This window comes from Microbacterium sp. sgz311019 (genome assembly GCF_056135325.1).
The window spans coordinates 345248-402797 of sequence record NZ_JBWAXO010000003.1 but is presented as its reverse complement, the minus strand read 5'-3'; the positions used below and the strand labels follow the sequence as shown (position 1 = coordinate 402797).

Here is a 57550-nt window from a genome sequence, read left to right as displayed (position 1 = left end):
TCCCGTCGAGGAGGCGCCCGTCGAGGCCGATGCCGCCCTCGAGGAGGCCCCCGAGGCCGCCGCGGAGAAGTCCGAGTAAGGCTCTCCACACCACGTCGAGAAGGCCCGCACCCCCTGGGGTGCGGGCCTTCCGCGTATCCGGATGCCGATAGCCTGGGCGGGTGCGCATCCGGCTCGACATCGCCTATGACGGCACGCACTTCCGTGGCTGGGCGCGGCAGCCGGGGCTGCGCACGGTGCAGGGAATGCTCGAGGAGGCACTCGTCCGCATCCTGGGCGGCTCGGCACAGCTCGTCGTGGCCGGTCGCACCGATGCCGGCGTGCACGCCCGTGACCAGGTCGCCCACCTCGATCTCACATCGGAGCAGGAGGATCGGCTTCGGCCGCATCGGCCTGTGGAGGTCCACCACGACCCTGTCGAGGCGCTCGCGGCTCGAGTGCGCGGCGTTCTCGGCGCCTACCCCGATGTCACGGTCTCGCGCACGAGCGCGGCCCCCGAGGGGTTCGACGCACGGTTCTCGGCGGTCTGGCGGCGGTACGAGTACCGCATCGCCGACGATGTCGCCGGGTTCGACCCGCTCGAGCGCCACCGCACGACCACGGTGCGTGGACGGCTCGACGTCGAGGCGATGGATGCGGCGGCCCGCTCGCTCATCGGCCTCCACGACTTCGCCGCATACTGCAAGCCGCGTGAAGCGGCCACGACCATCCGGACGCTGCTGGAGTTCGACTGGCACCGGGACGCCGAGGGCGTCCTCATCGCGAACGTGCGGGCCGACGCCTTCTGTCACAGCATGGTGCGTGCGCTGGTGGGCGCGTGCGTGGCCGTGGGCGAGGGAAGGCTCGACGTCGGGGACGTCGCCGCGTTGCGGGATGCGGGGGAGCGCACGAGCGACTTCAAGGTGCTCGCCGCCCGCGGGCTCACGCTGGCAGAGGTCGGCTACCCGGACGACGGGCTGCTCGCGGCGCGCGCCGAACAGACGCGGGCTCGACGCGAGATCGACTGACCGAGGCGGCCACTGCGGAGCCGCCGAGCAGATCGACGATGGTGGATGCCACGGCCTTCTCGGCGAAGTTCGTGCCGGAGACGGCGGCGACGAGCGCCAGCGCCGCGTCCTCGATCGTCTGGGCCCGGCGCAGGGCCTCGCTGAGCGCCGCAATGTCGGCGTCGGCGTCCGCGACGACCTGTCGACGGCGGGAGCGCTCGGACTCATCGATCGTCATCGGATAGACGTCGTACTCCAAGGCGCGCGCCGCGTCGGCGCGGCGACGCCGGCTCAGCCGCAGGGCGCGCTCCGCCCCTTCGCGGGCCGCGCGGGCGGCCGCCACGGCCTCGTGGGCCCTTGCATGCGTGGTGCTCATTGATTCCTCCTCGACCCCGGATCAGGGGCGGCTATCGGCTTTCCGGGAAAGGCGCTCCCAGCGACGCGATCCCCGTATGGTGGGAGTGATCATGAGGGTGATTTCGTACAACCTCCGCAAACACCGGGCCGCGAGAGAACTCGCGGCGATCGTCGAGGCGCATGCCGCCGACATCCTGTGCCTGCAGGAGTGCGACACGACCGACATGCCGTTCGAGCTCGCCGGGCTGCGCCTCGCCGACTCGACACAGCGCAACCGGCTCGGACTCGCCGTCTACTACCGCGAGAACACCTATCGGACGCTCGAGGTGCGCTCGATGGCGTTGAAGAAGTCGCTCCACGACCGCGTTCTCAAGCCGGCCGAGGAGCGCATGCTCGGCGTACGGCTGCACGACATCGATGCGGGCCGCGAGATCATCGTCGCGTCCTTCCACGCCGCGCCGCTGACGGCCCTCAACTCGCTCCGGCGGCACCAGATCCGCGCCGCGCTCGAGGAGCTCGAACAGCTCGGCCCGGGTCTGCCGGCGCTCATGGTCGGCGACTACAACTACCCGGTCTTCAAGGAGAACCTCGGCCAGAAGATCCGCGAGCAGGGGTACGAGCTGACCCTCAGCGACGCCCACACCTACACGCGCTACCGCTTCTTCCGCGGCCACTACGACTTCGCCACCTCCGCCGGCTTCGACATCCAGGCAGTGCGCACGCTGCCGCAGGGGCTCAGCGACCACCTGCCGGTGCTCATCACCGCCGAGGTCGGCGCGCCGTCGGCATCGGCGGAGTCGCTGGAGAGCGGCGACGTGGAGGAGGGCACGGAGACCGGCACCGCGGGTGGGTAGGCTGGAGTCGTCGATTCGACCTGAGGGAGCCCCGGAATGTACATCGTCTGCCTGATCCTGTTCGTCGGGGGGATCATCCTGATGGGCCTGTCGTTCTCGCTGGTGCCCTTCCAGGCGCTGTTCTTCATCCTCGGTCTGCTCGCCGTGTGCGCCGCCCTCGCGATCCCGATCCACGTGTCGCGCTCCTCGCTCAACAAGTAGCGCCCGGCCGATTCGCGTCTGCATCCCTCTTCGCGTAGACTCTTCCTTTGGTGTCCGCCCTGCTGGCGTGACACCGCGAACGTGAGCCCTCCACTGGCGTGTTACGACCTCCTCGAGGAACGAACCACCCCGGAGCGGGATTCACGAACCTCTCCGTTCGACAAGAAAGCAGCACTATCGTGACGCGCACCTACACCCCGAAGGCTGGCGAGACCCAGCGCGAGTGGCTGGTCATCGACGCGACCGACGTCGTCCTCGGACGACTCGCCTCGCACGCGGCCGCGCTCCTCCGCGGAAAGCACAAGCCGACCTTCGCGAACCACATCGACACGGGTGACTTCGTCATCATCGTCAACGCCGGCAAGGTCGCGCTGACGGGTCAGAAGCTCACCAAGAAGATGGCGTACCGCCACTCGGGCTACCCGGGCGGCCTCAAGGCCGTCTCCTACGCGGAGCTCCTCGAGAAGAACCCCGTCCGCGCCGTGGAGAAGGCCGTCCGCGGCATGCTCCCGAAGAACAGCCTGGGCCGCCAGCAGCTCTCGAAGCTGAAGGTCTACGCCGGTGCCGAGCACCCGCACGCCGCCCAGCAGCCCAAGACGTTCACCTTCGACCAGGTCGCCCAGTAAGCGCCGCCAAGAATAAGGACACACTCGTGGCAGACATCGAAGAGACCACCTCTTACTCCACCGAGACGCCGGCCGACCTGGTCGCCGCCGACGTCGAGCGCCCCGTGCTCAGCGTCCCCGGCTCCGCCGTGGGTCGTCGCAAGCAGGCCATCGCCCGCGTGCGCCTGATCCCGGGCTCGGGCACGATCACCATCAACGGCCGCACGTTCGAGGACTACTTCCCGAACAAGCTGCACCAGCAGCTGGTCACCGACCCGTTCACGGTCCTCAACCTGACCGGCGCGTACGACGTCATCGCCCGCATCCAGGGCGGCGGCCCCTCGGGCCAGGCCGGTGCGCTGCGCCTCGGCATCGCCCGTTCGCTGAACGAGATCGACGTCGAGAACAACCGCCCGACCCTGAAGAAGGCCGGCTTCCTCTCGCGCGACGCTCGCGTGAAGGAGCGCAAGAAGGCCGGTCTCAAGAAGGCCCGCAAGGCTCCTCAGTACTCGAAGCGCTGATCGGTCCGATGCCCCTCTTCGGCACGGATGGGGTGCGGGGACTGGCCAACGGCCCCCTCACCGCAGATCTCGCGCTCACCCTGGCCCAGGCGACTGCCGTCGTCCTGGGCCAGGGCCGTTCTGCGGAGGCCCGCAAGGCCGCCGGCAAGCGCCTGACCGCGGTCGTCGCCCGTGACCCGCGCATCTCGGGCGAGTTCCTCGCTGCGGCCGTGGCCTCCGGCCTGGCTTCGTCGGGTGTCGACGTCCTCGACGCCGGCGTGCTCCCGACCCCGGCGACGGCGTTCCTCATCGCGGACATGGACGTCGACTTCGGCGTCATGGTGTCCGCCTCGCACAACCCCGCCCCCGACAACGGGATCAAGATCTTCGCGCGCGGCGGCGTCAAGCTGCCCGACGTCGTCGAGGCGCGCATCGAGAACGCCATGAGCGGTCCGAAGCTCCTGCCCACGGGCGCGGAGGTGGGCCGCATCCGCCGCTTCGCCGATGCCGAGGACCGCTACGTCGTCCACCTGCTCGGCTCCCTGCCGCATCGGCTCGACGGCATCCACGTCGTCCTCGACTGCGCGCACGGCGCCGCGTCCGGCGTTTCGCCGGAGACCTTCCGCGACGCGGGTGCTCGTGTCACGGTCATCGGTGCGGACCCGGACGGCCTCAACATCAACGACGGCGTCGGATCGACGCATCTCGACAAGCTCGCCGCGGCCGTCCTCGCGCACGGCGCGGATGTGGGCATCGCCCATGACGGCGACGCCGACCGGTGCCTCGCCGTCGACGCGAACGGCAAGGTCGTGGACGGCGACCAGATCATGGCGATCCTCGCGGTCTCCATGAAGGAGCGCGGCCACCTCAAGGACGACACGCTCGTCGCGACGGTGATGAGCAACCTCGGCCTGCATCGGGCGATGGCCGCTCAGGGCATCCGCGTCGAGCAGACCGCTGTCGGCGACCGCTATGTGCTGGAGCGCATGACCCAGGGCGGATTCTCGCTCGGGGGCGAGCAGTCCGGCCACGTCATCATGAGCGAGTACGCGACGACGGGCGACGGTCTGCTGACCGGCCTGCACCTCCTCGCCGAGATGGCGCGGAAGGGCACCTCGCTCGCGGAGCTCGCGTCGATCATGACGGTGTTCCCGCAGATCCTCGTGAACGTCAAGGGCGTCGACCGGACGCGCGTCGATGACGAGGGCGTGCAGGATGCAGTCGCCCGCGCGACCGCCGAGCTCGGCGTCTCCGGCCGTGTGCTGCTGCGACCGAGCGGTACGGAGCAGCTCGTGCGGGTGATGGTCGAGGCAGCCGATCAGGCCATCGCCGACGACGTGGCGCACCGTCTCGCTGACGTCGTGCGCGCGCGCATCGCGCTCTGACGATCAGCCCCAGACCATCGACTCGATGTAGCGCAGGAGCACGCCCTCGCGGAGGGCCCACGGTGAGACCTCGAGCTCGTCGACGTCGAGGGCGCGCATCGCCTCGTGCAGGACGATCGCGCCGGCGACGATCTGGAACGTCCGGTCCGGTGTGATGCCCGGCAGCTCCTGGCGTGCGGATGCGGGGATCCGGGCGAGGCGCGGGATCCACGAGCCGAGCGCCGAGCGCGGGAGCACCATGCGCTGGATGCCGCTCCAGCCCGGCACCGGGTATCCGGCCAGACGGGCCAGCGAGCGGATCGCCTTGGACGAGCCGACGACGTGGTCCGGGCGCGGCTGCGTGCGGAACTTCTCTGCCGCGGGCGCCAGGACGGCGCGGGCGTGCGCCCGCAGCTGCTCGACGGCGTCCTCCCCCGGCGGGTCGACGGGCAGGAACTGGACGGTCATGCGCCCCGCTCCGAGGGGGACGGATGCCGCCGCCTCCGGCAGCTCGTCGGGACCTGACGCGAGCTCCAGCGAGCCGCCGCCGATGTCGAACAGCATGATCTGCCCGGCTGACCAGCCGAACCACCGCCGGACGGCGAGGAACGTGTATTGCGCTTCCGTCTCTCCGCCGAGCACCTGCAGCGGCTGGCCGAGCGCCTCCTCGATCTCTGCGATGACGCTGTCTCCGTTGGTCGCCTCGCGCACGGCCGAAGTCGCCGTCGCGAGGAGCTCGTCGACGCTCTCGGCGTCGGCGATCGCGCGGGCCTGGGCGACGGCATCCACCAGCGCGCGCACGCCGTCCTCACTGATCGAGCCGTCGGGCTGCAGGAACCGCATGAGGCGCAGCACGGTGCGCTGACTCGTCGTCGCGAGCGGCCGGCCACCCGGGCGCACGTCGGCGACCAGCAGATGGACGGTGTTCGAGCCGATGTCGAGGACTCCGAGGCGCACTCGGGAAGCGTACCGGGTCAGGGTCGCGGGGCGCCGGTGCATGACACCGGCGCCCCGCTGTCGTCGCCCAGGGGGAGTCGGGCGACGAGTTCTTATGCGACGCCTGCGAAGCGCAGGAGGTCGATCATCTGGAAGTCGGTGTGCTGTCGAGCCGGATCGATCGTCGGCAGGAACGGCTGCCAGTCGGGATCCTGGGCGAGATAGGACGTGCTGTCGCCCTCGATGAGGCCCAGCATGACCTCGGCGACGATGCGTCCGCCGACCGGCCCGAGCCGCTCGCCGCCGCCTGCGACGTCGGCCTCGCGGAGCACGTAGAACCACAGCGGCGTGCGGTCGTCGAGACCGTACTGCTGCAGGTCGGCGAGATCGCTGCCGCGCAGCTCGGCCGCGTTCATCGCCCGCGCCACGCGCTGGCCCGAGGGCAGCGAGAACGTCAGGTGCCGCAGAAGGTTGCGCTGCGCGAGCGAGGACGGGTTGGTCTTGGCGTCCGGTCGCGCCACGACTGACCCCGGCAGCGTGAACAGCGCGGTCGAGAGAGTCGTGTCGATCTTCTTGTTGGGCCGGACGTTGCCGTCGCCGAAGTCGAAGAACGTCGGCCAGTCGACGAAGCGGCGCGGTGCGCGGCATCCACCGGAGAGGTCGTCCGGGTCGCCGGCCGGCAGCGAGTCCGCGGTGAAGATCATGCCGAAGAACGGCGTGCCGCCCGGGTTTCCCGTGAAGTTCGCGCGGTAGGACGGCCGGATCTGGCTGTGGCCGAAGCGGTACGCGGCGACCGAGAACTCCACCGGGATGTACGGCTGGTTGTTCCAGGAGTAGAACCTGCGGCCGTTCGTCAGGACGTCGGTGACCACGTCGTCGCCGCAGGTCTTGGTCAGGAAGTGGTGCACGACGATCCACTGGTAGTGCCAGCGGACGATCCGCTGCGCCTCGGCGAAGGCCTCTCCCGGGTTGGTGATCCCGAGGTCGCTGCGCACATAGTCGACGACCGCGTTGTGGAACCGCAGCATCCCGGTCTGCAGCTGCGAGATGATCAGGTTCTCGTCATCGCGCGGATCGCCGATGAGCGCGACGCCCTGGCTGTTGCGCGGCACGTCGCTCTTGCCGGGTGTGCCGGTCTCCTCCAGGAGCATGGCGATGCCCTGGCCCGCGTGATGGTCGTACAGATGGGGCGAGATGTTGGGGCCGGATCCGTAGATGTTGTCGAGGCCGAGACTGGGGGTGCGGAAGTTCGAGATCTGCTCGGGATCGACAGTGCGCGACAGGCTCGAGGTCGGGTCGAACGTGATGTCGTGGTCGATGAACTGCCCGAGGAAGGTGTCGCCGGCGACGTGCGTCGTGCTGTTGCGGTTGTGCTGCGACAGCGCCGGATCGACGATGAGCTGCACCGGTCCCGCGGAGAGGTCGTCCTGGGCATCCATGATGCCGCCCGGCTTGCCGATGTCCAGCAGCGCGGCGCGGATCTCCGGAGTGTCCGCGGCGAATGGAGGAAGCGACCCGAACATCCGGCCGAAGCGACCCGAGTCGTAGTACTTCGATCGCGGCGGGACGATGTCGACGGTGTACGAGCCGTGGCGGGTCATGATCTCTCCTCAAGGTGAGCGACGAGCGAGCGCCGCGATAGTCCACGTACTCCCGAGGAGGGATGCCTCCTGAGACTGATACATCGGCTCGCGCAGGTGCCGGGTACGATGTTCCGCGATGTCCCCAGACCCCTCGGCCCACACCGCCGCCGCCCCGCAGCTCTACCGCGAGATCGACCGCGACGAATGGGCGCGCCTCGCCGCGGGCATGCCGCAGCCGCTCAGCGAGACCGAGATCGTGCAGATCCGCGGTCTCGGGGACCGTCTGGATCTCGCCGAGGTCCGCGAGGTCTATCTGCCGCTCAGCCGTCTTCTCAGCCTGTATGCGAACGCGACGAAGCGCCTCGGCGCCGACACGAGCGCCTTCCTCGGAGAGCCGGACGTCACGACCCCGTTCGTCGTCGGCGTCGCCGGATCGGTCGCGGTCGGCAAGTCCACCATCGCGCGCCTGCTCCGCGAGCTCATGAGCCGCTGGTCCGACACCCCGCGTGTCGAGCTGGTGACGACGGACGGGTTCCTCCTGCCCAACGCCGAGCTGGAGCGCCGCGGGATCATGGACCGCAAGGGCTTCCCCGAGTCGTACGACCGCCGGGCGCTCCTGGACTTCCTCACCGCGGTGAAGTCGGGGGAGCCGGAGGTCACGGCGCCCGTCTACTCGCATGTGCGGTACGACATCATCCCCGATGCCCGCATCACGGTGCGCCGCCCGGACGTCGTCATCGTCGAGGGCCTCAACGTGCTGCAGCCGCCGCCCAGTCGCAACGACGTCGCGGTGAGCGATCTCTTCGACTTCTCGGTCTACGTGGATGCCGAGGCCGACCATATCGCCCAGTGGTACGTCGACCGTTTCCTCGCGCTGCGTCAGAGCGCGTTCGCCAACCCGACGTCGTTCTTCCGCGTCTTCGCGGAGCTGAGCGACGATGAGGCCATCGAGCGCGCGATGCGCTTCTGGAACGAGATCAACCTGCCGAACCTCGAGGAGAACGTGCTTCCCACGAGGCATCGCGCGTCGCTCGTGCTGCGCAAGGGCGCGGACCACAAGGTGGAGAGAGTCCTGCTCCGCAAGCTGTGACCGTCCCCTCCTCGCGACCCCGCATGCGATTCCCGAGCCCGCATCCGATTCGCGTGAAATGGATGCGGGTTCGCAGAAGGAATGCGGGCTCGCGGCGGAGGACGAGGGTTTGTACAGGCGCTTAGCAATCGGCTGCGCCTACCCTGGAATGCATGTGTGGAATCGTCGGATACGTCGGCCCTCGCCCGAGCAAGGACATCCTGCTGTCCGGCCTCGCCCGTCTGGAGTACCGCGGCTACGACTCCGCGGGCATCGCCGTCATCGACGATGCCGGTTCGCTCGACATGCGCAAGCGGGCGGGCAAGCTCGGCGTGCTGCGTGAGGACCTGAAGGGCACGCCGATGCCCGACGGCACCACCGGCATCGGCCACACACGCTGGGCGACGCACGGCGGCCCGACCGATCTGAACGCGCACCCCCACCTCGCCGACGACGACAAGCTCGCCGTCATCCACAACGGCATCATCGAGAACTTCGCCGCGCTCAAGAACGACCTGCTCTCGGACGGCTACGACTTCCGGAGCGAGACCGACACCGAGGTCGCGGCCGTGCTCCTCGGCCGCGCGTACCGTGAGAACGACGGCGACCTGGTCGCCGCGTTCCGCGCGACCGTGTCGCAGCTCGACGGAGCCTTCACGCTCCTCGCCGTGCACCAGGACCACCCCGGACTCGTCGTCGGAGCACGTCGCAACTCGCCGCTCGTGATCGGCCTCGGCGAGGGCGAGAACTTCCTCGGCTCCGATGTCGCGGCCTTCGTCGAGCACACCCGCAACGCGCTCGCCATCGGACAGGACGAGATCGTGGCCATCACCCCCGAGGGCGTCGAGGTCACCGACTTCGACGGCAACCCGGTGCAGCCCGAGCCTTTCGAGGTCACATGGGATGCCGCGGCCGCCGAGAAGGGCGGCTGGTCGTCGTTCATGGCCAAAGAGGTCTCCGAGGAGCCCGAGGCCGTCGCGAACACCATCCGCGGCCGCATCCACGACGGCACCGTCGTCATTCCGGAGCTCGACGGACTCGACGACCTATTCTCGGGGATCTCGCGCATCGTCGTCATCGCGTGCGGCACCGCCGCCTACGCCGGCCAGGTCGGCAAGTACGCGCTGGAGCAGTGGGCGCGCGTGCCCGTGGATGTGGAGCTCGCCCACGAGTTCCGCTACCGCGACCCGGTGATCGGAGCCGACACCCTCGTCGTCTCCATCAGCCAGTCGGGCGAGACGATGGACACGCTCATGGCCGTCAAGTACGCGCGCGAGCAGGGAGCCAAGACGCTGTCGATCTGCAACACGCAGGGGGCCACCATCCCGCGCGAGTCGGATGCCGTGGTCTACACGCACGCCGGCCCGGAGGTCGCCGTCGCGTCGACCAAGGCCTTCGTCGCCCAGATCACCGCGCTGTACCTCCTCGCACTGCACATCGGCCGCATCCGCGGCACGATCGCGGCCACCGAGGTCGCCGAGCACGTCCGCGAGCTCGAGGCCATCCCCGCGAAGATCCGGCACGTGCTCGCGCACGAGCAGGCCCGCATCGAGCAGCTCGCGCACTGGATGGCGGACACGCGCTCCGTGCTGTTCCTCGGCCGGAACGTGGGCTACCCGATCGCCCTCGAGGGTGCACTCAAGCTCAAGGAGATCTCGTACATCCACGCCGAGGGCTTCGCCGCGGGAGAGCTCAAGCACGGGCCGATCGCGCTCGTCGAGCCCGGCCAGCCGGTGTTCGTCCTCGTGCCGTCGCCGCGGCACTCGGCGCTGCTGCACTCGAAGGTCGTCTCCAACATCCAGGAGATCCAGGCGCGCGGCGCGCGCGTCATCGTGATCGCGGAGGAGGGGGATGCGGCGGTCCTGCCGTTCGCCGACGAGGTGCTGCACATCCCGCTCGCCGGCGCCCTGTTCGAGCCGCTGCTCGCTGTCGTCCCGCTGCACATCTTCGCGATGGGCCTCGCGACGGCCCGCGGTCTCGACGTCGACCAGCCCCGCAACCTGGCCAAGTCCGTCACCGTCGAGTGAGCGGGTCTGCCGGCTGCGCGGCCGGCGCGATCCGGCCGCGAGCGGCGGGCCGGGGACCGGTCGGTACGCTGGACTGATGATTGTGGGAATCGGCGTCGACCTCGTCGACATCCCGCGCTTCGAGCGGCTCGTCGAGCGGACGCCGCGAGTGCTCGAGCGTCTCTTCTCGGATGCGGAGCGGCAGCTGAAGCTGCACTCTCTGGCGGCGCGGTACGCCGCCAAAGAGGCGCTCATCAAAGCGCTCGGCGACTCGGACGGGCTGCACTGGACCGAGATCGAGATCGCCTCGGAACCCTCGGGCAAGCCGGTCTTCGTGCTGTCGGGCGAGACGGCGGCTGTCGTCCGGGATCGCGGCATCCACGCCTTGCATCTGTCCCTCTCGCATGATGCGGGTCTCGCCACCGCCTACGTGATCGCGGAGCGGCTGGCGGAGGCGGAGGCGTGACCGTCCTGCGGGAGGCGCTCATCGACGTGGGCGCCATCGAGGAGAACACGCGGCAGATGCGGCGGCTCACAGGCGTCGACGTCATGGCCGTCGTCAAAGCCGAGGGCTACGGGCACGGCGGCGTTCGATCGGCGGCCGCCGCCCTCGCCGGAGGCGCGACGCGCCTCGGGGTCGCGGATGTGGCCGAGGCGCTCGCGCTCCGCCGCGGGGGTATCGACGCGCCGGTCGTCGCCTGGCTCCACGCGCCGGGGCAGTCCTTCGCGGAGGCCGCGGCATCCGGAATCGAGATCGGCGTCTCGACGATGGATCAGCTGCAGGCGGCGGCTGCCGCCGCATCCTCCGCGTATGCGGTCGGGGTGCACCTGAAGCTCGAGACGGGCCTCGGCCGCAACGGCATCGCGCCGACGGACTATGCGGCGATGTTCTCGGAGGCTGCGCGCCTGGAGCGGATCGGCCGCCTGCGGATCGTCGGCCTCTTCAGCCATCTGTCCAACACCTCTGCCGAGGACGACCGCGCCGCGCTCGCGGCCTTCCTCGACGGGGTCGACGCGGCGGCCCGGATCGGCATCCGTCCGCAGATCCGGCACATCGCCGCGACGCACGCCGCGATCGAGATCCCCGAGGCTCGATTGGACTGCGTCCGCGTCGGCATCGGCCTCTACGGGCTGTCGCCGTTCGCCGACCGCACGTCGAGCGACCTCGGGCTGCGGCCCGCGATGACCCTGCGCGGCGAGGTCGCGGCGGTGCGCCGCGTGCCCGCAGGCCAGGGCGTCTCGTACGGCTACACGTATCGCACCGAGCGCGAGTCGACGCTCGCGCTCGTTCCTCTCGGCTACGCCGACGGTGTGCCGCGTCAGGCTTCCGGCGCGGGGCCGGTGGTCATCGGGCGTCAGCGGTTCCGGGTGTCCGGCCGCATCGCGATGGACCAGTTCGTCGTCGACGTCGGTGACGCTCCGGTGCGGATCGGCGACGAGGTGACGCTGTTCGGCGATCCCGCGCTCGGCGTGCCCGCGGTCGAGGAGTGGGCCGACGCCGCATCCACCATCAACTACGAGATCGTGACGCGCATCGGTCCCCGCGTGCCGCGCCGGCAGGTGCGATCGTGAGCCTCGCGCAGCTGGAGGGCCGGCACGAGATCGTCGCGCCCGCCGACATGGAGGCCCTCGGCGAGCGGATGGGCGGGATGCTGCACCCCGGCGACCTCGTCGTGCTCACTGGTCCGCTCGGCGCCGGCAAGACGACGCTGACCCGCGGCATCGCGGCCGGCCTCGGCGTGCGAGGCCCCGTGCAGAGCCCGACGTTCGTCATCGCGCGCACGCATCCCTCGCTTGTGGGCGGCGCGCCGCTCGTGCACGTCGACGCCTACCGGCTGGGTTCGGCGGCCGAGCTCGACGACCTCGACGTCGACGTCGACAACTCCGTCGTCGTCGTCGAATGGGGCCGCGGCATGGTCGACGGCCTGCGCGAGACCTGGTGGGAGGTCGAGCTGGACAGGGATGGGCCCACGCGCGGAGTCGACACGGCCCGCGGCGTGGTCGCGGACGCGGACGAGCTGGATGCCGATTCCCCGCGGATCGTGACGATCAGCCGACGCCCCCGAGCGCCGGCGCGCCGCGGCGTCGCGACTACCCTGGAAGCATGATCCTCGGCATCGACACCTCGGTGGGCACGAGCGTCGCCGTCGTCGACGCCGACGGCGTCGTGCGCGCGGAGGAGGCGAGCGAGAACCCGCTCGGGCATGCCGAGGCCATCGGCACGCTCATCGCCCGCGCGCTGGATGCTGCAGCGATCACTCCGGCTCTGGGGGTCACCGCGCGCACCGAGGACTCGATCACACATGTCGCTGCGGGAATGGGTCCTGGCCCCTTCACCGGGCTGCGGGTGGGCATCGCCGCGGCGCGTGCGTTCGCCCTCGGCCGTGGCATCCCCGTCGTGCCGGTCGTGAGCCACGACGCCGTCGCCCTGGGACACCTCCTGCAGGCCGCCCTGCTGGGCGAAGCCGACGAGCTCTTCGCCGTCGTGACCGACGCGCGCCGGCGCGAGTTCGCGTATACCGTCTACGACGGGATGGATGCCGACGGCCTCCCCGTCCGTGCGACCGAGCCCGCTCTCATCCCGCGCGACGAGCTCGACGCACGCCTCGCGGCGCTCGGCGCCCTCCGCCTCGACGCCCACGCCGTTCCTGCCGCCCTCGTCGGGGTCGCGGCCGCCCGCGCCCTCGCCGCCCGCCGGACGATCGGGCCGGACGACGCCCTCTACCTGCGGTCGCCGGATGTGACGCTCCCCGGCGCGCAGAAGCGGGTGTCCGCGTGAGCCGCGCCGCGACGGTGGCCGACCTCGACGCGATCATGGCCCTGGAGCGCGCCTCATTTCCGACCGACGCCTGGTCGGAGGCCATGATGCGCGCCGAGCTCGAGTCGACCCACAACCGCTATTTCGTCGTCGAGACCGCGAGACGGATCGTCGGGTACGGGGGAGTGCGGGCTCTGCGAGGGTCGAAGGATGCCGATATCCAGACGATCGCGATCGACTCCGCTGCACGCGGACGCGGGCAGGGTCGCGCGCTGCTGCGCGACCTGCTGACCGCCGCGCAGGAGCGGGGGGCGGAGGAGGTGTTCCTCGAGGTGCGGGCGGACAATCCCGTCGCCCGGGGGCTCTACGCGTCGGAGGGGTTCGCCGAGCTCGGCCGCCGACCGCACTACTACCAGCCCGACGACGTGGACGCCGTGATCATGCGTCTCGATCTGCGCCAATGGCAGGCGCACGGTGCGGCCGCGGGCGCCGGCGAAACTCCGCCGGATTCTGAGCAGGACGCCCTCGGAGGCGGCCGCGCGGCCGGATCGGGCACGAATCCGTGGAGTTCTGCAGCGGGGGGAGTGTGCACGTGAACGTCGATCGCGCCGAGGAGCCCCTGGTGCTCGGCATCGAGACGAGCTGCGACGAGACCGGCATCGGCATCGTCCGCGGCCGCACGCTGCTGTCGAACACGATCGCGAGCTCGATGGACGAGCACGCCCGCTACGGCGGCGTCGTGCCCGAGGTCGCCGCACGTGCGCACCTCGAGGCGCTGGAGCCGGCGATCGAGGCCGCGCTCGCCGAGGCCGGCGTCCGGCTCGACGACCTCGACGCGGTCGCGGTCACCAGTGGCCCGGGGCTCGCCGGGGCGCTCATGGTCGGCATCGGTGCCGCGAAGGCGCTCGCGGTGTCGCTCGGCAAGCCCCTCTACGCCGTCAACCACCTCGTCGGTCATATCGCCGCCGACATCCTCTCCCCCTCAGCGCAGCACAGCGCATCCGCCCCGGCCCTCGAGCTCCCCACCGTCGCCCTTCTCGTCAGCGGAGGGCACACGTCGCTGCTGCTGGTCCGCGACCTGACGACCGACGTCGAGCTCCTCGGCGAGACGGTCGACGACGCTGCCGGCGAGGCATTCGACAAGGTCGCGCGGCTTCTCGGGCTGCCGTATCCGGGGGGTCCGGAGATCGATCGGGCCGCCGCATCCGGCGACCCGACCGCGATCCGCTTCCCGCGCGGGCTCTCGCGCGCGAGCGACCTCGACAAGCACCGCTACGACTTCTCGTTCTCCGGACTGAAGACGGCGGTCGCGCGCTGGACCGAGCAGTACGAGGGAGAACTGCCGATTGCGGATGTCGCCGCGTCCTTCCGCGAGGCGGTCGTGGACGTCCTCGTGACCAAGGCGCTCGCCGCGTGCGCCGACCACGACGTGCCGCGGCTGCTCCTCGGCGGGGGAGTGATCGCCAACCGGCGCCTGCGCGATGTCGCGCTCGCCCGCGCCGCGGAGGCGGGCGTGAGCGTCCGCATCCCCCCGCTCAGCCTGTGCACCGACAACGGGGCGATGATCGCCGGCCTTGCCGCCGAGCTCATCATGTCCGGCAGACGCCCCTCCACGCTGGAGTTCGGCGCTGACTCCACCCTGCCGGTCACCGAGATCCAGGTCGCCGAGACGGTCGCGGTGCCGTGAGCGACCCCACCGACGCCGGCGCAGCCGCGGAGATCCGGCCGGAATCGGGCGCTCCGGGCCCGGAGTCCCCGCAGATCGACGGATCTCCGCAGGACGCCGGATCCCCGCCGAAGGCGGGATCCCCGCGTGTGGAGGCGGCGTCCCCCGACCTCACGGCGGCGAAGGATGCGACGCCCCTCCCCGGCGCGCACCGTGGCGGGTTCTCGCGCGAGCTCACAGGACCGGTCCTCATCACGGTCCAATCCGCACCGCTCGAACCGGGCGCGGAGGATCCGCCGGGCTACACCCCGACCGACTGGATCGCCGAGCCGCCTCGCGCGCGGTTCGGAGCGTGGGCGCTGGCGTTCGCCGTCGTCGGGCTGCTGGTCTCGCTCGTCGTCGGCTGGGGCTTCCTGCTCGGCGTCGTCGCGCTCGTCGCCGGCGCCCTCGCCGTTCGGCGCGGGGAGCCGAGGGGAATCGCGATCTGGGCGATCGCCCTCGCCGCCCTGTCGCTGCTCTACAGCGCCGGCTGGCTCATCTGGGCGGCGAGCCAGGGCGCCCTCGCGCTCGGCTGAGAGCGCTCAGACCCGATCGGCGAGGATCGACAGCCGCGTGCCGCCGCGTCGCGTGAGCAGCAGCGTGGCCTCCTCATCGCCGCGCAGCTTGAGCTGGGTGCGCAGCTTCGCAGGATCGACGTCGACCCCGCGCTTCTTGATCTCGAGCCGCCCGATGCCGCGCTCTCGCAAGGCCTTCGCGAGTCCTCGCACGTCTGACGGGAGCTGTTCGCGGACACGGAAGCTCGACACGAACGGCGAGGTCACGGCCGCATCGCCGGTGAGGTAGGCGATGCCGGACGCGAGCATGCCCGCCTCGAGCGAGCGCGCGACATCGCCGATCAGGCGAGCGCGGATGACGGCCCCCTCCGGTTCGTGCACGAAGGCGCCCAACTCCCGCACCGGCTCGTCCTCTGCATCCGTCGTCGCCGTCAGCTCGTTGGCGACACCGCCGCGGACGACGAGGGCGGCGCGGCTGACGCCCGGGCGGGCCAGGGCACCCGACCACATCACGAGCTCGATCGTGGAGCCGTCCACGCCGATCCACTGCGCCTCGACGTCGTCGGGGATGAGCTCGCGGTCGAAGGCAGGCCCCAGCTTGATGCCCGTCGGGAGGCGCCGGGCCAGGTCGAACGCCCAGTCGAGCGACGGCGCGTAGTCCTCGGCGCGCACACGCGACGTCTCGGTGTGCCCGGCGGTGCGGCGGGCGGGGTCGAGCCAGACCGATTGGACGCCGGAGAGATCGGATGCCTCGGCCTGACCGTGCCGAACGGTCACGGCGTCACCGAACGGAGCGAGGTTGTATGCCGCGATCCCCGCGGTCACCTCGTCCGCCTCGATCGCGAGCACCCGCATCCCGATCCCGGCGAAGCCGAGCGCATCGCCGCCGATGCCGCAGCCGAGATCGGCGACGCTGTCGAGGCCGGCAGCACGGAATCGTCCCGCATGGCGTGCCGCGATCTCGAGGCGCGTCGCCTGCTCGAGTCCGGCGCGGGTGAACAGCATCCGGTCGGCGAAGGGGCCGAACTTGCCGGCCGCGCGCTCGCGCAGTCGTGCCTGGCCGACGACCGCCGAGACGAGGTCGGCGGAGTGCCCCGCGGCGCGCAGTCGCGACACCGCGCGGGCGACATCCCGGATGCCGGTCGCCCGGGTCTCGTCGAGGAGCCGCAGCCCCTCCGGCGTCAGCAGGGCCCGCAGCTCGCTCATCTCCACGAACCCCAGCCTAGGCATCCCTCCGTGACGTCTTCGCGCGTCTCCCCGCATCGCTTCGCGCTGCGCGGAGCCTCGGCCTGGGGGCCCAGATTGGCACTCGCGTTGCATGAGTGCCAGAGGCCGTTCTAGACTTTGATCAGCACTCCCACGTTGCGAGTGCTAACGAGTCTTCACTCCAAGAAGGAAGAGGTACACCGTGTCGGTTTCCATCAAGCCGCTCGAGGACCGGATCGTCATCAAGCAGGTCGAGGCCGAGCAGACCACCGCGAGCGGTCTGGTCATCCCCGACACCGCCAAGGAGAAGCCCCAGGAGGGCGAGGTCGTGGCCGTGGGCCCGGGCCGCATCGATGACAACGGCAACCGCATCCCGCTCGACGTCGCCGTCGGCGACCGCGTGATCTACAGCAAGTACGGCGGCACCGAGGTCAAGTTCGGCGGTGACGAGTTCCTCGTCCTGTCGGCGCGCGACGTGCTGGCGGTCGTCGTCCGCTGATCGGCGACACCTGCTTTCAGAGGGGCCCGGATGCTGCGGCATCCGGGCCCCTCTGCATCCCCGCGTCGGACCCCGCGCGTAGGCTGGTGCGGTGAGCCGCCTCCCTTCGTCGCCCCAGTCCGAGGGCGCACCGGAGGCGCCCCGGGCCGATGCGCTCGCCGACTGCACCGAGGTGCTGGGAACGGGCGCCGTGTCGGTCGTCGCCTCCCAGCGCGAGCGGCGCCGCGGCGTCATCTACACCTTCGCCGCCTACCTGCTGTGGGGCGTCTTCCCGCTCTACTTCCTGCTGCTCGCGCCCACCGGTCCGTGGGAGATCGTCGCGTGGCGGATCATCCTCTCCTTCGTCTTCTGCGCGCTCCTGCTGACGGCGACGCGCGCGTGGCCGAGGCTCATCGCCATCGTGCGGCAGCCGCGGCTGCTCGGCTGGACCGCGGTGGCCGGCATCCTGATCTACGTCAATTGGCAGACGTACCTCATCGGGACGCTGACCGGCAATGTGGTCGAGACGAGCCTCGGCTACTTCATCAACCCGATCGTGACGGTCCTGCTGGGCGTCCTCGTGCTGCGCGAGCGCATCGACGTCATGCAGTGGGTGGCGATCGGCATCGTGGTCGTCGCGGTGATCGTGAGCGTCGTCGCCTACGGCGAGGTGCCGTGGATCGCGCTCATCCTCGCGTTCTCGTTCGGCCTGTACGGACTCGTGAAGAAGCGCATCGGCACCGCGGTGGATGCCGTGAGCGGCCTGACGCTGGAGTCCTTCTGGCTGCTGCCGGTCGCGCTCGTGGAACTCATCGTCGTCGGGATGACGAGCGGCCTCACGATCTTCGGCTATGGCACGTGGCACGCGGTGCTCGTGCTGATGGCCGGTGTCGTGACGGCGATTCCGCTGCTGCTGTTCGCGTCGGGCGCGCGCCGCGTGCCGCTGACTGTCGTGGGGCTCCTGCAGTTCGTCACGCCGATCCTGCAGTTCCTCGTCGGCGTCGCCATCCTGCACGAGCCGATGCCGCCGGCCCGCTGGATCGGCTTCGGCCTCGTCTGGATCGCCCTCATCCTGCTGACGATCGACTCGCTGCGAGCGGTCCGCCGCTATCGCGCATCGGCGTGAGCCGCAGCATCCACCCCGCCGTCGCGGGAATGAAACGCTCAGGTGGCGCGCTTTACAATCGGTAGGCCGGGAGCCCACTCCCGTCCTGGTCGTCGTCGTCCCACCCCGCCGCGGAATCACTCGAGCGCGGCATCTGGAGGAGCATCCCATGGAGCAGCCTGACCCGTTCGGTTTCGTCGGACTCACGTACGACGACGTCCTGCTCCTGCCGGGGCACACGGACGTCATCCCGAGTGAGGCCGACACGTCGTCGCGGGTCACGCGTCGCATCACCGTCGCGACGCCGCTCATCTCGAGCGCCATGGACACCGTGACCGAGGCGCGCATGGCCATCGCGATCGCGCGCGAGGGCGGCCTCGGCATCATCCACCGCAATCTGTCCATCGAGGACCAGGCCGCAATGGTCGACCGCGTCAAGCGCAGCGAGTCCGGCATGATCTCGAACCCGATCACGACGACCCCGGATGCGACGGTCGACGAGGTCGACCGTCTCTGCGCGCAGTACCGCGTCTCGGGCCTCCCGGTCATCGACGACGACCGGCGGCTCGTCGGCATCATCACGAACCGCGACATGCGGTTCGTGTCGGCGTTCGAGCGGAAGTCGACCTACGTCAAGGACGTCATGACGAGCGAGAACCTCGTCACCGGGCGTGTCGGCATCGGCGCCGGCGAGGTCATCGCCGCGTTCGCGAAGCACCGCGTCGAGAAGCTCCCGCTCATCGACGACGAGGGCAAGCTCGCCGGCCTCATCACCATCAAGGACTTCGACAAGAGCGAGAAGTACCCCCTCGCCACCAAGGACGAAGCGGGTCGCCTGCGCGTCGGCGCGGCGATCGGATTCTTCGGCGACGCGTGGCAGCGCGCCGAGGCGCTGCGCGATGCCGGCGTCGACGTGCTCGTCGTCGACACCGCCAACGGCCAGTCGGCGGGCGTCATCGACATCGTCAAGCGCATCAAGTCCGACGCGACTTTCGACCACATCGACGTGATCGGCGGCAACGTCGCCACCCGCGAGGGCGCGCAGGCGCTCATCGACGCGGGTGTGGATGCCGTCAAGGTCGGCGTCGGCCCGGGCTCCATCTGCACGACGCGCATCGTTGCGGGCGTCGGCGTGCCCCAGGTCACCGCAGTGTACGAGGCATCCCTTGCGGCGCGCGCGGCGGGCGTCCCGATCATCGCCGACGGCGGCCTGCAGTACTCGGGAGACATCGCCAAGGCGCTCGTCGCCGGCGCCGACGCGGTCATGATCGGGTCGCTGTTCGCCGGCACCGACGAGAGCCCGGGCGAGATCGTCTTCCAGGGCGGCAAGCAGTTCAAGCTCTACCGGGGCATGGGCTCGCTGGGCGCGCTGCAGACGCGCGGCAAGAAGACCTCGTACTCGAAGGACCGCTACTTCCAGGCCGACGTGCCGAGCGACGACAAGCTCATCCCCGAGGGCATCGAGGGTCAGGTCGCGTACCGGGGCCCGGTCTCCGCCGTCGCGTACCAGCTCGTCGGCGGCCTGCGTCAGTCGATGTTCTACGTCGGTGCGCGCACGGTCGAGGAGCTCAAGGTCAAGGGCCGCTTCGTGCGTATCACCGCGGCGGGCCTCAAAGAGTCGCACCCGCACGACGTGCAGATCGTCGTCGAGGCGCCGAACTACAAGAAGTGATCGCCCTGCGCTAGTCTGGTCGGCTCGGCATCCGGGGTCGGATGCGGGGCGGAAGGACAGCCCCGTGGGATACATCGATGTCGGCGGCGTGACGTTCACGCTGCCCGATGGACGGCCGCTGCTGGACGAGGCGACGTTCCGCGTCGGCGAGGGCCGCACGACCGCGCTCATCGGCGCGAACGGCGCCGGCAAGACGACGCTGCTGCGGATGATCCGCGGCGAGGTCGCTCCCGACAGCGGCGTGATCTCCGTCGGCGGGGGCCTCGGTGTCATGGACCAGTTCGTCGGTCACAGCCGTCCGGGTGAGACCGTGCACGATCTGCTCGTCTCGGTGGCGCCCGTCCGCATCCGCCGCGCCGCGCGCGAGCTCGACGCGTCCGAGATCGCGATCATCGAGCGCGACGACACCGACACCCAGCTGCGCTATGCCACCGCGATCGCGGACTACGCGGATGCGGGCGGCTACGAGCACGAGACGGTGTGGGATGCCTGCACGACGGCGGCCCTCGGCATCCCGTACGAGCGTGCGCGGGTCCGCGACCTGGAGTCGCTGTCGGGCGGCGAACAGAAGCGACTCGCGCTCGAGGCTCTGCTGCGCGGACCCGACGAGGTGATGCTGCTCGACGAGCCCGACAACTACCTCGACGTGCCGGGCAAGCGCTGGCTCGAGGAGCAGCTGCGCGCGACCCCGAAGACGGTGCTGCTCGTGTCGCACGACCGCGAGCTGCTCGCGCGCGCGGCGGACCGGATCGTGACGCTCGAGGTCGGGGCGGCAGGCAGCTCGGCGTGGGTGCACGGCGGCGGCTTCGCGAGTTACCACCAGGCCCGCGAGGACCGGATGGCGCGGCTCGACGAGCTGCGCCGCCGCTGGGACGAGGAGCACGCGAAGCTCAAGAACCTGGTCGCCACGCTCCGGGTGAAGGCGGCGAACAGCGACGAGTTCGCCTCGCGCTACCGCGCCGCCCAGACGCGCCTGCGCAGATTCGAGGAGGTCGGCCCACCGCAGGAGCGTCCGCGCGATCAGGATCTCAAGCTCCGTCTTCGCGGAGCGCGCACGGGCAAGCGGGCCGTCGTCGCCGAGGGCCTCGAGCTCACGGGCCTCATGCGCCCCTTCGATCTCGAGGTCTGGTTCGGTGACCGCGTCGCCGTGCTCGGATCCAACGGCTCGGGCAAATCGCACTTCCTGCGCCTGCTCGCCGGCGGAGGATCCGACCCCGACGCACTGCTCGGGCACGTCACCGCGGTCGGTTCGGCGCTCGAGCCGGTCGCGCACAGGGGCCGTGCCGTCCTCGGGGCGCGTGTGGTTCCCGGGTGGTTCGCGCAGACCCACCGGCATCCCGAGTTCACGGGCCGCACCCTCCTCGAGATCCTGCACCGCGGCGACGCGGAGCGGCCGGGGATGCCACGGGATGCGGCGAGCTCGGCGCTGGACCGCTATGGCCTCGTCGCCCAGGCCGAGCAGACGTTCGACTCCCTGTCGGGCGGGCAGCAGGCGCGCCTGCAGATCCTGCTGCTCGAGCTCTCCGGTGTCACGCTGCTGCTGCTCGACGAGCCGACCGACAACCTCGACCTCGTCTCGGCCGAGGCTCTCGAGGACGCCCTCGCGCGCTTCGAGGGGACCGTGCTCGCCGTCACGCATGACCGATGGTTCGCGCGCTCGTTCGACCGCTTCGTCGTGTTCGGGGCGGACGGGCGCGTCTACGAGTCGGGCGAACCGGTATGGGACGAGGCCCGCGTGGTCAGAGCCCGCTGACTCGAGCCGCGGCGGCCCGGCGGATCATCGGGATCGTTGCCACCGTGACGAGCACGGCCACGGTGATCGAGAAGACCAGCAGGACGACCGGGATCGGGAAGAACGCGACCCCGACACCGATCGCCAGCACCGGCAGCACGAGACCGGCGTAGGCGACGAGGAACATGCCCGCGAGCACCTCACCGCGTTGGTCCGGGCGAGCGAGGCCGCCGGCAGTCAGCATCGCGCCGCGGAAGACGAGCCCGACGCCGGCGCCGGCCAGGGTCCCGGATGCGACGAACAGCGGGAGGTTCGCCGTGAGCGCGCCGATCGCCAGTGCGGCGAGCCCGACGACCATCAGGCTGAGCGCCACGGACAGCTGACGGGCCATCGGCCACCGGGCGAACACGAGCTGCGAGACGGCGGCCGCCGCAAGCACCGAGAAGCTGACCGCCCCGCCGGCGAGTGGCGATGTCACCTTCATCACGTGCGCGAGCACGCTGGGCGCGAGCGATGTGAACAGGCCGAACACAGCGAACCCGGCGAAGGCCGCGGTCGCCGCGGCGGCGAAGTCGCCACGCGCTCCGTCGGGCAGCGAGACCCGCTGCGGGCGGTAGTGCGGGCGCTCGGCCGCGCGGTCGACCGTCTCCGGCACGGCCGTCACTGCGGCGGCGGCGATCGCCAGGAGCACGAGGAAGACGAGGAACGGCGTGATCGTCGGCGCCGGGAACATTGTCGCGATCGCGCCGGCGACGAGGGGCCCGAGCGCCAGGCCGCCGGTGTTCACGACCGTCGATACCGTGGTGGCGCGGTCGGGTCCCGCGTCGGGCTCGGCGACCTCGGCGAGTTCGACGAGGTGCGCGGATGCGGTGGCCATGAGCGTCCCGATGCCCGCGCCCGAGATGACGCGCGCGACGATGAGACCCGCCACGCCCGGCCAGATCAGGAACAGCCCGGCCGCCGCCATCTCCAACCCGATCCCGATCAGGATCATGCGGCGTCGCCCGGCCCAGTCCGAGATGTGTCCCACGAGGAACAGCGCCCCGAGCACGCCGATCGCGTACGCGGCGAAGATCACCGTGACGACCCAGGTCGGGAAGTCGTCGGCACGCTGGTAGAAGCCGTACAGCGGTGTCGGGATGGTCGTGAAGGCCATCGTCGTGAGGAAGGCGGCCGCGACGATGCCGAACCCGAGGCGGTGCCTGCGTCGCCGGATGGCTGCGGTGGGGGACGATGCGGTCGCGGTGGTCATGCATCCATCGTGCGCCCGGTGGCTCATCGAGGGAAGCGAACAGAATCGCTGACTCTCATCGTGCTTCTCGATAAGATCGCGACATGGAGACGCGCCTGCTGGAGTACTTCGTCGCGGTCGCGCAGGAGGGCGGCTTCACGCGCGCCGCAGAGCGCTGCCATGCGGCGCAGTCCACCGTGTCCGCCGGCATCCGTGCGCTCGAATCCGACCTCGGCGTCGTCCTGTTCGAGCGCGATACGCGCCGCGTCACCCTGTCGCCGACCGGGGCCGCCGTGCTGCCGGTGGCGCGGGAGCTCCTCGACCAGCTCGGACGACTGCGCGATGCCGCCTCGGACGAGGGCGTGCTGCGGGGGACGCTCCGCGTGGGCACGCTCACGAATGTCGTGGCCGGGATGCGCCTGTCCACCGTGCTGGGGCGCTTCCAGGCGCAGCATCCGGGCGTCGACCTGCAGCTCTCGCCGAGTCCGACCGGGTCGGCCGGACTCGCCAGAGACCTCACCGACGGCCGCATCGACCTCGCCTTCCTCGGCGGAGCCCCGATGCACCGGGCCGACATCGAGGCGGCGCGGCTGGGGCGATCGGTGTTCGTGGCGATCCTGCCGCTCGGCCATCCGCTGGCCGAGAGGGACATCGTCCCCCTCGCTGAGTTGATGCGTCTGCCGTTCATCGACTCGCCGGAGGGGTTCGGCAACCGGACCGCGCTCGACAGCGCGATCGCGGCCCAGGGGCTCTCGCGCCGGACCACGATCGAGATCGCCGACGTCGCGCAGGTGCCGCTCTTCGTCGCCGCCGGGCTCGGTGTCGCAGTGATGCCGCGCTCGCTCGTGCCGTCCGGCGTGACTGGGGTCGATCTGCGTCCGATCGACATCCTGATCGAGTGGGAGCTGCTGGTCGCGACGCGCCGCAGGCCCTCTGCCGCCGCGAGGGCGTTGCGCGCCGCCGTCGCAGCCGAGTTCGCGAGCGACTGAGAAGTGGGGCCGCGCGCCCGCGGTCCTTCAGGGCCGCTCAGAGCCGGAGGGTAGGCTGGGCACGTGACCATGGAGCTCGAGCTCGGCCGCGGCAAGCGCGCGCGCCGCGCCTACACGTTCGACGACATCGCCGTCGTGCCCTCGCGGCGCACGCGCAACCCCGAGGACGTGTCGACGGCCTGGACGATCGACGCGTTCCCGTTCGCGGTGCCGGTCATCGGCGCACCCATGGACTCGGTCGTGAGCCCGCAGACGGCCATCATGCTGGGCCGCCTCGGCGCCCTCGGCGTGCTCGACCTCGAGGGCCTGTGGACGCGCTACGACGACCCCGAGCCGCTCCTCGCCGAGATCTCGAGACTCGACGACGACTTCGCGACGCGACGGATGCAGGAGATCTACGCCGAGCCGATCAAGCCCGAGCTGGTGCGCGACCGGCTGGCGGAGATCCGCGCGGCCGGTGTCACGGTCGCCGGCGCCCTGACTCCGCAGCGCACGCAGGAGCTCTACGAGACCGTGGTCTCGGCTGGCGTCGACCTGTTCGTCATCCGCGGCACGACTGTCTCGGCCGAGCATGTGTCATCCGTGGCCGAGCCCCTCAACCTCAAGAAGTTCATCTACGACCTCGACGTCCCGGTGATCGTGGGCGGTGCGGCAACCTACACAGCGGCCCTGCACCTCATGCGCACGGGTGCGGCCGGTGTGCTCGTCGGCTTCGGCGGCGGAGCGGCGTCGACCACGCGCGCGACCCTCGGCCTCCACGCGCCGATGGCCACCGCGGTCGCGGACGTCGCCGGCGCGCGCCGCGACTACCTCGACGAGTCGGGCGGCCGGTACGTCCACGTCATCGCCGACGGGGGCGTCGGCACCTCGGGCGACGTCGTCAAGGCGATCGCCATGGGCGCGGACGCCGTCATGCTCGGCGTGGCGCTGGCGCGGGCGACGGATGCGCCGGGCCGCGGCTTCCACTGGGGCGCCGAGGCGCACCACCCCCACCTGCCGCGCGGCCGTCGCGTCGCCGTCGAGCACGTCGCCACGCTGGAGGAGATCCTCTACGGTCCGGCGCCGGTCGCCGACGGCACCGTGAATCTCATCGGCGCGCTCAAGAAGTCCATGGCCACGACGGGGTACTCCGACCTGAAGGAGTTCCAGCGCGTCGAGGTCGTCGTCGCGCCGTACTGATGCCCGACGTCCCGGAATCGTCGTCGGCCCACGCGCCGGTCGAGGTCTTCCCGCCAACGCTCCGCGAGGTCATGGTGCGTCCCCGGTGGATCGCCATGCTGCTGCTGTGCCTCGTCGTCGCGGGCGTCTTCGCATGGCTCGGCCAGTGGCAGCTGGGGCGCGCCATCGACAACGCGCCGGTGCAGAAGGGCAGCACCGAGCAGGTCAAGCCGATCGCGGATGTCGTGAAGCCCGGGCAGTACCTCGACGACCGGCTCGTCGGCCAGAAGGTCGCCGTCGACGGCGACTGGGTCCCGGGCGACTTCATCGTGGTGTCGTCGCGGTACAACGACGGCGCGGAGGGCTACTGGGTCACCGGCCAGCTGCGCCTGAAGGGCACGGCTGCTCCCACGTCGCTCGCCGTGGCCGTCGGCTGGACACCCGATCGGGCGACGGCGGATGCCGCGGCATCCGCCCTCGACTCCGCCGCCGGCAGCGCGAACCTCACGGGACGGCTGATCTCCGACGAGGGGCCGGTGGTGCCCGACCCGAATGGCGACCCGCTGGAGCTCACGCGCATGTCGCCGGCTGCGCTGCTCAGTCGCTGGCACGATGTCCAGGGTCTCGACGTCTACCGTCCGTATCTGACGAGCACCGACCCGCTCGGGGGCCTCGAGGCGATCTCGTCGCCTGCGCCGGACGAGCGCCAGGGCGTCAACTGGCTCAACCTCTTCTACGCCGTGGAGTGGGCCGTGTTCGCCGGCTTCGCGTTCTACCTCTGGTATCGCCTCGCGAAGGACGCGTGGGAGAAGGAGGTCGAGGAGCTGGAGGAGCTCTCGGCCGGAGCCGACGAGCGCGGAGTCTAGACTGGAGGCATGCCTCCCGCCCCCAAGATCGCCAGTTTTCCGGCGATCCGCGGCGCGCTGAAGTTCTACCAGATCTGCTCGGTCATCACGGGTACGTTCCTGCTTCTGCTGTGCGCCGAGATGATCGTCAAGTACGCCTTCGGACACGAGCTCTTCCTCGGTGGGTCGGGCGGATTCCTCTACTTCGCCCCGGTGATCGAGGGCCCGCACGGAACCGAGTCCTCGGGCGACGGTCTGAACGTGTCGATGTCGATCCTCGTGATCCACGGCTGGTTCTACGTCGTCTACCTGTTCTCGTGCTTCCGCGTGTGGAGCCTGATGCGGTGGCAGTTCTGGCGCTTCCTGCTGCTGGCCGCCGGCGGCATCGTGCCGTTCCTCTCCTTCATCATGGAGGGCATCGTCGCGCGCGACGTCAAGCGATACATGCAGGAGCGCGAGGCCGCGGTCGTCGCCGAGATGGCGGGCGACGCATCCACTGATTCCGAAAGCTCGGCCACCCCCTCGCAATCCGAAGGAGCTCGATGACCGACCAGCCCGAGACCTCTCCCGAGCAGCCGGCAGCCACCGAACAGCGTCCCGTCCTCGTCGTCGACTTCGGCGCACAGTATGCGCAGCTGATCGCGCGCCGCGTGCGCGAGGCGGGCGTCTACAGCGAGATCGTGCCTCACGACGCGACCGCCGCAGACATCTCCGCGAAGAACCCCGTGGGCATCATCCTCACCGGCGGCCCCTCGTCGGTGTACGAGGAGGGCGCTCCGCGCCTCGACCCGGGCGTGCTGGATCTCGGCGTTCCGACGCTCGGCATCTGCTACGGCTTCCAGGTCATGGCCCAGACGCTCGGCGGGCGCGTCGCGAACACCGGGCTCCGCGAGTACGGAGCCACCGATGCCGTGATCACCGGCGACGGCGGTGTGCTCCTCGGTGGCCAGCCGACGGAGCAGAACGTGTGGATGAGCCACGGCGACCAGGTGGCCGAGGCGCCCGAGGGCTTCACCGTGCTCGCCAAGACGGGCGCGACCGAGGTCGCCGCGTTCGGCAACGACGAGAAGCGCCTGTACGGGGTGCAGTGGCATCCCGAGGTCAAGCACTCGGACTACGGCCAGCGCGTTATCGAGAACTTCCTCCATCGCGCGGCCGGGCTGCCTGCCGACTGGAACAGCGGCAACGTCATCGCCGAGCAGGTCGAGCGCATCCGCGAGCAGGTCGGCGATGCCCGGGTCATCTCGGCGCTGTCCGGCGGTGTGGACTCGGCGGTCTCGACCGCCCTGGTCCACAAGGCGATCGGCGATCAGCTCACCGCAGTGTTCGTGGACCACGGGCTCCTGCGCAAGGGCGAGCGCGAGCAGGTCGAGCAGGACTACGTCGCCTCGACGGGCGTGCGTCTGATCACGGTGGATGCCGCGGACACCTTCCTCGGCCACCTCGCGGGCGTCACCGATCCCGAGGAGAAGCGCAAGATCATCGGCCGCGAGTTCATCCGCGCGTTCGAGAAGGTCCAGCGCGAGCTCGTCGACGAGGCCAAGGCCGAGGGCGCGCCGATCAAGTTCCTCGTGCAGGGCACGCTGTACCCGGACGTCGTCGAGTCCGGCGGCGGCACCGGCACCGCGAACATCAAGTCGCACCACAACGTGGGCGGCCTGCCTGATGACCTCGACTTCGACCTCATCGAGCCGCTGCGCACGCTGTTCAAGGACGAGGTGCGCGCAATCGGCCGGGAGCTCGGCATCCCCGACGCCATCGTCGGTCGCCAGCCGTTCCCTGGGCCGGGCCTCGGCATCCGGATCATCGGCGAGGTCACGCGCGATCGCCTCGAGATCCTGCGCGACGCCGACGCGATCGCGCGCGAAGAGCTCAGCAAGGCGGGCCTCGACGGCGAGATCTGGCAGTGCCCGGTCGTGCTGCTCGCCGATGTGCGCTCGGTGGGCGTGCAGGGCGACGGCCGCACGTACGGCCACCCGATCGTGCTGCGTCCGGTCTCCAGCGAGGACGCCATGACCGCGGACTGGACGCGCCTGCCCTACGACGTCCTCGCGAGGATCTCGAACCGCATCACCAACGAGGTGCGCGAGGTCAACCGTGTGGTGCTCGACGTCACGTCGAAGCCCCCGGGGACCATCGAGTGGGAGTGAATCGACAGGATGCCGCGGGCCTGAGGCCCGCGGCATCCGTCGTCCGCGAGCCATGCGGAAGGATGAGATGGTGACCCGTCCGACTCTGCCCGATGCCGTGTACGCCGTGCTGTCGAGCCGGCTCATCCCGGGAATGGACGGCGGCTACACGGTCGCGACGCTCGCTCGCGCACGGCTGCTCGAGGATGCGGGCGCCGGCGCGGTGACACTGCTCACGGTCGACCCGGGCACGCCCGGCGCGCACGCCGAGCAGCGCGCGGAGTTCGTGCGGCGTGGGGACGTGGCATCCGCAGACCGCTTCCGGAATCTGTTCGACGACGCCTTCGCCGACCCTTCCTGGCTGCGTGACGTCGCCGTGCCGGGAGATCCTGCGCCGGGTGTCGACTACCGCGAGGTCGGTGGGGTGATGTCGATTCCTGTGATCCCGGGCGATCCCGACTGGCACCTCACTGACGCGGCGGTCATCGTGCACGGCGCCGGCGTGGTCGGAGGATTCCGAGGGCTGTACCGTGCCTGGCTGCAGCACGTGGTCGATGGGCTGCGCGCGGACGACACGGATCGCATCGTGGTGCTCGTCTGCGAGTCGCGGCAGCTCGGCGAGCTGATCGCCGGATGGGACGACCCGGGCGTGCGCATCATCCACACGATCCACAACTCGCACCTCGAACCGCCGTACGACGACCCGGACGGTGCGGTCAACGACCTCTGGCGACGGTGGTTCGAGGTCGCGGGGTCGTTCGATGCGGTGCTCTGGCCGACGGCCGCGCAGCGGGATGACGTGGCCCTGCGCTTCGGAGCACACGACACGTATGCAGTGGTGCCGAACGCCGTCGAGCCGGTGGCCGCGCGGCCGCCGTCGCAGGTGCGGCCGCCGGCGGAGGCGCACCGGGTGGTGATGCTGAACCGGCTGGCGGCGCAGAAGCGCGTCGACCACGCCATCCGGGCGTGGGCCGCCGTCGTCGCGGCGGTCCCGGATGCCCGACTCGACGTCTACGGTGGGGGACCCCTGCGCGAGCAGCTGCAGCAGCTCATCGACGAACTCGGGCTCGGCGAAGCCATCACCCTCCACGGGCACGTCGAGGATCGCGGGGCCGTGTTCGCCGGCGCCTCCCTCTTCCTGGCCTCGCCCGCCTACGAGGGGCAGGGCCTCTCGACGGCGGAGGCGCTGGCCCGCGGCATCCCCGCCGTCTCGTACGACGTGCGCTACGGGCCGCGCGAGACGATCCAGGATGGCGGGATCCTCGTGCCCTCCGGTGACATCGACGCCCTCGCCGACGCCGTCGTCTCGCTGCTGAGCGACGACGACCGACGGACCGCGCTCGCGGCTCGTGCTCCGGAGGTCGCAGCTGACCTCGCGCCGCAGATCGTTCGTGAGGCCCTCGTGCGCGCGATCGCGGACGCGGTGGCGCGCCCATCACGCCGACGCTGACTCAGCCCGGTGAGACCAGCCACGGCCGGGTCCGCCACTCGCTGACCGCGCCCTCGACGACGAAGGGGTCGGATGCGGCGAACTCCTCGGCGCCGGCAGTCGAACGGAAGATGGCCATCGCTCCGGGCTGGCCCTCCTCCGGCACAGGGAAGGGGCCGATCATGACGAGCTCGCCCGGACGCTCCGCGCGGAACCGCTGCCCGTAGGCGTTGTGGGCGGGGAAGAGGGCGCCGATCCGCTCGCGCGCTCCGGGTTCGGAGAAGTAGAGCAGCAGGACGTGCTCGATCCAGGCCGGGCGGCCTTCGTCGGTCATGATGCGTCCTCTCGTCCCGGCCAGACTTTTCCGGCCCACGGGTCGTAGTCGGCGATCAGCTCCTCCTGCGCGGGGCGCTCGGCCTCGGGCACGTGCTGCAGGTTGATGCGCACGCGGTACCAGAGCGAGCTCGACCCGCGCATCCCGTCGACGAGCACGTCAGCGGGCTGCAGCTGCGCGGCGACTGTCGCGTGCGACGCCGTCCACTGCTCGAGCGCCTCCATCGCCTCGGGCTTCGTCCTCGTGCGGGCGACCTCGATGAGCGGCATCGTCGAGACCCGGCGCCCCGACCCGTCGCCGCCGCGCGGCGGCTTCTCGGCAGGCCCGAGCTCCGTGGCCAGCGCGAGCAGGGCGTCGAGGGAACCGGCATCCCGATCGATGCCCTCGTGCGGATCGCCGATCTCCGCGAACCGCGCGCGCACGGTCGCGACCGTGAACTCCTCCGGCCGGCGCAGCCGCACCTCGTCCCACGCGAGCGGGGTCGACACCCGGGCATCCGGCAGCGGACGGATCGAATAGGCGGAGGCGACGGTGCGGTCCTTCGCGTTCTGGTTGAAGTCGACGAACACGCTCTCGCCACGCTCCTCTTTCCACCACCGGGCGGTCGCGAGACCGGGTGCGCGATTCTCGACCTCGCGGGCGAGGGTCTCCGCCGCGAGCCGGACGGTCTTGAAATCCCACTCGGGCCGGATGCGGACGAGGATGTGCATGCCCCGCGATCCGCTCGTCTTCGGCCAGCCGACGAGCCCGTGGTCATCCAGCACCTCCCGTGCGACGAACGCCACGTCGACGATCTGCGACCAGTCGACGCCGGGCATCGGGTCGAGATCGACGCGCAGCTCGTCGGGGTGCTCGAGGTCGCCGGCCCGCACGGCGTGCGGGTTGAGGTCGAGGCACCCGAGGTTCGCGACCCACGCGAGGCCGGCGGCATCCGTCACCACCGCCTCCTCGGCGGAGCGACCGGAGGCGTAGTTCAGCACGGCGGTGCCGATGTAGTCCGGATGGTCGCCGACCCGCTTCTGGAAGAACGGCTCGGCGTCGATGCCCTTCACGAAGCGCTTGAGCACCATGGGGCGGCCGCCCGCGCCGCGCAGCGCGCCCTCGGCGACGGACACGTAGTACTCGACGATGTCGAGCTTCGTCAGCCCGGCTTCGGGGAAGACGACCTTGTCGGGGTGCGACACGCGCACCTCGCGGTCGTCGATCTGGAGGAACGTCTCGGCTCGCCCTGACATGAGCCACACGTTACTCGCGCCCCTCTCCCGCCGCCCAGCGGGCCGTTTCTCAGTCTGCGTGTGGTCGCGTGGTCTGGCCGGCCCCGGAAATCCGCGGGTTCGGGTGGGGCGCCGTCGACGGAAGACTGAGAACGGGTATACGGGGCGGGCGGATCCGGTGGAGTTGTGCGGGCGGCGGCCGCCGGGGGCGCCTCCGCGCGGGGCGCCTCCGCGCGGGGCGCCTCCGGGCGGGGCGGATCTGCGCGGGGCGCCTCCGCGCGGGGCGGATCTGCGCGGGGCGGATCTGCCCCCGGGCGAACACCGCCCAACGCGCCGCCGGCCGAGCGACAGTGAACGCATGGCAGAAGACACGAAGATCCCGGTGTTCGGCGGCGAGGCCCGCCGAGAGCTCTATCAGCAGCGCGTGCTCGTCCTGGACGGCGTCCTGGACGACGACAACGGCACCCTTCTCGCGACGCAGCTGCTCGCGCTCGCGGCGGAGGATGCCGTGTCCGACATCGCCCTCTGGATCCACTCGCCGGGGGGATCCGTTCCGGCGATGCTGGCGATCCGCGACGTGATGCGGCTCATCCCCAATGACGTCGCGACGCTGGCGCTCGGGCTCGCGTGCAGCGCCGGGCAGTTCCTGTTGTCGGCCGGCACCCGGGGCAAGCGGCGCGCCCTGCCGCATGCCCGCATCCTGATGCACCAGGGCTCGGCAGGGATCGGCGGCACCACCGTCGACGTCGAGGTGCAAGCCGCCGACCTCCGACACACGCGCGACACCGTGCTCGCCCTCGTCGCCGAGGACACCGGCCAGCCGCTGGAGCGGATCTTCGAGGACTCGCTGCACGACCGCTGGTACACGGCATCCGAGGCCCTCGACTACGGATTCATCGACGCGATCGTCTCGGAGTTCTCCGAGGTGTCTCCGCGTCGCAAGCGCACGGCCGGACTGGGGGTGGCGGCATGAGCAGCTACACGATCCCGAGCGTCATCAGCCGCGATCCGCGCGGCGACCGCATCATGGACGTCTACTCGCACCTGCTCGCCGAGCGGGTCGTCTACCTCGGCACGGCGATCGACGCGGGTGTCGCCAATGCGCTGATCGCGCAGCTGCTGCACCTCGACGCCGACAGCCAGGACCGCGACATCCAGCTCTACATCAACTGCGAGGGCGGAGACGAGGCCGCCATGCTCGCCGTCTACGACACCATGCAGCACGTGCGCCCGGATGTCGCGACCACCTGTATCGGGCAGGCCGTCGGCGTCGGCGCCGTCATGCTCGCGGCCGGGGCGCCGGGCAAACGCGCCGTGCTGCCCCACGCGCGGGTCGTGCTGCACCAGCCCGCGGGCCAGGGACGCGGGGCGATCCCCGACCTGATCCTGCAGGCCGACGAGCTGGTGCGCGTGCGGGCGGAGGTCGAAGAGCTCCTGGCGAGGCACACCGGACAGGATGCGGCGCGCCTGCGCGCCGACACCGACCGCGACCGAGTGTTCACAGCGACCGACGCGGTGGCCTACGGACTGGTCGACCGCGTGCTGGAGCGGGTCTGAGCTATGCGGCGCGCAGGACGGCGCCGGTGGATGCGGGCGCCAGCCGCTCGGAGACGGCCCGGGTGAGATCGAGCAGCGTGAGGTCGAGGGCACCGGCGACGGCGGCGAGCATCTCGCTCGAGGGGTCCTTGAGGCCCCGCTCCATCTCCGACAGATACTGCGGCGAGACGCCGGAGCGCCGAGCGGTGTCGCTGAGGCGATCGCCGCGCTCGTGGCGGGCGGTGCGGAGCACGTTTCCCACGGCCTCGCGCCACAGCGGTGCGAGTGCGGGCGGCGCGGGCTGGACGGGCCGTCGCTCGGGGACGACCGGTCGCGCGGGGAAGGGGATGATCTCGGCCATGCCGCCACGATAGGCCGGGGGCGGGCATCCGTCCGGTCGTTCCGCCGACAGCAGAACGTTTCGCGTCAGACGGCAGCGAGCGGACCGCCGTCGCGGCGCGCGGCGGCCACAGCCCGGGCGCGGGTCGGCTCGCCGAGCTTGCGCAGCACCGCGGAGACGTGGTGCTCGACCGTACGTGGCGAGAGCACCAGCCGATCGGCGATCTGCGCCGTCGACAGGCCCTCGTCGAGCAGCATCAGCACGTCGAGCTCGCGGTCGGTGAGCCGGCCCGGCCGTGTCCTCGTCGCGGCGCGCGGCCGGCGAGGCAGCGGCAGCCCGCGCTCGCGCCGGGTGCGCACGATGGCGTCGGCCGCCGCCCGAGCGCCGAGGCGCTCGAAGGTGCGGATCGCGGCATCCGTCGACTCGGCATCGAGGGAGAGCGTGCGTGCGTACGCCGCCCACACCGTGCTCCCGAGCTCCGCCCACAGGGCGGCGGCGGATGCCGTGTCCCCGGCGATCTGCCGTGCGAAGGGCTCGGCGAGGGCGACGTCGGCAGGCGGCTCGATCCCCGCCAGAAGCCGCCACCAGGCGAGCTCGCCCGCAGCCCACGGATCGTGGTGCTCGAGCGCCAGTCGCCACGCGGCCTCGGTGGCGGGGCCGATCTCGTCGGCGTCTCCGCGCAGCCAGGCATCCTCCGCCGCCGCGCACGCCACGGGGCCGAGCCGCTGCAGCTCGCCGGTCGCATCGGCCAGGGAGGAGGCGAATTCGAGAAGCTCGCGGGAGTCTTCTCCGCAGCGCGCCCGGACGCGCGCAGCCGAGGCGGCGGCCGGGATGGCGGTGATCGGGGCCGTGTCGGGGTGGCCGAGGACGAGCTCGGCGTCCGCAAGCGCCTCGTCGAACCGCCCCACCTCCGCGAGCGTCAGGCACCGGGAGGCGCGCATGTAGCGTGCCCAGGAGTCCAGGTCGCGCTCCTCGCAGTATGCGATCCCGGCATCCAATCGGGCGAGCGCGGCAGCGCAGCGATGCTGCTCCACGGCCATCGATCCCAGGTTCGTGTACGCGCGGGCGACATGCTCGTGCAGGTCGGCGGCCAGGGCGAGGTCGAGGCTGTGCGCCAACAGGGCCTCGCCCTCGGCGATCCGGCCCTCCAGCATGGCGGTCGTGCCGAGGTTGTTCAGCGCGTGGGCCTCGATGTCGCCGTCTCCGAGCTCTCGGGCGAGCTGCAGCGCCCGCTCGCCCCAGCGCTCCGCTTCGGCGGCGTCCTTGGCGAGCATCCGCAGCTGGGCGAGGTTGCTGTACGCCATCGCGAGGCGCGCGTCCGGTCCGAGCGGCTCCAGGGTCGCGATCGCCTTCGCGCCGTAGCGCTCGGCGTCGGCACCGCGCCCGAGGAACCACGACAGTCGAGACAGCCAGCGCTCATCGTCGCCGATGCTCGACGCGTCGCCCATGAGCTCATGGAGTTCGAGGGCCCGCTGTCGGGCGGAGATCGCCTCCGGCAGCTGGTCCGTGAGGTAGCACTCGTACGACAGCGCGACGAACAGCGCCGCTCGCTCGCCGGGCGGGAGGCCCGCCTGAGTCGAGTGACCGAGGGCCATCCGGTAGTGCGCGACCGCCTCGCGGTGCGCGCCGAGTCGCGCGGCCAGCTCGGCCGCGCGCGTCGCATGGACGGTGGCGACCGCATCCTCCCCGCACCCGGCCGCGTGGTGCGCAAGGGTGCGGTGATCCTCGGGGGTGCGCCTCGTGAGCGCGGCGAGAGCGTCGGCGTGCAGCCGGCTGCGCTGCACCGCTGACAGACTGCGCGAGACCGCTTCGCGGGCGAGGTCGTGCCGGAACGCGAGGCCTCCCTCGCCGCGGACGAGCACACCGGCCTCGAGGCATCCGTCGACCGCGGCCAGCCCCTGCCCGGACACGGCGACCAGGAGCCCTTGGTCGGCCGCCGTTCCGAGGACGGCTGCCGCGCCCGCGACTTCCTGAGCCGCGGCATCCATGCGGGCCACCCGGGCGAGGATCGCGTCGCTCACCGTCGCAGGCAGTGACAGCGACTCGCCGCCGTCGGCCACCACCTCGGTCACGAAGAAGGCGTTCCCGCCCGTGCGGGCATGCAGGAGCACGGGATCGACGGTCGCACCCGAGGCGGCGGCGAGCTCGGCGACGCCGTCCACGCTGAGCGGGGGGACCTGCAGGCGCCGCACGCCGGGAACCCCGGCGAGATCGCCCAGCAGACGGGTGAGGGGATGCCGCGGCCCGGTCTCGTCGTCCCGGTACGTGCCCACGATGAGCACCGGGATGCCGTCGAGCCGCCGCCCGAGGTAGCGGAGTGCGTCGAGCGTCGCTCCGTCGGCCCAGTGCAGATCCTCGAGGACGAGCAGGCCGGGTGCGGCGCGCAGTTCCTCACGCAGCCGGCGGAAGAGGCGGATGCGGTCGCCCTCACCCGCCGTGAGCGTCTCGATCTCGGGCACGGCATCGACGAACGCGGCCAGAGCCGCGGCGGTCGTCACGTTGTCGACACCGCCCACACGCACCGTGCTGCGGCCGCCGGCGTCTGCGGCGAGGGCACGCACCAGGGCCGACTTTCCGACGCCGGCCTCGCCCCCGAGGAACACGATCGCGCCGCGCCCGGCGACCGCGACATCGACGCCGTCGGTGAGATCGGCCAGGAGCACTTCCCGCTCGACGAGCATGGGACCATTGTGGCCACGCGCGCACCCCGTGTCACGGTCGGCGCGCGCGTGGCCGTCCCCAGCCTCAGACCCCCTCGCTCACCTCGTAGATCTCGTCGGCGACCAGGCCGTGCGCCTCACGGTGCACGGTGCTCGCGTCCTCCGCGCTCGGCGCGTCGACGAGGCAGAAGATCTTGCCGTTCCCCTCGTCCACCCAGTAGCGCAGGTAATGCACGCCGTAGGCGTCCTGCGTCGCGAGATCTGCGGCGTGGGCGCCGGCGACGTCGCTCAGCTGCACGCCGCTGTCGAGGCTGTGGACATCCATGTAGAGAGCCATGACGGGTTCCTTCCCCAGTGAGGCGACCGGTTGGCCGCAGAACCGATCTCACTCCGGAACACGCACGCGCACATGGGGCGAACCACCCATATTCCCCAGCCCGTACGCACGTGCACCCGGGGACTGATCCGCCCCCGGGTGCACGTCGCCACGGATCAGCCGTCGGCGTCGGTCGTGCCGCCTGCCGTCGGCGTCACCTGATCGGGTGCGAGGATCTTCTTGTCACCCGGGTACGGCGTGGTCCAGTTGTGCGTCTGGTACCACGTCCACCGGTTCATGAGGGCCGGGTCGGCCTCGTCCGGGATCGCGCCGTTGCCGGTGAGAGCCTCGCCCTGCGCCCACTTCTCCCACTTGGCCGCGACCTCCTTCTCTGAGGCGGGGACGGATGCTGCGGCCGCTGCATCCGCATTCACCTTCGCCGCAGCCGCGCCGGTCTGGCCGAGCGTGTCGAGACCACAGGACGGAGCCGTCACGACGCCCTCGGTGAGCGGGACCTCGTTGCGCACGGCCGTGTACGGCGTCATGTCCGCCTTGCCGGCGAAAGCGCCATACATCGGCGTGGCCGCCGCGATCTTCTCGTTGAGCGGCTGCGCGGCGAGGATCTGCTCGATCGTGCGCACCACCGAGATCTGCGAGTAGTACGTGTCGACGGTCTGGCCGTGCTGCGCCCAGGGGCTGATGACCTGCACGGGGGAGCGGTGCCCGTCGACGTGGTCGGCGCCGTCCTGGCTGTCGTCCTCGAGCACGAAGATCGCCGAGTCCGCCCAGTACTTGCTGTGCGAGATCTCGTCGACGATCTTGCCGACGGCGAGGTCGTTGTCGGCGACCTGGGCCTCAGGATCGGCGGTGCCGCCCGTGTGGTCGCTCGAGAGCCACATCATGTTCAGCGACGCCGGCCCGTTCTTCTCGAAATCCTGCTTCCAGATCGAGTAGCGGTAGGTGTCCGGGATGGCGGTGTCGAACTTCGGGTAGTCGTGGTTCGTGATCGAGTTCAGCGAGGCGATCGGCGACTCGGTGTCCTGCTTGATCGACGCATCCGTCAGTTGCGCGGGGTCGCCGCCGCCCATGACGCTGCTCGCCGCGCAGTAGTAGTTCTGCCAGGTCGCCGTCGGCGGCTTCGTCTCGAACTGCGTGAACTCGCCGAAGTTCTTCGCTGTGCCGCCGGCCTGCTGCACCGCGGTCCAGAGGAAGCCCGAGCGCTGGTGGCCGAGCACGTCGTCCTCGGTGTCGTAGGAACGGGTGTACTCGCCCGCGCTCGACTCGGTGTACTCCGGGTTGTCGCCTTGCATCAGCCAGTTGTGGCCTTCGGCGGAGTTCGTGCCGATGTCGTACGTGTTGTCGTACAGGCCGAACTGCGTCGCGAGCGCGTGCTGGTTCGGCGTGACCTTCTGGCCGAACTGGGCGAGGCTCGCGTCGCCGTTGCCCTGCGTCATGTCGCCGTACACCTGGTCATAGGTGCGGTTCTCCTTCACGAGCAGGAACACGTGCTTGATCGTGGAGGGGTCGCCGACCCGCGCAGGCACCGGCACGGCAGCGGCCTTCTGGCCGTTCGCCTGCTGCAGCGAGCTGTCCGTCCACCCGTTCTGCGTGAACACCGTCGCCGTGTACTTCGCGATGTCCTTGTCGCTCGGAAGGGTGAACCGCGTGAGCGAGCCGGTCGTGGAGTGGGTGCCGTGACCCGTGGCGGAGACGGTGCCCTGCCCCTTGTTGAAGGTGAGCTCGGGTCCACGGGCATCGATCCCGCGTGTGTTCGTCACGACGACCTGCCCGTTCGCGCTTGCGACGGCGGCGGGGTAGTAGTCCGTCGGGAGAAGTCCGACGAGGCTCGCCGGCGATCGCGGGTCTTTGTCGACGGCGTATACCGCGACCGCATTGGCGCGGCCGAGCGTGACGAGCAGGCGCCCGTTCACGACCGTGATGCCGGTCGGCTCGTATCCCACGGCCGACTTCGTCCAGGGCTGGGTGCTGATCGTCTGCACGACCTGGTCGGAGGTCGTGTCGATGACCGACACCGTGTCGCTGTTCGTGTTCGCCACATAAAGCGTCGTGCCCTCGAGGTGCATCGCGGTGGGGTGCAGGCCGACACCGATGGACGCCACGGCGGCGCCGGTGTTCGCAGTGTCGATGACGCTCACCGTTCCGGTGGTCGTCGTGCCGAGGAACGCGTCCGCCGGCACCTGTGTGCCGTACGAGTTGATCGTCGTGTCGCCCGCGGTGGCGGTACGGCCGCCCTCGTTGCTCACATACAGCCGGTTGCCGACGAACTGCAGACTCCGCGGGGCGATGCCGACGTTCCACGTGCGCAGGACGGCGCCCGTCGTCGGGTCGATCGCGACGACGGTGTTCTGGCCGTTGACGGCTGCGTACAGCGTCGCGCCGTCAGGGGAGTACACGGCCTTGCCAGTGAGCGCCTGTGTGCCGCCGACCGTGGGGATGGACACCTTGACGCCCGCGCCGAGCGTGCCGTCGGGGTTGACCGGGAAGCGGGTGAGGCCGGTGGCCTCGGGCAGCCAGACGAAGGCGCCGTCGGGCGAGAAGGTGGGGCCTTCCTGGCCGACGGTGCCGTCCGACAGCTTCTGATTCGCCCCCGCGGCGGTGCCGACCGTCCAGATCAACTTGTACGACCGCAGGTCGAAGATCTGCAGGGCGATCGACTTGTCCGTGCTCGTCGCGGCGAGGAACCGGCCGTCGGGGCTCACGGTGGAGCCCATGAACTTGCCATTGGTGGAAACCAGCCGATCGCCGATCGGCTTGATGATCTGGTTGTCGGAGAGCTGGATGCCGTCGTTGTACGGCGTGCCGACCTGATTGACGCCGAATCCGATCGTCGACGCGGTGGCGATGCCGCCGCCGACGACCGCGATCGCGCAGCCGGCGGCTGCGCTGATGAACAGCCCCCGCCGGCTCAGCCGACGCTTGCGCTTCGGCTGTTCGCCGGTGCCCTGACGTGCCTCGTGCATGGTGTGCCTTCCGATGGTCGTGACCTGCTGGGAGGCGGATCCACGGGGTGGATGCGCCGACGGTCACGCTAGGGAGGGCGAACGACGGCCGATGATCCGGGTCACGAACGACCGGTGAATGTCGCGTGAGGGCGGTCTCATATGAACGGGCCTGCGCGACGAACGACGACGGCCGCCCGGGGATCCCGGGCGGCCGTCGTGGGTCGTGCGCTAGTTGCTTCTCGCGATGGCGAGGATGCGGAGCACCTCGATGTACAGCCAGACGACCGTCACCATGATGCCGAAGCCGCCGATCCAGCCGTACTGTCGGGGCGCGCCGTTGCGGACGCCCTGCTGGATCATGTCGAAGTCGAGCACCAGTGAGTAGGCCGCCATGATCACGACGAAGACGCCGATGAGGAGGCCGAGCGGGATGCCCAAGACCTTGACGCTGTAGATGCCGAACATGCCCGCCGAACCGGCCGGGAACGCGCCGAACAGCATCAGCACGACGTTCAGGAGCGCGAAGACCAGGTAGCCGATCATCGCGATCATCCAGATCTTCGTGGCCCGCTTCGACGCACGCACCTTGCCGCTGGCGAACAGCGCCAGCGTGACGCCGACCACCGAGAGGGTGGCGAGGGTCGCCTGCACGACGATGCCGGGGAAGAGGTACTCGAAGAACGCCGAGATCGACCCGACGAACAGGCCCTCCAGCGCGGCGTAGGCGAAGATGAGCGGCGGGCGCACCTTCTTCGAGAACGAGACGACCATGGCGAGCACGAAGCCGCCGAGGGCGCCGATGATCCACGGCATCGCGGTCGGCTGCGGGTTGGCGGCCGTGACCGGCGCCATCGTCCACACCCAGCCGACGACCGAGGTCACGAGAAGGATCGCGAAGAGGCCGACGGTCTTCCAGACCGTGTCCTCGATGGTCATGCGGCCGGTCTCGCGGGCGCCGGCCGGGGGCGCCGCGAAGGCGCCTTCGATCTGTGCCTGGGTGGCCACGTCGACGGCGGGCGGGGGCGTGTAGGCGGTCTGACCGCCCGCGGTCGCCTGCGTCTTGCGCGGATCCTGGAAAGCGGGATTGTTGAAGGCGGGGTTCGCCGAGACCATGCTCGTCACACTCCTGGTTGGTGGACACCACTGTGATGTCATTTCCCACATTAGCTCGCCCTTACCTCGCTGTGCTCGGTTGATACTGAGAGACCTCTCGGAGCCGCATAGCCTTTGTGCGTGACCATCGTCATCGGGCACCGCGGCGCCCCGGGGTACCGTCCCGAGCACACCCGCTCCTCGTACCTGCTCGCTTTCGCGATGGGAGCGGATGCGGTCGAGCCCGACGTGGTCGTCTCGCGCGACGGCGTGCTCGTCGTGCGGCACGAGAACGAGATCTCCGGGACCACCGATGTGGCGCAGCATCCCGAGTTCGCCGATCGCCGGACGACGAAGATCGTGGACGGCGAGCAGCTCACCGGCTGGTTCGCCGAGGACTTCGACTGGGCGGAGCTGGCGACCCTCCGTGCCCGGGAGCGGCTGCCCCGCATCCGCCCGCAGAGCGCCGAGCACGACGGGGAGGAGCCGATCCTCCGGCTGCGCGATGTGCTCGACCTCGCCCGCGCCGAGTCGGCCCGCACCGGGCGCGACCTCGGGGTCGTCGTGGAGATCAAGCACGCGACCTACTTCGCGTCGATCGGGTGGGATGCGGCGGCCCTTGTGGCCGCGGAGCTCCGGGGTGCGGGCTGGGCGGGCGGGGAGAGGCCGCTGTGGATCGAGTCGTTCGAGGCATCCGTGCTCGACCGGCTGAAGGAGATCGGCATCCCCGCCCCCACCGTCTTCCTGATGGAGGCGTCCGGCGCGCCCAACGACCTCGTCGCCGCCGGCGAACCGATGGAATACGCCGAGCTCATGTCGCCCGCCGGCCTCGATGCCCTCGTCGGCCGGGTCGACGGCATCAGCGTCGACAAGCAGGTGCTCCTGCGCCCGCATCCACGGGTCGTCGCCGACGCGCACGAACGCGGTCTCACCGTGTTCACGTGGACCTGTCGGCCGGAGAACATGTTCCTGGCCGCGCGGCATCGCCGGCTCGGCGAGGCGGCGACTTTCGGCGACTACCGGCGGGAATGGGCGGCGATCCGCGCCCTCGGCGTCGACGGCGTCTTCGTCGACCATCTCGACCTCGGGGTCGAAGCCTTCCGGGCCTGACGGTTACCAGACCGGCAGCGGATGCGGTGAACGCACCGCCTATCGTTATCGGCCCGTCATCGAAATCGCGTGGGCGACCGCCGACCCCCGCCTAGGCTCTAGGGATGACCACGGCGAGGCGACGCGGAATCGTCGCTGTCGTCACCGGGGTCGTGCTCCTCGCAATGGGTCTCGGGGTGGCATACGAGGTGGGTGATGCGCTCGGCATCCGCACCGAGCACGCCGAGCAGATGACGCCCGCCGCTCCGGTCGCCGCTCGGGCCGCCGTCGCTGTCGCTCCGCCGCAGCTCGGCGAGATCACCGCTCCTCGAGGGGTGCGCGTCGGCGTCGCTCTGGACGAGCTGCACTCCGCGGTCGAGGCCGCGACGACGCACGTCGGCACCGTCGCGATCACGGTGGACGACGCGCCGCCGGGCGCGGATGACGGGTACACGCTCGCGGGGGATGCGTCGACCCTCCGCATCCACGCATCCACCGAGTCCGGCGCGGTGCGCGGTGTCTATGACCTCGCCGCACAGGTGCGTGCATCCGAGCCGCTCAGCGCTCTTCTCGGGACGCACGCCGCCTCGAGGCTGCCGCTGCGGATGACCGATCTCGGCGCGGTCGGCGTGACACCCGACCCTGCCCAGTGGGCTCCGGGCACCGACTACTCGCACGCGTCGAAGGCGTTCGAGGATGTGTTCTTGGCGAAGGCCCCCTACATCGACAAGACGGCGCTCGCCGCGGCGTACAAGGACTTCGACGCGTTCCTGCGCCACTCGCTCGCCAACGGCTACAACGCCGTCGCCTTCCCCGGCTTCGCCGAGTTCATGACGTTCGACGACGTGCCGGGCGGCCCGGTGTACGCCCGCGGCGACGAGCACCGCGCCCGCGCGCTCGCGATGCGCCAGGCGTTCGCGCCGTTCTGGGCGCGCGCTCACGACCTCGGCATGAAGGTCTACCTCCGCACCGACATGCTGGCTCTCACGGGACCGCTCGAGACCTTTCTGAAGAACCGGTTCGGCTCGCTCGACACCGAGAACCCGAAGCTCTGGGACGTGTACACGGCCGGGCTCGACGAACTGTACAAGGCGACGCCGGACCTCGACGGCGTGCTGATCCGCATCGGCGAGGCGGGCACCGTGTACGGCGTCGCCGGCTGGGACTACTACTCGGCCCTCGACGTCACCTCCGTCACGGCCGTGCGCACGATGCTCACGTCCTTCACAGCGCAGGCCGAGGCATCCGACCGCGAGGTCATCTTCCGAACCTGGTCGGTGGGAGTCGGCGACGTGGGCGACATGCACACGGATGCCGCCTCCTACCAGGCGGTCCTCAGCGGCATCGACTCGCCGAAGCTGATCGTGTCGACGAAGTACACGCTCGGCGACTTCTACTCGTGGCTGCCCCTCAACACGACCCTGCAGCAGGGCTCGCAGCGGCGCATCGTCGAGTTCCAGAGCCGGCGCGAGTTCGAGAACTACGGGGCGTTCCCGAACGACCTCGGCACGCAGTACCAGTGGGCGATGCGGCAGCTGCTGGCGGCGAACCCCAAGATCGAGGGCGTCTGGACCTGGACGCAGGATGGCGGCCCCTGGCGCGCCGGCCCGATGTCGCTGTACCTGAAGGCGGGCTTCTGGCAGCTGTACGAGCTGAACACGCAGCTGACCGCCGAGGTCGCCCGCGACCCGAACACCGATGTCTCGGCAGTCACCGAGAAGTGGGCGCGCGAGTGGTTCTCCGACGACCCGAAGACCGTGAACGCGATCACGACGGCGATGACGAGCTCGCGCGACGCCATCGAGCACGGCGTGTACGTCGCGCCGTTCGCGAAGCAGCGTGTGCTCGCGATCGGGCTGCAGCCGCCACCCATGATGTGGATCTTCGAGTGGGACATCCTGACCGGTGACTCGGCCGTCCTCGACGTGCTGTACTCCATCGTCCGGGATTCGGGCACGCAGGGCGTCGAGTCGGCCATCGCGGACGGGCACAAGGCCATCGCGGATGTCCAGCGGATGCGCGGTCTCGTCACGTCGACCGATGCCTCCACCTGGAAGTCGCCCGACGCGCGCCACGCGTTCGTCTCTACCCTCGACTACGAGCTCGACACGCTGAGGCTGCTCGGCTCGTACCGGTCGATGATCCTCCACCAGGGTCAGTGGCACGACACGATGTCGCCGGTGGCCGCGGCGGCGTACGAGTCCGACCGCGCGCAGTTCGAGAAGCTCGCCGCCGCGCACCTCGCCACCTACGACGGGGATGTGAATCACCCCGCGCTGAACCTCACGGCGGCCCAGCTCGGCGTGCAGCGCGGAGAGCGCGACGCGGCCATGGCCTGGATCGCTCGCGGCCTGCTGGCCCTGTCGCTCGCTTGGGTCGTGATCGGCATGATCGCCGCGCGGACGCGCCTCGTGGCGAAGCCCGGCGCAGCGGCCGCCCGTGCGGCGTGGATCTCGTCGACGCGTCCGTGGCGCGCCCGCGAGTCGACCCTCGGCATGCTGGAGCTTGATCGCTGGCTGCTCCTCACGATCCCGGTCGCGCTGCTCGTCGCGACGCGCGCCGTGCAGACGTCGTTCCTGTCATGGACGAACCTCGCGATCATCGTCTGCGCCTGGGTCGTCTTCGCGGTGGTCCTCCGGCTGTTCCTGTGGCGGCGGTCGCCGTGGCCGGTCATCGCCGCGGTCGGCGGGGTCATCGTCCTGCGCTGCATCGTCACACTGTTCGCCCTGTCGTTCACCGGCCCGGGCGGCTACTGGTTCGCGTTCTGGACCGACCCGACGCTTCGCATGGTCTACATCGCGATCGCGTTCGCCCTGTTCGTCTGGGTCTTCGTGGCCGCGGGGTGGGCGCTCGTGGCCCAGATCGGCGCACGCCGCGCAACCGGGTTCGTGCTGGCCGCGGTCGGCGCGGGCCTGCTCGTCCCCTCGGTCGTCGTCGGCGCGATCGGCCTGGAGACGGCGCTGACCGCGTGGAACGACGAGATGGGCCTGCTGCCGTGGGGGCTGTCGCGCATCCTCGGCATCACGACCTACCTCGGAATCCCGGATGTCACGCCCTGGGCCGCGGCCGGGTTCGGCGCGACGCTCCTCGTGATCGGTGTGCTGCTCGCCCTGCCGTGGCGCCGCGCGCGAGGGCGGCGGGCCGGGGCCGCCGGGGTCCTACATTCCGGGTTCGCACAGGTCTAGGCTGGCGCCACGCCGCCCGTCGACGAGCGGCCGAGCATCAGGAGACACCGTTGTCGAAGAAGCACGAGGACGCGGCCGACGACCGTCTGTCGCGCAAGAAGTACGACAAGCAGCTGAAGAAACTCCACGTGGAGCTCGTCACCCTGCAGGAGTGGGTGAAGCAGTCCGGCGCCAAGATCTGCATCGTGTTCGAAGGGCGCGACGGGGCCGGCAAAGGCGGCACCATCAAGGCGATCACCGAGCGCGTGAGTCCGCGCGTGTTCCGCGTCGTGGCGCTTCCGGCGCCCACCGAGCGCGAGAAGAGCCAGATGTACATCCAGCGCTACATCGCCCACTTCCCTGCGGCAGGGGAGGTCGTGATCTTCGACCGCAGCTGGTACAACCGGGCCGGCGTCGAGCGCGTGATGGGGTTCACCGACGAAGCGACATCGAAGAAGTTCCTGCAGCAGGTGCCGTTCGTCGAGCAGTCGATGGTCGACTCCGGGATCATCCTGTTGAAGTACTGGCTCGAGGTCAGCCCCGAGGAGCAGACGCGGCGCCTGGAGAGCCGCATCACCGACGGCCGCAAGATCTGGAAGCTCTCGGACATGGATCTGAAGTCGTACAGCCGCTGGTACGACTACTCGCGGGCGCGCGACGACATGTTCGCCGCCACCGACACGCCGAACGCGCCGTGGCACGTGGCGGTCTCGGACGACAAGAAGCGCGCGCGGCTGAACATCATCTCGCACCTTCTGTCGCAGATCCCCTACGAGCAGGTGCCGCACAAGGAGCCGGTTCTCCCCCCGCGCCAGAAGCCCGGCGACTACGTCGACCCGCACTATCCCTTCCGGTACGTGCCGAACCGCTTCTAGCGGTCGCGAGGACCGTTCGAGAGGCGCGGAATGTCATCCACGATCGGGGAGTTCCTGACGGCCGCACTGCGCACGGCTGCGGAGGAGGTGTCGAACACGGAGGCGGCGGCTCTCGCGGACGAACCGGACGGGGTGCACCAGCAGCGCGTGCGGGTGCGGCGGCTGCGCAGCATCCTGGCCGGCTTCCGCGACCAGCTCGACGCCCGCGCCGCCGAGCGCGTGCGGGTCGCGTACGCGGAATGGGGGCGCGAGCTCGGAGTCGTGCGCGACATCGAGGTGCGCGCCGCCGTTGCCGAGGAGCTTCTCCGGCGCGCCGGCGTCGACGATCCGGACGTCGTGCGACGTCTGGTCACCGCAGAGCGCGACGCCCACGCGGGGGCGCACGCGCGCCTCGTCGAACTCGCGGGGGAGCCGCGAGCGGTCGCCCGGCGCGAGATGCTCCGGGCATTCGTCGATGCGCCGGCGATCGTCGCTGCCGACACCCCGACGCCGGAGGTCGTGGCGGAGGTGCTGCGTCTCCAGGCGCACCGGGTGAGCAGGGCCGCCCATCAGCTCGACGGGACCAATGAGGCGTACCACGCCGTGCGGAAGGCCGCGCGGCGTCTGCGGTACGTCGCCGAGGCGGTGGCGGCCGCCGCGCCCGGGCTCTACGCGCACTCCGTCTCCGATCTCGCAGGCGCCGGCGATGCCCTGCACGACTCACTGGGCGGTCACCGCGACGCACTTCTGTTCGCGGAGCACGTCGCGCGCGAAGGCGTGCTCGCGGCGCGCGCCGGGGAGCGTTCGGATGCCTACGGCTTCATCGAGGCGATCGCGCGCGCAGACGCCGAATCGCATCTTCGTGCGCTGCACGACGCCGTGCGACAGCTGCAGGGAGCCGCATCCGAGCTGCCCTGATCCCGCGTGCGTGTCAGGCGGCGATGCGCACGGAGTCGACGGGCACGATCTCCTTGCCGAGCGGCATGAGCGAGATCGGAACCAGCTTGAAGCTCGCGATGCCGAGGGGGATGCCGATGATCGTGATGCACAGCGCGATGCCGAAGGCGATGTTGCCGAGCGCGAGCCACAGACCGGCGAAGATCACCCAGATCACGTTGCCGAGGAACGAGCCGACGCCGGCGCTCGGCTTCGCGACGATCGTCTGGCCGAAGGGCCAGAGCGCGTAGACGCCGATCCGGAAGGAGGCGATCGCCCACGGGATCGTGATGATCGGGATGCAGAGCAGCAGCCCGAACACCAGGTAGCCGAGGAACATCCAGAAGCCGCAGAGGATGAGCCAGAAGATGTTGAGGAGCGTGCGCACGCATCGATCGTGTCACGCTTCGGCGTGAGAGGGCTGGGTCTCAGCTCCGGTCCGGCCGGTGGGCGGTGACGAAGCCGCCGCGCGAGGATGCGTCGACCGACGTGCTCCGCTCGACCCCCAGGGGCCGGGAGTAGCGGCTCTGGAGGCCATCGACGGACACCTCCTCGACGGTCCAGCCCGCGTCGCGCAGCAGCTCGGCCGGGTCGGGCGGGTTCGTGCGAGCGAGGAGCTCGTCGAACGGGATGCCGGTCGCCATCGCGAAGGTCTTGAGCCGGTCGCGGGTCTCCGGGGTGTCCTCGAGGGCCGCTGCGCGCTCGATCACCGCGCGCGAGCCTGGCGCCGACAGGGCGATCACGTCGTCGAGGACGGCGCCCTGGTCGTGCGCACCGAGGTAGGGGAGGAGGCCCTCGAGCACCCAGTGCGTCGGCACGCCGGGCTTCATGCCGGCTCGCACGATGTCGGACGCCCACGGCTCCGTGACGTCGCCGGGCACCACGGTGCGCTCTGCCGCGGGGGTCGCGGCATCCATCGCCCTTCCGACGAAGTCGATCACGTCCGGAGAGTCGAGCTCGAACACGCGCGTGCCGTCGGGCCAGTCGAGCCGCCAGGCTCGCGTATCGAGACCGCTCCCCAGGATGACCACCTGTGGGATGCCGCCGCGCCGCAGTTCATCGTCGATGAAGCGCGTGCGCAGTCCGATGTACGTCGCGCCGAGGAGCAGGGAGTGCTGCACGGGGGTGACATCCGCCCCGCTCTCCGGCCAGTGCTCGGGGAACGGCACGTCGACGCCGGACGCGCGAACGAGAGTCGCGGCCCATGGGTCATGCACCAGGGCGTCCGGCCGATCCGACTCGAGGGCGCGGGCGGCGGCGACCGCGACGGCCGTGACGCCGACTCCGTGAACGGGCATGAGTCGATCCTGCCGCTCGGACGTCGGGCCGGGACAGGCGATTCGCTGCGGGCTGAACGGTGCCCGACCGCGCAGACCGGCGCCTCTCCTCGCCCGTCGACGGGACCTTCGGCCCTGCCGAGTGCTCGTGAGGGGGCGAAGACTGCGGTGACGTCGCCCGTCGACCGGGCTCGACGTCCTGGTGTGGGTCGCAATGACACGGAGGCTGGACATGAAAGTGCTCGTCGCTTACGACAGCAAGTACGGCGCGACGGAAGGCATCGCCGAGCGCGTCGGCGCGAGGTTGCGCACGCGGGGGCTCGAGGCGGATGTCGTCCGCTGCAAGGAGATCCGCGACGCATCCGGATACGACGCCTATGTCGTGGGATCCGCCACCTACGAATTCCGCTGGCGGAAGGCGGCACGGAAGTTCGTGAAGCGCAACGCCGACATGCTCGCCGCGCACCCGACGTGGCTCTTCAGCAGCGGACCGCTCGGCACCGACACCGTGGACAAAGACGGGAACGACGTGCTGAAGGGCGCCGAGCCCAAGCAGTTCGCCACGTTCGCAGATCTCATCCATCCCCGGGGCACTCAGGTGTTCCGCGGGGCCTATCACCACGACAACGTCCGCGGGACGGATCGGATCCTCGCCTGGATGCCTGCGATCCGCGACATCCTCCCCGAAGGCGACTTCCGCGAGTGGGACGTCATCGACACGTGGGCGGACTCGGTTGCAGACAGTCTCGCCGGGGTTCGCACCTGAGCGACGAGACGGCTTCGGCCCGCCGCCGTCGCCCCACGGATGGCGGGACGTTCGTCCCTGTCGTGTCGCGCCCGCAGTCGTACCGTGAGGCCATCGCATCGCATCAGCGAGCGGGTGGGATCGAGTCCGCACTCGTTGCGAGGGGAGAAGTGAAATGAGCACAATCAGAGTCAGCGGTTGGGTCGGTTGGGTGGTCTTCGCCGGCGTGATCCTCCTGCTCAGCGGGATCTTCGGCGTCGTACAGGGTCTGGTCGCCGTGATCGGACCCCACTCGTACTACGTGGTCACGAGCGGGTCGCTCTGGCTGCTCGACGTCGCCGGGTGGGGGTGGTGGAACCTCATCATCGGCATCCTGCTGATCCTCGCCGCGGTGGCATTGTTCGCCGGGCAGACCTGGGCACGAGTCGTGGCGGTCATCCTGGTCCTCCTCAGCGCTGTCGGGCAGCTTCTGCTGGTTCCCGCGCAGCCGTGGTGGTCGGCGATCCTCATCGCACTGGATGTCCTGATCCTCTACGCCCTCATCGCGCACGGCCGCGAACTTCGCGAGTGAGACGGTCGCGGGCGGTCATCTGGATGCGGGTGCGCGACAGGTGACCGTGATCTTCGACGCGCCACCTCGCGGATGCATGACATGCAGCGCGACCATCGAGGTCCTTCCTCAATCCGGGTGCCAAGCGCTCATCCCGGGCCGGTAAGACCAGTTTTACCGAATTCTGGACTCTGTGCTTGACTGGGCCCACCCACCCTCGTCGGAGCTCTGCCGACGATCGTGATCTTCGCCCTTGCGGCGCGGAAGCCGAGAGCGGTCTCGCGCTCGGCGTGGGCACACGAGACGGAGATCGGAATGCCCTCATGATCAATGGTCACGCGGAACCGCATTCGAACTCCTGGGATCAGATCGCACCGAGGTCGGCTCCGTTCCGGCTCTCGCCGTACTGGAGCGGCGTGAAGGCGACCGGACGCTTCGCGTCGTACTCGAAGGCCGACACCTGGTACCCCTCCTGGGGTGCTGATGGTGCCCTTTACTCTCCCTTCACGGATGGTGAGGTGATGGGTACCCGCGCGTGGAGTGGCGGCGAGGCAGCCACGACGGGGCACGCGACGATTCGCGGAGACGATCCCCTCGATCTCCGGATCGACGACATCGGCGTGGTCGCCGCCTCACCGGCACCCTACGGTGGCCGCTATCCTTCGGCTTCGCTGATGCTCGACGGCACCTGGTACCTCGGCACCTACTGCCTGGATCAGATTCCCGGTCGCGGCTTGAACTGGGACGTACTGGGTCCATTCGTCGGATTCCGCACATCGACCGACGGAGGCGAGACCTGGGTCGAAGGGCCTCGCACGCCTGCGGACCCCCTGTTCGGCGAGTCGCCGGCATCCAGCCGACCGATTCGGTTCGGTGCTCCCCATTTCGTGGACTTCGGGCGCAACAACGAGCACGCGCCGGACGGATACGCCTACCTCGTCGGGCACGGCAGCCGAGCCTCGAGCGATCAACTCACCTGGATCTCCGGGGACGAGGTCTTCCTGGCGCGCACGAAGCCGACGATCGAGGGCATCAATGAGCCCGGTGCGTGGGAGTTCTATGCGGGGTCGACCGACGACGAGCCTCGATGGTCGCGGGACCTCGGCGACGCGCACCCGATCGCGTCGTGGCCGGGGCACATGGGATGCGTCACGGTCACCTACAACGCGGCTGTGCGGAAGTACCTGATGTGCGTCACCGACGGCTGGCCGACCATCAAGGAGATGAACTCCTACATCCTGGAGTCCGACAGCGTGTTCGGGCCATGGCAGATGGTCGCGTACATGGAGGACTTCGGCCAGCAGGCCTACTTCCTGAACTTCCCATCCAAGTTCATCTCCGAGGATGGCAGCCGCGCCTGGCTCTGCTATTCCGCCAACTTCACCGACTCCTTCATGCACCCCGTGATGAAGGCCGACCCCGTGGGCAGCAGGTACTCCATGTGCTTGCTCGAACTGGAGTTCCAGCGCGTGGACAGCCGCGGCGCCGACCGGGCCCCGTGATCGGCTGAGGCTGGGAGCACGCGAGTCGGTCGGAGAGGCCGAACCTCCACGGATTGAGCGATCTGCTCAATCTGGAAGTTTCCTGTTGACTCCCCATGAGCTGGCGCATAGCGTTCGACTTCGAGTGCACCCCCAGTGCACGAGAAAGAGGTAATCCCTTGCATCGACGCATACTGGCGATCGCGGGCGCTCTCGCGCTCTCGATACCCGCCACCGCCGCCGTGGCCGCGACCCCATCCCCGGACAGCGGTCCATCGGCGCGTTTCGAGACGACCCCCCGCGGAGCGACCGGCGCGAACTTCGTGCCCGCCTCCGTCGCCGCCGACGGCACCGTGAACGTCATCGTTCAGCTGAGCGGCGACCCCACATCGGTCGTCCAGGCGAAGCAGGGCCGCAAGCTGACGGCTGCCGAGCGCGACTCCGTGAAGGGCGCGCTCAAGAAGCAGCAGGATGCGATCACCGGCGCCATCCGGGGCAAGGGCGGCAAGATCGTCGCGCAGATGCAGTCCGCCTACAACGGCATCCAGGTCTCCGTGCCGCAGAAGGCGGTCGGCGCGATCGCGGCACTGCCGAACGTCGTCGCCGTCTACCCGGCACGCACATACACGCTCGACAACGCGGTCTCGGTGCCCTTCCTCGGCGTTCCCGACGTCTGGCAGAACACCGGCTTCACCGGCAAGAACGTCAAGGTCGGCATCATCGACACCGGCATCGACTACACGCACGCGAACTTCGGCGGCCCGGGCACCGTGGCGGCGTACAACGCCGCCCACGCGAACGAGGCCCAGGCTGCGGACCCGGCGCTGTTCGGTCCGAACGCGCCGCGCGTCAAGGGCGGCACCGACCTCGTCGGCGACTCGTACAACGCCGACACCACGTCGGCCACGTACCAGCCGACGCCTCACCCCGACTCGAACCCGCTCGACTGCGGGGGGCACGGCAGCCATGTCGCGGGCACGGCCGCCGGTGACGGCGTGAACCCCGACGGCAGCACCTACGCAGGACCCTACGACTCGTCGACGCCCGCGAAGAGCTTCAAGATCGGCCCCGGTGTCGCGCCGCAGTCGGACCTGTACGCAATCCGCGTCTTCGGCTGCGACGGGTCGACGGATGTGGTCGTGCCGGCGATCGACTGGGCGGTCGACCACGGCATGGACGTGATCAACATGTCGCTCGGCTCGTCGTTCGGCAGTCCCGGCGATGCGGATGCGGTCGCCGCATCCAACGCCGTTGGCGCGGGCGTCGTCGTCGTCGCCTCTGCGGGCAACTCGGGCCCGAGCCCGTACATCGTCGGCTCGCCCTCGACCGGTGACGGCGTCATCTCGGTGGCCGCGGTCGACAGCACGGCCACCTTCCCCGGCGCGAACGTCGCCACGGGCGGCAAGAACGTGTCGGCGATCAACGCCAACGGCGCGAGCCTGGCCGGTCTCCCGTCGATGACGGTCGTGCGCCTGACGGACGACCCGAACACCCCGGAGAACGAGGCGCTCGGCTGCTCGACCGAGGCGTACGCGAAGGCGGGCGTCGTACCCGGGGGCAATCAGCTCGCCGTGTCCGTCCGCGGCTCGTGCGCGCGGGTCGCGAAGGCGATCTTCGCCCAGAAGGCCGGTGCCGCCGCTGCGCTCATGATCAACACCTCGACGGACTACCCGCCGTTCGAGGGCGCGATCCTGAGCAACCCCGACACGGGTGAGGACTACACGGTCACCATCCCGTTCCTCGGTGTGCGCTCGACGGATGCGAGTGCCTTCACGACGGGCAACCCTGCGACGGTGACGGCCGCAGAGCTGGCCAACCCGGGCTTCCGCAACTACGCGTCGTTCAGCTCGGGCGGCCCGCGCAACGGGGACTCCGGACTCGGCGTCGATGTGGCAGCGCCCGGTGTCTCGATCCGCTCGACAGCGGTCGGTACGGGCAGCGACAGCGAGGTGCTCTCGGGCACGTCGATGGCGGCCCCGCACGTGACCGGCGTGGCGGCGCTCGCCGTGCAGGCGCACCCGACCTGGTCGGGCAACGATGTGGCCCAGGCGGTCGTGTCCACGGCCGATCCGTCGAAGGTGGCCCACGAGAAGCTGACGCTCGGCGGCGTCGGGCTGGTGAACGCGGCAGGCGTGGTCGCCACCCAGGTGACCGCATCCGGTGACACCTTCAAGACGACGGACGGCAAGCTGAGCCAGACCGCTCTCAACTTCGGGTTCCAGGAGTCCGCCCAGGGCTTCAAGGGCACGAAGACGGTGCAGGTGACCAACCACGGCGACACTCCGGTGACGTACACCCCGACGGCCGAGGCCTCCGCGCAGTCGCGGGAGGCCACGGTGAGCTTCAGCGTGTCGTCGGTCACGGTCCCCGCACACGGCACGGCGAAGTTCTCGGTGTCGCTGTCTGCGGCCGCGGACGCGGTTCCGACGTCGACGGCGGGCACCTTCGGGTTCTCGGAGATCTCGGGCGATGTGCTCCTGACCTCGGGCTCGTCTGCGCTGCGCGTGCCCTACCTGCTGGTGCCCCGCTCGCTCAGCCGCGTGTCGGCACAGGCGTCGGGAAAGTGGACGACGACCGCCGACAGCACGAAGGCGATCACGCTGCGCAACCCCGGCGCGGCGCTCACAGGTCAGACGGATGCGTACACGTGGGGTCTCAGCGACCCGCAGGACGTGTCTTCGTCCGACACCGGCTATGACGTGCGCGCCGTCGGCCTGCAGTCGTGGGATGTCGGCGGGGGAGACCAGCTGCTCGTCTTCGCCGTGAACACGTGGAAGAAGTGGAACAACGCCGCCGAGAACGAGTTCGACATCGATCTCGACACCAACGGCGACGGTACCGTCGACCACCTCGTGTTCTCGGCCGACTACGGTCAGGTCACCTCGGGCACGCCCGATGGTCGCACGGGCGTGTTCGTCTACGACGTCGCGACCAAGGCGCTCGGCTCGTCCGGGTTCCTGGCGTCGGCCCCGACGGACAGCAGCACGGCGCTGCTGCCGGTCTACGCGAGCGACCTCGGTCTCTCGTCCACGAACGGGGCGTTCAGCTACGGCGCAGCCGGATTCTCGTCCCTCAACGGCGGCTCCGACCTGGTCGGTGGTGCGGCCGCCTTCAACCCGTGGACGCCGGCGCTGAGCTTCGGTGACGGCGGGCCGGCCGTCGCGCCGGGCGCGACGCAGCAGCTGAACGTCGCGTTGAGCGCGTCGGCGTTCGCCGCGCAGAAGCCGTTGGGTGTCATGACCGTGGTGCCGGACAACGCCGCGGGCGAGGGCGAGGCGCTCCTCACCCCGGTGAAGTGACGCACCAGCGCTGAAGACGCGGGGCGGGGCTCGTCATCGACGGGCCCCGCCTTCGCTTGCGGGCACAGCGGGGCCGCTCCGCGGGCCCGCGTCGATGTCGGTCACGGCGCCTAGACTCGTAAGGCCATGATCGACGCATCCACCCCTGGGTCCACACGCCCTGAGGCTCCGCGCAGCGCGCCAGCGATGCGTCAAGGGGGCGTGGGGATCATCGTCGGGGGCGACGGCGGTCCGCGACCCGACGATGCGCGACCCGACGAGGACCTCCTCGTCGGCCTCAATCCCCAGCAGCGCGAGGCGGTCGTGTTCCGCGGACAGGCTCTGCTGATCGTCGCGGGCGCCGGCTCCGGCAAGACCAGTGTGCTCACGCGCCGCATCGCGAGCCTGCTGCGCTCGCGCGAGGCCTGGCCGAGCGAGATCCTCGCGATCACGTTCACCAACAAGGCCGCGGGCGAGATGCGCGAGCGTGTCGAGCACCTCGTCGGCAACAGCGCGAGGGGCATGTGGATCTCGACGTTCCACTCCGCATGCGTGCGCATCCTGCGCCGCGAGGCCGAGCAGTTCGGCTTCACGAAGTCGTTCACCATCTACGACTCCGGAGACTCGCGCGCGCTCATCAAGCGGCTGGTCAAGCAGCGGGAGGCGGATGCCTTCGGCCTCACGCCGGCGGCCGTGCAGAGCAAGATCTCCAAGCTCAAGAACGAGCTGGCGGACGCCGAGTCGTACGCGCGCCAGGCGAACATGAACGACCCCGCCGAGCGGGTATTCGTCGAACTGTTCGGCGACTACCAGCGCGAGCTGCAACGGGCCAACGCGTTCGACTTCGACGACCTCATCGGGCAGACCGTGTTCCTGTTCCGCGCGTTCCCGCGGGTCGCCGACTTGTATCGCCGCCGGTTCCGGCACATCCTCGTCGACGAGTACCAGGATACGAACGCCGCCCAGTACGCCCTCATCCATGAGCTGACGCGACCGATCTCGGACTCGGGCGCCGAACCGATCGAGTCCAACGGGATGATGATCTTCGAGCCGGAGCGGCCGGCGGCATCGAGCGCCGGCGGGGACGGCGCATCCCTCACCGTCGTGGGCGACTCGGATCAGTCGATCTACGCGTTCCGGGGTGCCGACATCCGCAACATCACGGAGTTCGAGCGCGACTTCCCGGGCGCGAAGGTCGTCCTGCTGGAGCAGAACTACCGCTCGACGCAGAACATCCTGAGCGCGGCGAACGCGGTCATCAGCAACAACTTCGACCGCAAGGACAAGCGCCTGTGGAGCGCCGATGGTCCGGGTGAGAAGATCGTCGGCTACACGGGCTACTCGCAGCACGACGAGGCCCAGTTCGTCGCCGAGGAAGTGGAAGCGCTCCGTCGGGGCGGCGTCGACTACTCCGAGATGGCGGTCTTCTACCGCACCAACTCGCAGTCGCGTGCGCTGGAGGAGATCTTCATCCGCGCCGCCGTGCCGTACAAGATCATGGGCGGCACCCGGTTCTACGAGCGTGCGGAGATCAAGGACGCCCTGGCCTACCTCGTCGCCGTCGCGAACCCGGCCGACGAGATGGCCTTGCGCCGCATCATCAACAGGCCGCGGCGCGGCATCGGCGACGTGACGGTCGAGGCGATCGCGCGGTACGCCCAGAACGAGGGCATCACGTTCCGTGACGCTCTCGCCAACTCGTCGGCGCTCGGCGTCGGGCCGAAGATGCAGGCTGCGATCGCGCAGCTCGACCAGGTGCTGGCGGATGCGACAGATGTGATGCTGCCGGCATCCGGCGAGCTCGCTCCGCCGACCGCGGTCGCCGAGGGGCTCACGCTGCTCATGGACCGCAGCGGATACCGGGATGCGCTGCGCATGAGCCGCGACGCGCAGGACGAGGCGCGGCTCGAGAACGTCGACGAGCTCATCGCGGTGGCACGAGAGTTCGCCCGCAACAACCCCGAGGGCACCGTCATCGACTTCCTCGCCGAGGTCGCGCTCGTCTCCGACACCGATGACCTCGAGGATGCCTCGGGCTCCGTGTCGCTCATGACCCTCCACACCGCGAAGGGGCTGGAGTACGACGCCGTGTTCATCACCGGTGTCGAGGAGGACCTCATCCCGCACCGCATCTCGGCGAACGAGCCCGGCGGACCCGCGGAGGAGAGACGCCTCTTCTACGTCGGGGTGACGCGCGCGCGCAAGCGCCTGTACCTCACCCTCGCGATGACGCGAGCGCAGTTCGGCGAGATCTCGGTGGCGATGCCGAGCCGCTTCCTGCAGGAGATCCCCGGCGACCTCGTCGACTGGCGCCAATCGCCCGGCGACGTGAACTCGCGCGGCGGCACGCAGTCGCGCGCGCTCAACGCACGTCCGGGCGGCGGTGGCTCTGGGTGGGGTCGTCGGCAGATCCGCCACGACGATCCGCCAGCGCTCGCGCCGAAGTCGACCTCGCTCGACCGGTTCCCGAATCGCATCCCGGCGAAGCTCCGTGACAACGGCGACATGGTTCTCGAGGCGGGGGACCGCATCCGTCACGACGACTTCGGCGAGGGGCGCGTGGATGCCGTCACCGGCGAGGGTGCCAAGCGCGTCGCGCACGTTCGCTTCGATTCCGGCGGGCTGAAGAAGCTGCTGATCAAGGTCGCCCCGATCACCAAGATCTGACTCCGGGGTGCAGTGCAAATCTTTATCGAATTGATTGTTTACCGAGAGCAACCTGAACGTTAGCCTCATCCGGTGCCCACGAAGGCCGTGGCACTGAAAGGACCGCGAAGAGCGGTCAGGATGGTGGCGCAGTTGCGCAAATGGAGAATCGTCGCGCTCGCCGGCGCGATGGTGCTGGCATTGATCGCCGGGTCGGCTTCGGCCTGGGCCGACGATACGAGTCCGAGTCCGAGTCCGAGTCCGACTGCGAGTGGGAGCCCGGCCGGATCGATCTCGGGTGTGGTGACGACCGATAGCGGTGCGTCTGCGGAGGGCGTGCAGGTCATCGCCGACTTCCTCGACCCGCAATGGGGTATCTGGACGTGGAAGCAGACGACGAATGTCGCCCCCGACGGCACGTACAGCCTGTCCGATCTGCCGGACGGCGACTATCGGATCGATTTCCGCGCGGGATCGGGAACGAGCAGCGTGATCGAGCAGTGGTGGAGCGGGGCGGCCGACCTGTCGTCGGCGACCACCGTGAACATCGCAAACGGGTCCGCTGTGAACGACATCAACGTGACGATGAGCGTCGGTGCATCCATTACTGGAACGGTGACGACCGCCAGCGGCGCTCCCGTGATCGGCGGTTCGGTCAGCGCAACCGATGCGACGACCGGGGGATCGGACGGCTACGCGACGACGGACATGACCGGCGAGTATGACCTGGCGGGCCTCAAGCCGGGGAGTTACGTGCTCCAGTTTCAGCCGGGCTACCTGAACGGTTCTCTGGCAGCGGAGTGGTGGAAGGACGCGCCGTCGCGATCAACCGCGACGCCCATCACCGTTCACGCCGGCGAGACCGTCGCCGATGTCAGTCCCGTTCTTGCGTCGGCTGGATCCATCACCGGCGTCGTGAGGGCCGACAGCGGAGCTCCCGTCGCGAACATCTACGTCTCGGTGTATGAGGCGACCACCAGTGGCTTCGGCGACTGGATCGGCTCGGGTATGACGGACGCGACGGGTGCCTACACAGTGACAGGCCTTCCTGCCGACACCTATAAGGTCCAGTTCTCCTCGGGTGGCTCCGTCCTGGGGGAGTGGTACGACAACGCGGCAGATCACCTGTCCGCAACGCCAGTGTCCGTCGCCGCCGGCGCATCCACTTCGGCGGACGCCGTTCTCGCCACGGGAGCGACGGTGACCGGCAAGGTGGTGGACAGCAAGGGCAACCCGGTCGACAACGTAATCGTTTTCGCTCAACCCGCCGATGGACATGGTTTCCGCAGTGGAACGAGCACCGCTTCCGATGGCACGTACGCGATCACCGGTCTCGAATCGGGCGCCTACCAGGTGCAGTTCGACACATCGATTGCCACCCAGAATGTCGCTTCGGAGTGGTGGAAGAGCGCGACAGCAGTGAAGGCGAAGGTGCTCCAGCTCGCCGCCGGTGCCGTGACCAGTGGAATCAACGCTCGACTGGACGACGGGGCGTCAGTCACGGGGACGATCCGAGACGATGGCGGTGCCCCCGTGGCGAACGCCTACGTCTCGGTCTACGACGACGCTCAGCAAGTCGTTGGATCCACATGGAGCGCAGCCGACGGTTCGTATACGGTGCGAGGTCTGCCCAGTGGGGATCTCAGACTGCGATTCAGCGGG

General features: G+C 70.2%; 52 protein-coding genes (2 of these 52 cut by a window edge). 38 read left to right on the top strand and 14 right to left on the bottom strand.

The features are described 5' to 3' along the window. Nucleotides 1-79, top strand: the final stretch of a protein-coding gene (rplQ, locus tag AC0NZN_RS07170) for a 50S ribosomal protein L17 (protein ID WP_474591587.1). 482 nt of this gene lie to the left of the window's left edge; only the last 79 of its 561 coding nucleotides appear in the window; the start codon falls outside the window, past its left edge; its stop codon occupies nucleotides 77-79. A gap of 82 nt (nucleotides 80-161) precedes the next feature. Then, nucleotides 162-1007, top strand: a complete 846-nt coding sequence (truA, locus tag AC0NZN_RS07165; RefSeq protein WP_474591586.1) for a tRNA pseudouridine(38-40) synthase TruA — start codon at nucleotides 162-164, stop codon at nucleotides 1005-1007. Here the strand turns inward: truA and AC0NZN_RS07160 are convergent. Then, nucleotides 922-1362 carry a hypothetical protein gene (locus AC0NZN_RS07160; protein ID WP_474591585.1) on the bottom strand — a complete coding sequence of 147 codons (441 nt, stop codon included), beginning with the start codon at nucleotides 1360-1362 and terminating at the stop codon, nucleotides 922-924. The genes truA and AC0NZN_RS07160 overlap by 86 nt on opposite strands. Nucleotides 1363-1453: 91 nt before the next feature. On the opposite strand from AC0NZN_RS07160, the gene AC0NZN_RS07155 reads away from it, so the two are divergent. From AC0NZN_RS07155 to glmM, 5 genes are all read left to right on the top strand, one after another. Continuing rightward, on the top strand, nucleotides 1454-2197 hold the full coding sequence (locus AC0NZN_RS07155) for an endonuclease/exonuclease/phosphatase family protein (RefSeq protein WP_474591584.1): 744 nt from the start codon (nucleotides 1454-1456) through the stop codon (nucleotides 2195-2197). A gap of 36 nt (nucleotides 2198-2233) precedes the next feature. Beyond that, nucleotides 2234-2398 (top strand): hypothetical protein, encoded by a 165-nt coding sequence (locus AC0NZN_RS07150; protein ID WP_474591583.1) that lies wholly within the window; start codon nucleotides 2234-2236, stop codon nucleotides 2396-2398. A gap of 179 nt (nucleotides 2399-2577) precedes the next feature. After that, nucleotides 2578-3024: a 50S ribosomal protein L13 gene (gene rplM / locus AC0NZN_RS07145; protein WP_474591582.1), complete on the top strand. Its 447-nt coding sequence runs from the start codon at nucleotides 2578-2580 to the stop codon at nucleotides 3022-3024. A 26-nt stretch (nucleotides 3025-3050) separates the two neighbouring features. Next, nucleotides 3051-3524: a 30S ribosomal protein S9 gene (rpsI, locus tag AC0NZN_RS07140; protein WP_474591581.1), complete on the top strand. Its 474-nt coding sequence runs from the start codon at nucleotides 3051-3053 to the stop codon at nucleotides 3522-3524. An 8-nt stretch (nucleotides 3525-3532) separates the two neighbouring features. Then, nucleotides 3533-4888, top strand: a complete 1356-nt coding sequence (gene glmM / locus AC0NZN_RS07135; protein WP_474591580.1) for a phosphoglucosamine mutase — start codon at nucleotides 3533-3535, stop codon at nucleotides 4886-4888. A gap of 3 nt (nucleotides 4889-4891) precedes the next feature. Here the strand turns inward: glmM and AC0NZN_RS07130 are convergent, their stop codons facing one another. Together AC0NZN_RS07130 and AC0NZN_RS07125 are read right to left on the bottom strand one after the other, a co-directional pair. Then, on the bottom strand, nucleotides 4892-5824 hold the full coding sequence (locus AC0NZN_RS07130) for a Ppx/GppA phosphatase family protein (RefSeq protein ID WP_474591579.1): 933 nt from the start codon (nucleotides 5822-5824) through the stop codon (nucleotides 4892-4894). Between the two features lie 92 nt (nucleotides 5825-5916). Further along, on the bottom strand, nucleotides 5917-7404 hold the full coding sequence (locus tag AC0NZN_RS07125; protein WP_474591578.1) for a peroxidase family protein: 1488 nt from the start codon (nucleotides 7402-7404) through the stop codon (nucleotides 5917-5919). Between the two features lie 118 nt (nucleotides 7405-7522). Between AC0NZN_RS07125 and coaA the strand changes: the two genes are divergently transcribed. From coaA to AC0NZN_RS07080, 9 genes are all read left to right on the top strand, one after another. After that, a complete protein-coding gene (gene coaA / locus AC0NZN_RS07120; protein WP_474591577.1) occupies nucleotides 7523-8476 on the top strand; it encodes a type I pantothenate kinase in 954 nt (317 codons plus the stop codon). 152 nt (nucleotides 8477-8628) lie between these two features. Beyond that, nucleotides 8629-10482 carry a glutamine--fructose-6-phosphate transaminase (isomerizing) gene (gene glmS / locus AC0NZN_RS07115; RefSeq protein ID WP_474591576.1) on the top strand — a complete coding sequence of 618 codons (1854 nt, stop codon included), beginning with the start codon at nucleotides 8629-8631 and terminating at the stop codon, nucleotides 10480-10482. 76 nt (nucleotides 10483-10558) lie between these two features. After that, nucleotides 10559-10927, top strand: a complete 369-nt coding sequence (locus AC0NZN_RS07110) for a holo-ACP synthase (protein WP_474591575.1) — start codon at nucleotides 10559-10561, stop codon at nucleotides 10925-10927. A 56-nt stretch (nucleotides 10928-10983) separates the two neighbouring features. Beyond that, nucleotides 10984-12033, top strand: a complete 1050-nt coding sequence (alr, locus tag AC0NZN_RS07105) for an alanine racemase (protein ID WP_474591627.1) — start codon at nucleotides 10984-10986, stop codon at nucleotides 12031-12033. Then, nucleotides 12027-12569 carry a tRNA (adenosine(37)-N6)-threonylcarbamoyltransferase complex ATPase subunit type 1 TsaE gene (gene tsaE, locus AC0NZN_RS07100; protein WP_474591626.1) on the top strand — a complete coding sequence of 181 codons (543 nt, stop codon included), beginning with the start codon at nucleotides 12027-12029 and terminating at the stop codon, nucleotides 12567-12569. The genes alr and tsaE overlap by 7 nt, the downstream gene beginning before the upstream one ends. Next, on the top strand, nucleotides 12566-13240 hold the full coding sequence (tsaB, locus tag AC0NZN_RS07095) for a tRNA (adenosine(37)-N6)-threonylcarbamoyltransferase complex dimerization subunit type 1 TsaB (protein ID WP_474591574.1): 675 nt from the start codon (nucleotides 12566-12568) through the stop codon (nucleotides 13238-13240). The genes tsaE and tsaB overlap by 4 nt, the downstream gene beginning before the upstream one ends. After that, complete coding sequence (gene rimI / locus AC0NZN_RS07090) at nucleotides 13237-13815, top strand: ribosomal protein S18-alanine N-acetyltransferase (protein WP_474591573.1); 579 nt, start codon at nucleotides 13237-13239, stop codon at nucleotides 13813-13815. The genes tsaB and rimI overlap by 4 nt, the downstream gene beginning before the upstream one ends. Continuing rightward, complete coding sequence (gene tsaD, locus AC0NZN_RS07085) at nucleotides 13812-14906, top strand: tRNA (adenosine(37)-N6)-threonylcarbamoyltransferase complex transferase subunit TsaD (protein ID WP_474591572.1); 1095 nt, start codon at nucleotides 13812-13814, stop codon at nucleotides 14904-14906. Before rimI ends, tsaD begins: the two co-directional genes overlap by 4 nt. Then, on the top strand, nucleotides 14903-15460 hold the full coding sequence (locus tag AC0NZN_RS07080; RefSeq protein WP_474591571.1) for a hypothetical protein: 558 nt from the start codon (nucleotides 14903-14905) through the stop codon (nucleotides 15458-15460). Before tsaD ends, AC0NZN_RS07080 begins: the two co-directional genes overlap by 4 nt. A gap of 6 nt (nucleotides 15461-15466) precedes the next feature. On the opposite strand, the gene AC0NZN_RS07075 is transcribed toward AC0NZN_RS07080, so the two are convergent. Continuing rightward, entirely contained in the window at nucleotides 15467-16651 is a 1185-nt protein-coding gene (locus AC0NZN_RS07075) for a THUMP-like domain-containing protein (RefSeq protein ID WP_474591570.1), read from the bottom strand. 196 nt (nucleotides 16652-16847) lie between these two features. Between AC0NZN_RS07075 and groES the strand changes: the two genes are divergently transcribed. From groES to AC0NZN_RS07055, 4 genes are all read left to right on the top strand, one after another. Next, nucleotides 16848-17144, top strand: coding sequence for a co-chaperone GroES (groES, locus tag AC0NZN_RS07070; RefSeq protein ID WP_286287951.1), 297 nt, complete (start codon nucleotides 16848-16850; stop codon nucleotides 17142-17144). A 190-nt stretch (nucleotides 17145-17334) separates the two neighbouring features. Next, the gene (gene rarD, locus AC0NZN_RS07065) at nucleotides 17335-18249 is read left to right on the top strand and encodes an EamA family transporter RarD (RefSeq protein ID WP_474591625.1); all 915 of its coding nucleotides are present in this window, start codon (nucleotides 17335-17337) and stop codon (nucleotides 18247-18249) included. Between the two features lie 148 nt (nucleotides 18250-18397). After that, a complete protein-coding gene (gene guaB, locus AC0NZN_RS07060) occupies nucleotides 18398-19900 on the top strand; it encodes an IMP dehydrogenase (protein ID WP_474591569.1) in 1503 nt (500 codons plus the stop codon). 64 nt (nucleotides 19901-19964) lie between these two features. After that, nucleotides 19965-21653, top strand: a complete 1689-nt coding sequence (locus AC0NZN_RS07055) for an ABC-F family ATP-binding cassette domain-containing protein (protein WP_474591568.1) — start codon at nucleotides 19965-19967, stop codon at nucleotides 21651-21653. On the opposite strand, the gene AC0NZN_RS07050 is transcribed toward AC0NZN_RS07055, so the two are convergent. Further along, the gene (locus tag AC0NZN_RS07050) at nucleotides 21640-22884 is read right to left on the bottom strand and encodes an MFS transporter (RefSeq protein WP_474591567.1); all 1245 of its coding nucleotides are present in this window, start codon (nucleotides 22882-22884) and stop codon (nucleotides 21640-21642) included. The two genes, AC0NZN_RS07055 and AC0NZN_RS07050, sit on opposite strands and share 14 nt — an antisense overlap. Before the next feature lie 83 nt (nucleotides 22885-22967). Here AC0NZN_RS07050 and AC0NZN_RS07045 point away from each other — a divergent pair, with 83 nt between their 5' ends. The 6 genes from AC0NZN_RS07045 (at nucleotide 22968) to AC0NZN_RS07020 (ending at nucleotide 29434) form a co-directional block, all read left to right on the top strand. After that, complete coding sequence (locus tag AC0NZN_RS07045) at nucleotides 22968-23852, top strand: LysR family transcriptional regulator (protein ID WP_474591566.1); 885 nt, start codon at nucleotides 22968-22970, stop codon at nucleotides 23850-23852. A gap of 69 nt (nucleotides 23853-23921) precedes the next feature. Next, complete coding sequence (locus tag AC0NZN_RS07040; protein WP_474591624.1) at nucleotides 23922-25031, top strand: GuaB3 family IMP dehydrogenase-related protein; 1110 nt, start codon at nucleotides 23922-23924, stop codon at nucleotides 25029-25031. A gap of 71 nt (nucleotides 25032-25102) precedes the next feature. Next, a complete protein-coding gene (locus tag AC0NZN_RS07035) occupies nucleotides 25103-25876 on the top strand; it encodes an SURF1 family protein (RefSeq protein ID WP_474591623.1) in 774 nt (257 codons plus the stop codon). A gap of 9 nt (nucleotides 25877-25885) precedes the next feature. Continuing rightward, complete coding sequence (locus AC0NZN_RS07030; RefSeq protein WP_474591565.1) at nucleotides 25886-26401, top strand: DUF3817 domain-containing protein; 516 nt, start codon at nucleotides 25886-25888, stop codon at nucleotides 26399-26401. Further along, on the top strand, nucleotides 26398-28005 hold the full coding sequence (gene guaA / locus AC0NZN_RS07025; protein ID WP_474591564.1) for a glutamine-hydrolyzing GMP synthase: 1608 nt from the start codon (nucleotides 26398-26400) through the stop codon (nucleotides 28003-28005). Before AC0NZN_RS07030 ends, guaA begins: the two co-directional genes overlap by 4 nt. A gap of 70 nt (nucleotides 28006-28075) precedes the next feature. After that, nucleotides 28076-29434, top strand: coding sequence for a glycosyltransferase (locus tag AC0NZN_RS07020; protein ID WP_474591563.1), 1359 nt, complete (start codon nucleotides 28076-28078; stop codon nucleotides 29432-29434). Between the two features lies 1 nt (nucleotide 29435). Here AC0NZN_RS07020 and AC0NZN_RS07015 read toward each other — a convergent pair whose 3' ends face one another. Then, nucleotides 29436-29747: a YciI family protein gene (locus AC0NZN_RS07015; protein WP_474591562.1), complete on the bottom strand. Its 312-nt coding sequence runs from the start codon at nucleotides 29745-29747 to the stop codon at nucleotides 29436-29438. Further along, nucleotides 29744-30982, bottom strand: coding sequence for a DNA polymerase domain-containing protein (locus tag AC0NZN_RS07010; protein ID WP_474591561.1), 1239 nt, complete (start codon nucleotides 30980-30982; stop codon nucleotides 29744-29746). The genes AC0NZN_RS07015 and AC0NZN_RS07010 overlap by 4 nt, the downstream gene beginning before the upstream one ends. Before the next feature lie 337 nt (nucleotides 30983-31319). Here AC0NZN_RS07010 and AC0NZN_RS07005 point away from each other — a divergent pair, with 337 nt between their 5' ends. Together AC0NZN_RS07005 and AC0NZN_RS07000 are read left to right on the top strand one after the other, a co-directional pair. Beyond that, on the top strand, nucleotides 31320-31934 hold the full coding sequence (locus tag AC0NZN_RS07005; protein WP_474591560.1) for a ClpP family protease: 615 nt from the start codon (nucleotides 31320-31322) through the stop codon (nucleotides 31932-31934). After that, nucleotides 31931-32518: a ClpP family protease gene (locus tag AC0NZN_RS07000; RefSeq protein WP_474591559.1), complete on the top strand. Its 588-nt coding sequence runs from the start codon at nucleotides 31931-31933 to the stop codon at nucleotides 32516-32518. The genes AC0NZN_RS07005 and AC0NZN_RS07000 overlap by 4 nt, the downstream gene beginning before the upstream one ends. 1 nt (nucleotide 32519) lies before the next feature. Here the strand turns inward: AC0NZN_RS07000 and AC0NZN_RS06995 are convergent, their stop codons facing one another. From AC0NZN_RS06995 to AC0NZN_RS06975, 5 genes are all read right to left on the bottom strand, one after another. Then, on the bottom strand, nucleotides 32520-32858 hold the full coding sequence (locus AC0NZN_RS06995) for a helix-turn-helix domain-containing protein (RefSeq protein WP_474591558.1): 339 nt from the start codon (nucleotides 32856-32858) through the stop codon (nucleotides 32520-32522). Between the two features lie 65 nt (nucleotides 32859-32923). Then, nucleotides 32924-35518, bottom strand: coding sequence for an ATP-binding protein (locus AC0NZN_RS06990; protein WP_474591557.1), 2595 nt, complete (start codon nucleotides 35516-35518; stop codon nucleotides 32924-32926). 64 nt (nucleotides 35519-35582) lie between these two features. Continuing rightward, the gene (locus AC0NZN_RS06985) at nucleotides 35583-35834 is read right to left on the bottom strand and encodes a DUF4242 domain-containing protein (RefSeq protein ID WP_474591556.1); all 252 of its coding nucleotides are present in this window, start codon (nucleotides 35832-35834) and stop codon (nucleotides 35583-35585) included. A gap of 155 nt (nucleotides 35835-35989) precedes the next feature. Further along, on the bottom strand, nucleotides 35990-38794 hold the full coding sequence (locus AC0NZN_RS06980) for a bifunctional YncE family protein/alkaline phosphatase family protein (RefSeq protein WP_474591555.1): 2805 nt from the start codon (nucleotides 38792-38794) through the stop codon (nucleotides 35990-35992). Between the two features lie 210 nt (nucleotides 38795-39004). Next, nucleotides 39005-39889 carry a Bax inhibitor-1/YccA family protein gene (locus AC0NZN_RS06975; protein ID WP_474591622.1) on the bottom strand — a complete coding sequence of 295 codons (885 nt, stop codon included), beginning with the start codon at nucleotides 39887-39889 and terminating at the stop codon, nucleotides 39005-39007. 120 nt (nucleotides 39890-40009) lie between these two features. Between AC0NZN_RS06975 and AC0NZN_RS06970 the strand changes: the two genes are divergently transcribed. The 4 genes from AC0NZN_RS06970 to AC0NZN_RS06955 all read left to right on the top strand — a co-directional run bounded on the left by AC0NZN_RS06970 (nucleotide 40010) and on the right by AC0NZN_RS06955 (nucleotide 45893). Further along, nucleotides 40010-40978, top strand: a complete 969-nt coding sequence (locus AC0NZN_RS06970) for a glycerophosphodiester phosphodiesterase family protein (protein ID WP_474591554.1) — start codon at nucleotides 40010-40012, stop codon at nucleotides 40976-40978. A gap of 104 nt (nucleotides 40979-41082) precedes the next feature. Further along, the gene (locus AC0NZN_RS06965; RefSeq protein ID WP_474591553.1) at nucleotides 41083-44142 is read left to right on the top strand and encodes a hypothetical protein; all 3060 of its coding nucleotides are present in this window, start codon (nucleotides 41083-41085) and stop codon (nucleotides 44140-44142) included. A 50-nt stretch (nucleotides 44143-44192) separates the two neighbouring features. Further along, nucleotides 44193-44996 carry a polyphosphate kinase 2 gene (gene ppk2, locus AC0NZN_RS06960; protein WP_474591552.1) on the top strand — a complete coding sequence of 268 codons (804 nt, stop codon included), beginning with the start codon at nucleotides 44193-44195 and terminating at the stop codon, nucleotides 44994-44996. Nucleotides 44997-45026: 30 nt separating this feature from the next. Next, nucleotides 45027-45893, top strand: a complete 867-nt coding sequence (locus AC0NZN_RS06955; RefSeq protein WP_474591551.1) for a CHAD domain-containing protein — start codon at nucleotides 45027-45029, stop codon at nucleotides 45891-45893. 13 nt (nucleotides 45894-45906) lie between these two features. Here AC0NZN_RS06955 and AC0NZN_RS06950 read toward each other — a convergent pair whose 3' ends face one another. Together AC0NZN_RS06950 and AC0NZN_RS06945 are read right to left on the bottom strand one after the other, a co-directional pair. Continuing rightward, complete coding sequence (locus tag AC0NZN_RS06950) at nucleotides 45907-46299, bottom strand: YccF domain-containing protein (RefSeq protein ID WP_474591550.1); 393 nt, start codon at nucleotides 46297-46299, stop codon at nucleotides 45907-45909. Nucleotides 46300-46339: 40 nt separating this feature from the next. Further along, complete coding sequence (locus AC0NZN_RS06945; RefSeq protein ID WP_474591549.1) at nucleotides 46340-47209, bottom strand: class I SAM-dependent methyltransferase; 870 nt, start codon at nucleotides 47207-47209, stop codon at nucleotides 46340-46342. 211 nt (nucleotides 47210-47420) lie between these two features. Between AC0NZN_RS06945 and AC0NZN_RS06940 the strand changes: the two genes are divergently transcribed. The 6 genes from AC0NZN_RS06940 to AC0NZN_RS06915 all read left to right on the top strand — a co-directional run. Further along, a complete protein-coding gene (locus AC0NZN_RS06940; protein ID WP_474591548.1) occupies nucleotides 47421-47954 on the top strand; it encodes a flavodoxin domain-containing protein in 534 nt (177 codons plus the stop codon). Nucleotides 47955-48108: 154 nt separating this feature from the next. Further along, nucleotides 48109-48504 (top strand): DUF7144 family membrane protein, encoded by a 396-nt coding sequence (locus AC0NZN_RS06935; RefSeq protein WP_474591547.1) that lies wholly within the window; start codon nucleotides 48109-48111, stop codon nucleotides 48502-48504. Between the two features lie 500 nt (nucleotides 48505-49004). Next, nucleotides 49005-49985 carry a hypothetical protein gene (locus AC0NZN_RS06930; protein ID WP_474591546.1) on the top strand — a complete coding sequence of 327 codons (981 nt, stop codon included), beginning with the start codon at nucleotides 49005-49007 and terminating at the stop codon, nucleotides 49983-49985. Nucleotides 49986-50143: 158 nt separating this feature from the next. Next, the gene (locus tag AC0NZN_RS06925; RefSeq protein ID WP_474591545.1) at nucleotides 50144-53263 is read left to right on the top strand and encodes a S8 family peptidase; all 3120 of its coding nucleotides are present in this window, start codon (nucleotides 50144-50146) and stop codon (nucleotides 53261-53263) included. Between the two features lie 186 nt (nucleotides 53264-53449). After that, nucleotides 53450-55909, top strand: coding sequence for an ATP-dependent helicase (locus AC0NZN_RS06920; RefSeq protein WP_474591621.1), 2460 nt, complete (start codon nucleotides 53450-53452; stop codon nucleotides 55907-55909). Between the two features lie 279 nt (nucleotides 55910-56188). Beyond that, on the top strand, nucleotides 56189-57550 hold the 5' portion of the coding sequence (locus AC0NZN_RS06915) for a carboxypeptidase regulatory-like domain-containing protein (protein ID WP_474591544.1). 720 nt of this gene lie beyond the right edge of the window; only the first 1362 of its 2082 coding nucleotides appear in the window; the start codon lies at nucleotides 56189-56191; the stop codon falls past the right edge of the window.

Coding starts and splice junctions, on each gene's coding strand:
- AC0NZN_RS07160 (WP_474591585.1), bottom strand. CDS start 1,362: ATGAGCACCACGCATGCAAGGGCCCACGAGGCCGTGGCGGCCGCCCGC.
- tsaB (WP_474591574.1), top strand. CDS start 12,566: ATGATCCTCGGCATCGACACCTCGGTGGGCACGAGCGTCGCCGTCGTC.
- AC0NZN_RS06995 (WP_474591558.1), bottom strand. CDS start 32,858: ATGGCCGAGATCATCCCCTTCCCCGCGCGACCGGTCGTCCCCGAGCGA.
- AC0NZN_RS06985 (WP_474591556.1), bottom strand. CDS start 35,834: ATGGCTCTCTACATGGATGTCCACAGCCTCGACAGCGGCGTGCAGCTG.
- glmM (WP_474591580.1), top strand. CDS start 3,533: ATGCCCCTCTTCGGCACGGATGGGGTGCGGGGACTGGCCAACGGCCCC.
- AC0NZN_RS06930 (WP_474591546.1), top strand. CDS start 49,005: ATGGGTACCCGCGCGTGGAGTGGCGGCGAGGCAGCCACGACGGGGCAC.
- AC0NZN_RS07005 (WP_474591560.1), top strand. CDS start 31,320: ATGGCAGAAGACACGAAGATCCCGGTGTTCGGCGGCGAGGCCCGCCGA.
- AC0NZN_RS07010 (WP_474591561.1), bottom strand. CDS start 30,982: ATGTCAGGGCGAGCCGAGACGTTCCTCCAGATCGACGACCGCGAGGTG.
- AC0NZN_RS07015 (WP_474591562.1), bottom strand. CDS start 29,747: ATGACCGACGAAGGCCGCCCGGCCTGGATCGAGCACGTCCTGCTGCTC.
- AC0NZN_RS07155 (WP_474591584.1), top strand. CDS start 1,454: ATGAGGGTGATTTCGTACAACCTCCGCAAACACCGGGCCGCGAGAGAA.
- AC0NZN_RS06965 (WP_474591553.1), top strand. CDS start 41,083: ATGACCACGGCGAGGCGACGCGGAATCGTCGCTGTCGTCACCGGGGTC.
- AC0NZN_RS06935 (WP_474591547.1), top strand. CDS start 48,109: ATGAGCACAATCAGAGTCAGCGGTTGGGTCGGTTGGGTGGTCTTCGCC.
- AC0NZN_RS06920 (WP_474591621.1), top strand. CDS start 53,450: ATGCGTCAAGGGGGCGTGGGGATCATCGTCGGGGGCGACGGCGGTCCG.
- guaB (WP_474591569.1), top strand. CDS start 18,398: ATGGAGCAGCCTGACCCGTTCGGTTTCGTCGGACTCACGTACGACGAC.
- AC0NZN_RS06945 (WP_474591549.1), bottom strand. CDS start 47,209: ATGCCCGTTCACGGAGTCGGCGTCACGGCCGTCGCGGTCGCCGCCGCC.
- alr (WP_474591627.1), top strand. CDS start 10,984: ATGCGGCGGCTCACAGGCGTCGACGTCATGGCCGTCGTCAAAGCCGAG.
- AC0NZN_RS07035 (WP_474591623.1), top strand. CDS start 25,103: ATGGTGCGTCCCCGGTGGATCGCCATGCTGCTGCTGTGCCTCGTCGTC.
- glmS (WP_474591576.1), top strand. CDS start 8,629: ATGTGTGGAATCGTCGGATACGTCGGCCCTCGCCCGAGCAAGGACATC.
- AC0NZN_RS06980 (WP_474591555.1), bottom strand. CDS start 38,794: ATGCACGAGGCACGTCAGGGCACCGGCGAACAGCCGAAGCGCAAGCGT.
- AC0NZN_RS07045 (WP_474591566.1), top strand. CDS start 22,968: ATGGAGACGCGCCTGCTGGAGTACTTCGTCGCGGTCGCGCAGGAGGGC.
- AC0NZN_RS06940 (WP_474591548.1), top strand. CDS start 47,421: ATGAAAGTGCTCGTCGCTTACGACAGCAAGTACGGCGCGACGGAAGGC.
- AC0NZN_RS07030 (WP_474591565.1), top strand. CDS start 25,886: ATGCCTCCCGCCCCCAAGATCGCCAGTTTTCCGGCGATCCGCGGCGCG.
- guaA (WP_474591564.1), top strand. CDS start 26,398: ATGACCGACCAGCCCGAGACCTCTCCCGAGCAGCCGGCAGCCACCGAA.
- coaA (WP_474591577.1), top strand. CDS start 7,523: ATGTCCCCAGACCCCTCGGCCCACACCGCCGCCGCCCCGCAGCTCTAC.
- AC0NZN_RS07125 (WP_474591578.1), bottom strand. CDS start 7,404: ATGACCCGCCACGGCTCGTACACCGTCGACATCGTCCCGCCGCGATCG.
- AC0NZN_RS07040 (WP_474591624.1), top strand. CDS start 23,922: ATGGAGCTCGAGCTCGGCCGCGGCAAGCGCGCGCGCCGCGCCTACACG.
- AC0NZN_RS07000 (WP_474591559.1), top strand. CDS start 31,931: ATGAGCAGCTACACGATCCCGAGCGTCATCAGCCGCGATCCGCGCGGC.
- AC0NZN_RS06990 (WP_474591557.1), bottom strand. CDS start 35,518: ATGCTCGTCGAGCGGGAAGTGCTCCTGGCCGATCTCACCGACGGCGTC.
- AC0NZN_RS07150 (WP_474591583.1), top strand. CDS start 2,234: ATGTACATCGTCTGCCTGATCCTGTTCGTCGGGGGGATCATCCTGATG.
- AC0NZN_RS06955 (WP_474591551.1), top strand. CDS start 45,027: ATGTCATCCACGATCGGGGAGTTCCTGACGGCCGCACTGCGCACGGCT.
- AC0NZN_RS06975 (WP_474591622.1), bottom strand. CDS start 39,889: ATGGTCTCGGCGAACCCCGCCTTCAACAATCCCGCTTTCCAGGATCCG.
- AC0NZN_RS07050 (WP_474591567.1), bottom strand. CDS start 22,884: ATGACCACCGCGACCGCATCGTCCCCCACCGCAGCCATCCGGCGACGC.
- AC0NZN_RS07110 (WP_474591575.1), top strand. CDS start 10,559: ATGATTGTGGGAATCGGCGTCGACCTCGTCGACATCCCGCGCTTCGAG.